Origin of the sequence: Pseudomonas sp. DD1 (assembly GCF_044510355.1) — a bacterium.
GTDB classification, from domain to species: Bacteria; Pseudomonadota; Gammaproteobacteria; order Pseudomonadales; family Pseudomonadaceae; genus Aquipseudomonas; species Aquipseudomonas shahriarae.
In genome coordinates this window covers 57187-112409 of record NZ_MSAJ01000003.1, presented here as the reverse complement: position 1 = coordinate 112409, position 55223 = coordinate 57187, and the positions used below count along the sequence as shown (strand labels likewise).

The following is a 55223-nucleotide window of genomic DNA, read 5'->3' as shown; positions in this document are numbered from 1 at the left end:
GTTGCCGATGTAGCGTTCGGTGGTGGCGTAGGTGTCAGCCTTGGGGGGGACCGGGTACATTTCTGCGGTATCGAGGAAGTTGATCCCCGCACCTTTGGCTCTTTCAATCTGGGCGAAGGCCTCTGCCTCGGTGTTTTGCTCGCCCCAGGTCATGGTCCCGAGGCAGATCGCGCTCACGTTCAGATCGGTCCGGCCCAGCTGTCGATAATCCATCGGGTGCTCCTTCGGGGAAAACAATCATAAAAGCAGGTTGAATTTTTTTTCGCAATCTGCATAATTGCCCACCTCTTTCTGCAGTGGAAGTGATGCGCCGCCTGCCGAAGAATCTTGCCGTTGAACGGACGCGCTGACCCGAGCCCCCGATAGCGTCTGTATCCGGCTGCCTTTGACTTGTCAAAGTACGCACTATTCAGTAAGATCCGCCGTCTAATTTACAGGGCGGCCCCTGAGGCTATTAAAGAATGACAACTTTTACTGCAAAACCGGAAACAGTTCAGCGCGACTGGTTTGTCGTCGACGCCGCTGGTCAGACCCTGGGTCGTCTGGCCACTGAAGTCGCCAGCCGTCTGCGTGGCAAGCACAAGCCTGAGTACACCCCTCACGTTGATACCGGTGACTACATCGTAATCATCAACGCTGAGCAGGTTCGTGTAACCGGCAACAAAGCAAGCGACAAAATGTACTACCGTCACTCCGGTTTCCCAGGCGGTATCAAGTCTTCGAACTTCGAAGGCCTGATTGCCAAGAAGCCTGAAGCCCCGATCGAGATCGCGGTTAAAGGTATGCTGCCGAAGGGCCCACTGGGTCGCGACATGTATCGCAAGCTGAAAGTCTATGCGGGCGCTGCTCACCCTCATGCTGCTCAGCAGCCCCAAGAACTGAAGTTTTAACGGAATAGTTCATTATGTCGGCGACTCAAAATTACGGCACTGGCCGTCGCAAAACCGCAACCGCACGCGTTTTCCTGCGTCCGGGCACTGGTAACATCTCGATCAACAACCGCACTCTGGACAACTTCTTCGGCCGCGAAACTGCCCGCATGGTAGTTCGTCAGCCGCTGGAACTGACCGAGACCGTTGAAAAGTTCGACATCTACGTCACCGTTATCGGTGGCGGTGTAAGTGGTCAAGCTGGCGCAATCCGCCACGGTATCACTCGCGCTCTGATGCAGTACGACGAAACCCTGCGCGGCGCTCTGCGCAAAGCTGGCTTCGTGACTCGCGATGCCCGTGAAGTTGAACGTAAGAAAGTCGGTCTGCGTAAAGCGCGTAAGCGTCCGCAGTACTCGAAGCGTTAATTCGCTTTACGTTCCACAAAAACGCCCAGCCTCCTCGCGGAGCTGGGCGTTTTTTATTGCCCGCTTTTTATGCAGGTTTTTTCTGTGTGACAACTTGCCACATCCGTAGACCCCCTATACTACAAGGCTTGGGGCTTAGGCTCCGGGTAATTACCTTGTCAGAGGTGGGGCTTTTCATTACCATTCGGCAAAATTTTTATAAGTTCAGATTTAATACTTAGTAGACGCCTGATTTAACAGGCCAAAAAGCTGATGGGAGAGGACTGAATGAGCAATGACGGCGTGAATGCAGGCCGGCGTCGCTTCTTGGTAGCAGCCACATCCGTTGTGGGTGCTGCAGGAGCGGTGGGGGCTGCGGTCCCGTTCGTGGGGTCATGGTTTCCCAGTGCCAAGGCGAAAGCCGCAGGTGCACCGGTGAAGGTGAATGTCAGCAAGATCGAGCCAGGCCAGCAGATGATTGCTGAGTGGCGCGGCCAGCCAGTATTCATCGTTCGTCGTACCGAGGAAATCCTGGGGAATCTGAAGAAAATCGAGGGCCAGTTGTCTGACCCCGAATCCAAGAATTCCGAACAACCCGCCTACGCCCAAAACGAAGCGCGTTCGATCAAGCCAGAGATTCTGCTGCTGGTCGGTCTTTGCACGCACCTGGGCTGCTCGCCGACCTTCCGCCCGGAAGTCGCGCCTGTGGATCTGGGCAAGGACTGGGTTGGCGGCTATTTCTGCCCTTGCCACGGTTCCCACTACGACCTGGCCGGTCGCGTCTACAAATCCCAGCCTGCTCCGTTGAACCTGCCGGTTCCGCCGCACAACTACGAATCTGACGACGTTATTGTCATTGGTGTCGATAAGGAGAGCGCGTAATGAGCAAGTTCATGGATTGGGTGGATGCGCGCTTCCCCGCCACCAAAATGTGGGAAGACCATCTCAGCAAGTATTACGCGCCGAAGAACTTCAACTTCTTCTATTTCTTTGGCTCCCTGGCATTGCTGGTACTGGTCAATCAGATCGTGACCGGTGTCTGGCTGACCATGAGCTACACCCCGTCGGCGGAAGAAGCGTTTGCCTCCGTCGAATACATCATGCGCGACGTCGAGTACGGCTCGATCCTGCGTCTGTTGCACTCCACTGGCGCTTCGGCGTTCTTCATCGTGGTCTATCTGCACATGTTCCGTGGCTTGCTCTACGGCTCGTACCAGAAGCCGCGTGAGCTGGTGTGGGTGTTTGGCATGCTGATCTACCTGGCACTGATGGCAGAGGCCTTCATGGGCTACCTGCTGCCTTGGGGCCAGATGTCCTACTGGGGGGCCCAGGTGATCATCTCGCTGTTTGGCGCGATCCCGGTCATCGGCAACGACCTGACCCAGTGGATCCGTGGTGACTACCTGATTTCGGGCATCACCCTGAACCGCTTCTTTGCCTTGCATGTGGTGGCCTTGCCGATCGTGATTCTCGGTCTGGTGGTGCTGCACATCCTGGCGCTGCACGAAGTGGGTTCGAACAACCCGGACGGCGTGGACATCAAGAAGCACAAGGACGAGAACGGCATTCCGCTGGACGGCATTCCTTTCCACCCTTACTACACCGTGAAAGATATCGTCGGCGTGGTGGTGTTCCTGTTTGTCTTCTGCTCGATTGTGTTCTTCTTCCCGGAAATGGGCGGCTATTTCCTCGAAAAGCCTAACTTCGAACAGGCGAACGCATTCAAGACTCCGGAACACATTGCCCCGGTCTGGTACTTCACGCCGTTCTACGCCATTTTGCGGGCGATCCCCGACAAGCTCATGGGCGTTATCGCCATGGGTGCGGCCATTGCGGTGCTGTTCGTGTTGCCTTGGCTCGACCGTAGCCCGGTCAAGTCCATGCGCTACAAGGGCTGGCTGAGCAAAATCTGGCTGTGGGTGTTCTGCATCTCGTTCGTGATCCTGGGCGTGCTGGGCGTACTGGCGCCGACCCCTGAGCGGACGTTGCTGTCGCAGGTCTGCACCTTCCTGTACTTCGCCTACTTCATTCTGATGCCGTTCTACACCCGGCTCGAGAAGACAAAACCGGTTCCGGAAAGGGTGACTGGCTGATGAAAAAATTATTCGCTGCATTGATTCTTGCTGCCCTGCCGGCACTGTCCTTCGCGGCCGGGTCTGGCGTGGCACTGGAAAAAGTCGACATTGACGTTTCTGACAAGGCTGCCATGCAAGACGGCGCCCGTACGTTCGCCAACTACTGCATGGGCTGCCACAGCGCCAAGTTCCAGCGTTACGAGCGCGTGGCCGATGACCTGGGCATCCCTCATGAGCTGATGCTCAAGAACCTGGTGTTCACCGGTGCCAAGATTGGCGACCACATGAACATCGGCATGCAACCGGCCGACGCCAAGGCCTGGTTCGGGGCTGCACCGCCCGACCTGACCCTGGTAGCACGCGTACGTGGCACCGACTGGCTGTATGGCTACCTGAAATCGTTCTACGAAGACCCTACGCGCCCATGGGGCGTGAACAACAAGGTCTTCCCGAACGTGGGTATGCCTAACGTGCTGGTCGGCCTGCAAGGCCGTCAGGTGGTCGGATGCAAGCAGGTTCAAGTCGTGGAAAACGGCAAGAAGCAATATGACCCGCTGACCGGCACGCCGTTGACCCACGAAGCCTGTGACCAACTGACCATCGTGCCCAAGAGCGGCGCGCTGAACGAGGAGCAGTTCGACGAGAAGGTCAAGAACCTGGTGACCTTCCTGGCTTACTCCGCCAACCCGGTCAAACTGGAGCATCAACGCATCGGTACCTATGTGTTGCTGTACCTGGCTTTCTTCTTCGTATTCGCTTATTTGCTCAAGCGTGAATACTGGAAGGATGTGCATTGATCCAACCTTAGGCAATTGCTGTTAATCTTGCGCGCCCAGCGACGTCTCTGAACGGGTAACGCTCTGGTTGATCCAGGTGTTACAGGAGATGCTTTCTGGGCGCGCTCGTTTTTGAGCTTTCGATAATTTCAACAAGCGAGGAGGACCGCCATGGGCGTGACCAACCGGTTGGCCTGTTACTCCGACCCCGCCGACCACTATTCCCACCGAGTACGCATCGTGCTCGCAGAGAAGGGTGTCAGCGCCGAGATCATCAGTGTGGAGGTGGGACGTCACCCGCCGAAACTGATCGAAGTGAACCCTTACGGCAGCTTGCCCACCCTGGTCGATCGTGACCTGGCGTTGTGGGAGTCAACCGTGGTGATGGAATATCTGGATGAGCGTTACCCCCATCCACCTTTGCTGCCGGTGTATCCGGTGGCGCGTGCCAACAGCCGCCTGCTGATCCATCGGATCCAGCGTGACTGGTGTGGGCTGGTGGATCTGATTCTGGATACACGCAGCAAAGAAGCGGCCCGTGTGCAGGCGCGTAAGGAATTGCGCGAGAGCCTGACCGGCGTTTCTCCATTGTTCGCCGACAAACCTTTTTTCCTCAGTGAGGAACAAAGCCTGGTGGATTGCTGCCTATTACCCATACTCTGGCGTTTGCCGATTCTGGGCATTGAACTGCCGCGGCCTGCCAAGCCGCTGCTTGATTACATGGAGCGCCAGTTTGCGCGTGAGGCTTTCCAGGCAAGTCTGTCTGGCGTCGAACGTGATATGCGCTAAGGCTTAAGGAGCCGTTGATGAACTCCAGTCGACCTTACCTGGTCCGCGCGCTCTACGAGTGGATTGTGGACAACGATTGCACCCCGCATATGCTGGTCAATTCCGAGTTTCCTGCGGTGCAGGTGCCACAAGGTTTTGCCAGTGACGGACAGATTGTCCTGAACGTTTCGCCCAGTGCCGTGCGTCAACTGCACATGGACAATGAAGCGGTCAGCTTTGAAGGGCGTTTTGGTGGGGTACCCCATACGCTCTATGTGCCCATCGGCGCGATCCTGGGCATTTATGCCCGGGAGAATGGCCAGGGCATGGTGTTTGATCTGGAGTCGTCCCTTGAAGACGACGAAGCGATTGAAATTGAAGATGATCTGCCGCCACCTGATTCCGAGCCACCGCGCCCTAGCGGCCGGCCGAGCTTGAAAGTGGTGAAGTGACAAAACATGCGCCTTCGGGCATGTGTTGAAAGTGCCCCGGCTTAGGCTGGGGCATTTTTTTGCGCGCGATAAACCTTGGGCAAATCATGCAGGGCGGTGATCGTACAACTCGCTTGGGCTATGATGCCCTTTTGAATCATCGAGATAGTTGCCTGCTCATGGAAAACCTCAGCACAGCCCCGCGTCTTCCTCGCAAGCGCCGTAGCCTTGCCCAGGAACTGGTCACGGTGTTGTCCGAACAGATCCGCGATGGCCAGCTCAAGCGTGGCGACAAACTGCCCACCGAGTCAGCCATCATGGAAGCCCATGGGGTCAGCCGCACGGTGGTGCGCGAAGCGATCTCGCGGCTGCAGGCAGCCGGGCAGGTGGAAACCCGGCATGGCATCGGCACCTTTGTGCTGGATACGCCGAGCCCCAGCGGGTTCCGCATTGATCCGGCGACCGTGGTCACGCTGCGTGATGTACTGGCGATCCTCGAATTGCGCATCAGCCTGGAAGTGGAGTCTGCTGGTCTCGCGGCCCAGCGTCGCAGTGACGAGCAGTTGGCAGCGATGCGCGCGGCCCTCGATGCCCTGAATGAAAGTGCAGCGCACGCCAGTGATGCGGTAGCGTCGGACTTCCAGTTCCACTTGCAGATTGCCCTGTCCACCGGCAACCGTTACTTCACCGATATCATGACCCACCTGGGCACCAGCATTATTCCGCGGACCCGCCTGAATTCTGCGCGCCTGGCCCATGACGACCAGCAGCACTACATGAGCCGCCTGAGCCGTGAGCACGAAGAGATTTATGAGGCGATTGCCCGCCAGGATTCGGATGCAGCGCGGGCGGCGATGAGATTGCATTTGACCAATAGTCGAGAGCGGCTGCGCCAGGCTCATGAAGAGGCGCAGGCGCAGCGGGGGTAATTCGGTGATTGCTAGGGAGGCATTTACGCCAGGAAAAAGTCGATTTGCTTAACTTCGCCATCTTTGATTTGGAAGTTTTTGCCTATGATCAATTCAGGCGGATCACCATCAAGTTGAACGGTATCACCGATATTGGGTAGGTCCACAGCATCGATATTCTGCGTTGCTGCTTTGAATTTGTTGGATTTGGATGTAAACGTGCATTTTCTAGTAGCCATGGCATGCCTCACTATTTCTCGATTACTGAAGGGCCTCCAAGGTGACTGCACCTCTTGCGGCAGAGGTTACCCGGTGGTGGCGTTCAATCTAGGGGCGACGGGTACATCGCTGATACTGTCAAAATTCACAGTGACGACGAACGGTCCCCTGTATACGAGTCATCCGTACACAGGGGCGCTGTGGCTACATCAAGGCAGCGGGTTATTTGGTTTGTAGTCCTTAAGCAACAGATACGTACTCCACCCCCACCAATCATTGGTCCACTGCTTGTCATTCAAGTTGTTGACGTCCTTGCGCCGCAACACCTTGTCGCCTTCGGCCTTGAACAGCGGCGAAAAGTTATTCGCTGGATTGTTCGCCGCGTTCAAGTCCGGCACATGCAGTGGTGCCTTGAATGTGGCCGGGGAGGGCGCGATACCGCTGATGTACGCGTCGAAGATCTCATCGGCCGAAGCCTGTACCGCACGCTTGACCTGAGTGCGGTTGGCGGCGTCATTGCTATCGAAGTAGCGTTTGTCGCCATAGGCATGCCACTCGTCGCCCAGGGCATTGCGTACATTGAGCCCGAACTTGCTGTCTTCATCGTGCATAAAGCGGCTGATCAACGACCCCAGTTCACCCGGTGTCACCACGGCCGCCAGTTGTTTGCGTGGGACGCGCAGGTGCCCTGCGGAAAACAGGTCGGTCAAAAAGTGATCAGCAAAGCTGTTCATGGCGTAAGCCAGTTCCAATTGCTGGCTACTGCCGCTTTGGTGAGCCACCACCGCTTGTTGCAGGGCGGCAGAATGCCCGGCCAGGTAGGCAGACAGCGCCCACTCGCCGAAATGGTCGGCATTATCGGCCGCCAGCTTCAAGTAGCGCCCCAGGGGAACCATGGCTGAAACCACGCTGCCGCCGCCGGTGATACGGTTCCACTCTTCGGACAACGTATCTCCTAGTGCGTCGTAGGCCTCATGGGGTTGCTTGCCATCCTGAATGGCCTGCTTCACTGCGTTGATCTCTTTTTGCATGACCGCGAGGATTTTGCCCGCTTCCTCCCGTGACGCCGGCAAAGTCGCCAGCGAGTTAAACGCGGCGGTGAAGCGCTGCACACGCTCGGTGGGTGACGCGCCGTCACTGATGGGCTGGCCGGGAATTCCGTAGAAGTCACCGCCCAGGGAGATGATCTGACCATAGGTCAGGGCCAGGCCGTTGGGTAGGTGAAGCTTGACTTGCGCGCCCGGAATAGAGGGCGCGCCCTGCACGAAGCGCAGCTGGGTGTCATCGCCAATGGCGGTGTGCTCGCCGCCTTCAAAGCGCAGGGAGGGGAGGGTTTTGCGGGTAATGACCGATTCAAGTTCTGACATGTTAGCTCCTTGCTATGTCGTAGGAATCTTCCTTGATAACTGTATGTATATACAGTTATTGCGAGAATAGAGGAATAATTCCCTACGTCAAGGCGCTCGTTACTAATGACCTCGAAATACCGGCAAGCCGACAAAAGAAGATTGACGAACATTTTTATAGTTGTACGATGACGTACGACATAAATAATAACGTTCCAGTCTTCGTCTTTGCCCAGGGTGTTCAAATAATGAATCCACAAGAACTGAAGTCCATCCTCTCCCACGGTCTGCTGTCTTTCCCGGTCACCGATTTCAATGCCCAGGGTGAGTTCCACCCGGCGGGCTATATCAAGCGCTTGGAGTGGCTGGCCCCGTATGGCGCCTCTGCGTTGTTTGCGGCGGGCGGCACCGGTGAGTTTTTCTCCCTGGCAGCCAGTGAATACGCCCAAGTGGTGAAAACCGCAGTCGATACCTGCGCTACCAGCGTGCCGATCCTCGCCGGTGTCGGCGGCTCCACCCGCCAGGCCATCGAGTACGCCCAGGAAGCCGAGCGCCTGGGGGCCAAAGGCCTGCTGCTGTTGCCGCACTACCTGACCGAAGCCAGCCAGGATGGCGTCGCCGCCCATGTCGAGGCGGTGTGCAAGTCGGTAAAAATCGGTGTGGTGGTCTACAACCGCAATGTCTGCCGCCTGACCGCGCCGCTGCTGGAGCGCCTGGCCGAACGTTGCCCGAACCTGATTGGCTACAAGGATGGCCTGGGTGATATCGAGCTGATGGTGTCGATCCGCCGTCGTCTCGGTGATCGTTTCAGCTACCTGGGCGGCTTGCCGACTGCAGAGGTTTACGCCGCTGCCTACAAGGCCCTGGGCGTGCCGGTGTACTCCTCGGCAGTCTTCAACTTTATTCCCAAGACCGCGATGGACTTCTACCACGCGATTGCCCGGGAAGATCACGCCACCGTCAACAAGATCATCGACGACTTCTTCCTGCCTTACCTGGACCTGCGTAACCGCAAGGCCGGCTATGCCGTGAGCATCGTCAAGGCGGGCGCAAAAATCGCCGGCTATGACGCAGGCCCGGTACGCACCCCGCTGACCGATCTGCTGCCAGAAGAATACGAAGCCCTGGCCGCGCTGATCGACAAGCAAGGTGCGCAGTAACCCATTAATAAAGCCGCTGAGTGATCAGCGGCTTTTTGCGTAAGGAGAACAGGCGTGTCCCAAGCCAAGCGTTTTGACAACTACATCGGCGGCCAATGGGTGGCCGGTGCGGACTACTCAAGCAATATCAACCCGTCGGATCTGTCGGATGTCATCGGCGATTTCGCCACGGCCGACCTGGCCCAGGTCAACGCCGCCATCGACGCGGCCCGCGCGGCGTTCCCGGCGTGGTCGACCTCCGGCATCCAGGCCCGGCATGACGCCCTGGATAAAGTCGGCAGCGAGATCCTAGTCCGCCGTGAAGAACTCGGAACGCTGCTGGCCCGCGAAGAGGGCAAGACCCTGCCGGAAGCCATCGGCGAAGTGACCCGTGCCGGTAACATCTTCAAGTTTTTTGCCGGCGAGTGCCTGCGCCTGTCCGGTGATTACCTGCCGTCGGTGCGCCCTGGGGTCAATGTTGAAGTCACCCGCGAAGCCTTGGGCGTGGTAGGCCTGATTACCCCGTGGAACTTCCCGATTGCCATCCCCGCCTGGAAAATCGCCCCGGCCCTGGCCTACGGCAACTGCGTGGTGCTCAAGCCGGCAGACCTGGTGCCCGGCTGTGCCTGGGCCCTGGCCGAAATCATCTCCCGCGCCGGCTTCCCCAGTGGCGTGTTCAACCTGGTGATGGGCAGCGGCCGCGTCGTCGGCGATGCGCTGGTCAACAGCCGGCAGGTCGATGGCATCAGCTTTACCGGCTCCGTGGGCGTGGGCCGACAGATCGCAGTCAGTTGCGTGTCGCGCCAGGCCAAGGTGCAGCTGGAAATGGGCGGCAAAAACCCGCAGATCATTCTCGACGATGCCGACCTCAAGCAGGCCGTCGAGTTGTCGGTGCAGAGCGCGTTCTACTCCACCGGCCAGCGTTGCACGGCGTCCAGTCGCTTTATCGTCACGGCGGGGATCCACGACCGGTTCGTCGCGGCCATGGCCGAGCGCATGCAGTCGATCAAGGTCGGCCATGCCCTGCACGCCGGCACCGATATCGGACCGGTGGTGTCCCAGGCCCAACTGGACCAGGACCTGAAATACATCGACATCGGCCAGGGCGAGGGTGCGCGGCTGGTCAGCGGTGGTGGCTTGGTGACGTGTGACACCGAAGGTTACTTCCTGGCGCCGACTCTGTTCGCCGACAGCCAGGCCGCCATGCGCATCAGCCGTGAAGAAATCTTCGGCCCGGTGGCCAATGTCGTGCGCGTGGCGGACTACGAAGCGGCACTGGCCATGGCCAACGACACCGAATTCGGTTTGTCGGCAGGCATTGCCACCACCTCGCTCAAGTATGCCAACCACTTCAAGCGCCACTCCCAGGCAGGGATGGTGATGGTCAACCTGCCGACGGCGGGTGTGGATTATCACGTTCCCTTTGGTGGGCGTAAGGGCTCATCCTACGGTTCGCGTGAGCAAGGTCGCTATGCGCAAGAGTTCTACACCGTGGTGAAAACCAGCTACATCGGCTCGTAAACGCAATACGTGTGGGAGCCGGCAATCCAGCTCCCACAAAAAAGCAGTGCGCAGCACCAAAACCATTACCCGCAAAAAAAATAATTAGTGGGAGTACATCTACATGCAAGCGACCAAGCCGACGCACGTCCGTTATTTGATCTTGCTCATGCTGTTCCTGGTGACCACGATCAACTATGCCGACCGCGCCACCATCGCCATTGCAGGGTCCAGCCTGCAAAAAGACCTCGGCATCGACGCGGTCACCCTCGGTTATATCTTCTCTGCGTTCGGTTGGGCCTATGTGGCCGGGCAAATCCCCGGCGGCTGGCTGCTCGACCGTTTCGGCTCGAAAAAAGTCTATGCCCTGAGCATCTTCACCTGGTCGCTGTTCACCGTGCTGCAAGGCTATGTCGGTGAGTTCGGGGTCTCCACCGCCGTGGTGGCGCTGTTTATGCTGCGATTCTTGGTGGGCCTGGCAGAGGCGCCATCCTTCCCCGGTAACGCACGGATCGTCGCGGCCTGGTTCCCCACTGCCGAACGCGGTACGGCTTCGGCGATCTTCAATTCGGCGCAGTACTTCGCCACCGTGTTGTTTGCACCGCTGATGGGCTGGATCGTCTACAGCTTCGGCTGGCAGCACGTGTTTATCGTGATGGGGGTGATCGGCATCGTGTTTTCGCTGATCTGGCTGAAAGTAATCTACAGCCCGCGCCAGCACCCGCTGATCAACGAAGCCGAGTTCAACCACATCGCTGCCAACGGGGCGATGGTCGATATGGATCAGGACAAGGCCAAGGGTAAGAAAACCGACGGGCCGAAGTGGGATTACATCCGCCAGTTGCTGACCAACCGCATGATGCTCGGGGTCTACCTGGGCCAGTACTGCATCAACGGTATTACCTACTTCTTTCTCACCTGGTTCCCCGTGTACCTGGTGCAGGACCGTGGCATGACCATCCTCAAGGCCGGTTTTATTGCCTCGCTGCCGGCGATCTGCGGTTTTATCGGCGGCGTGCTGGGCGGGGTGATTTCCGATTACCTGCTGCGCAAGGGCCACTCCCTGACCTTCGCTCGCAAGGCGCCGATCACTGCCGGTTTGTTGGTCTCCAGTAGCATCATTGCCTGCAACTACGTGGATGTGGAATGGATGGTGGTCGGCTTTATGGCCCTGGCCTTCTTCGGCAAAGGCGTTGGCGCACTGGGTTGGGCGGTGGTGTCTGACACCTCGCCGAAACAAATCGCCGGCCTCAGCGGCGGCTTGTTCAACACCTTCGGCAACCTGGCTTCCATCACCACGCCCATCGTGATTGGCTACATCATCAGCACTACCGGTTCGTTCAAGTGGGCCCTGGTGTTCGTTGGCGCCAATGCGCTGGTGGCGGTATTCAGCTACCTGGTGATCGTCGGCCCGATCAAGCGCGTGGTGCTCAACGAGCCACCGAGCAAAGGCCCCGAGTTGACTAACCTTTCCCAAGCGCAATCCTGAAGGGGCCGTGTGATGCAGTTGATTGAACATGCCGACTCGCCGCGCTCCATTCGTCTGCACGAGCGCGACAACGTAGTAATCGTGGTCAATGACCAGGGCGTGCCGGCGGGCACCGAGTTCCCGGACGGCCTGGTGACCGTGGAGTTCATCCCCCAGAGCCACAAGGTGACCCTGGAAGATATCCCGCAAGGTGGTCAGATCATTCGCTATGGCCAAACCATCGGTTACGCCTTGCAGCCGATACCGCGCGGCAGTTGGGTCCAGGAAGATCAACTGCGCATGCCTACCGCACCGCCGCTGGACAGCCTGCCGCTGTCCACCGAGGTCCCCGAGGCCCAGGCGCCATTGGAAGGCTTTACTTTCGAAGGCTATCGCAATGCCGACGGCACCGTCGGTACGCGCAATATCCTTGGCATCACCACCACTGTGCAGTGTGTGACCGGCGTGCTGGACCATGCGGTCAAGCGCATCAAGGACGAGTTACTCCCCAAGTACCCGAATGTCGATGACGTAGTGGCACTGACCCACAGCTACGGCTGTGGCGTGGCCATTACCGCCACCGACGCCTATATCCCGATCCGCACTGTGCGCAACCTGGCACGCAACCCGAACCTGGGGGGCGAAGCGCTGGTGATCAGCCTGGGCTGCGAGAAATTGCAGGCCGGGCAAGTGATGCACGACAACGACAGCTCGGTGGACCTCAGCGAGCCGTGGCTGTACCGCCTGCAGGACGCCAGCCACGGCTTCAGTGAAATGATCGAGCAGATCATGGCGCTGGCCGAAGTCCGCCTGAAGAAACTCGACCTGCGCCGGCGGGAAACCGTACCGGCCTCGGAGCTGATCCTCGGCATGCAATGCGGCGGCAGCGACGCGTTTTCCGGGATCACCGCCAACCCGGCGCTGGGTTACGCCTCGGACTTATTGCTGCGGGCCGGGGCGACGGTGATGTTTTCCGAAGTCACTGAAGTGCGCGATGCCATTTACCTGCTGACCTCCCGTGCCGAGAGCCAAGACGTTGCCCGGGAATTGGTACGGGAAATGGACTGGTACGACCGCTACTTGGCCAAGGGCGAGGCCGACCGCAGCGCCAACACCACGCCGGGCAACAAGAAGGGCGGGTTGTCGAACATTGTCGAAAAATCCCTGGGCTCCATCGTCAAATCCGGCAGCAGCGCGATCAACGGTGTACTGGGGCCGGGCGAGCGCTTCAAGGGCAAAGGCCTGATCTTTTGCGCGACACCGGCCAGCGACTTTGTCTGCGGCACCTTGCAACTGGCGGCGGGGATGAACCTGCACGTCTTCACCACCGGTCGCGGCACGCCTTACGGGCTGGCGATGGCGCCGGTGGTGAAGGTCTCGACCCGCACGGAACTGGCCCAGCGCTGGCCAGACCTGATCGATATCGACGCCGGACGCATCGCCACCGGCCGTGCGACCATCGAGGAGCTGGGCTGGGAGTTGTTCCACTTCTACCTGGATGTAGCCAGTGGCAAGAAGCAGACCTGGGCCGAGCGGCATAAATTGCACAATGACATTACGTTGTTCAATCCGGCGCCGATCACCTGAGACCGTGTCGCATCATCGCGGGCTTGCTCGCGATGGCGACCTGCCGGGCGCAATGGTGCTGGATGTTTTATGATTAGCCACCTACTGACCCTCACCAAGGTTCTCCCTGGCATGCTGGCTATCTTCCTGCAAACCCTGACCATCACCGCGCCGGTGTTTGCCATGCTGTTCCTGGGCGTCCTGCTCAAGCGCATCAACTGGATCAACGACGACTTTATCCACACTGCGTCGGCCTTGGTGTTTAACGTCACCATGCCGGCGTTGCTGTTTCTGGGGATTCTGCATGCCGACCTGCATTCGGCGCTCAAGCCGGAACTGCTGATCTATTTCTCGGTTGCGACGTTGGTCGGCTTCGCCCTGGCCTGGGGTTGGGCGATTTTCCGTTGCCCGCGTGAGGACCGGGGTATTTATGCCCAAGGTGCATTTCGTGGTAACAACGGGGTGATTGGCCTGGCACTGGCGGCCAGTATGTACGGCGACTACGGGATTTCCCTTGGCGCGATCCTCGCCGCCCTGGTGATCCTGTTCTACAACACCCTGTCCACCATAGTGCTGGCGGTCTACAGTCCGGTGATCAAGTCCGATCCGTGGAGCATCTGCAAAAGCGTGTTGGCCAATCCATTGATTATCAGCGTGATTGCGGCCACACCCTTCGCGTATTTCCAGATTGGCTTGCCCGGCTGGCTGGAAAAGTCCGGGCAATACCTGGCAGATACAACATTGCCATTGGCGTTGATCTGTATCGGCGGCACGTTGTCCATGGCTGCCCTGCGGAAAAGCGGCAGCATTGCCCTGAGCGCCAGCCTGATGAAGATGATCTGGCTGCCCCTGGTGGCGACTGCCGGCGCGTGGCTGTACGGGTTCCGCGGGCCGGAACTGGGGATCCTGTTCTTGTATTTCGGCGCGCCGACGGCCGCCGCCAGTTTTGTCATGGCTCGCGCGGCCCAGGGCAACCATGAGTTGGCGGCAGCGATCATTGTGATCACCACCTTGATGGCGGCGGTGACCACTAATATCGGGATCTTCGTGTTGCAGGCGGGTGGCTGGATCTGAAATGTTCTGGTGAAGGTGTGCACAATCAAAATTGTGGGAGCGGGCTTGCCCGCGATAGCGATCTGACAGTCACTGCGGGTCTGACTGATACGCCTCAATCACTTCCTGCGCCGCCCGAAACGCATCAATCGCCGCCGGCACGCCGGCATACACCGCGCAATGCAGCAGCGCCTCGCGAATTTCTTCAACAGTACAGCCATTATTCAGTGCGCCGCGCACATGGCCCTTGAGTTCCTGCGGGCACTTCAAGGCGGTCAATACCGCGAGTGTAATCAGGCTGCGGGTCTTCAGTGGCAGGCCTTCACGGTTCCACACCCCGCCCCAGGCATGTTCGTTGACGAAGTCCTGCAGTGGCTGGGTGAATTCGGTGGCATTGCCCAGCGCGCGGTCGACAAACACATCACCCATGACCTGGCGACGCATTTGCTCGCCGGATTTCGGTTGATCGGTCATTGCGATTCCCTCTTGTGGTGTTGGCGGCGCCAGGCTCGCAGCGAGGTGAACAACAGGAAAGCCACCAGCGCTGGCAGGACGTAGTACAGCATCAGTTGTTCGAGTTTATTGGCCAGCGGCATGCCGGTGGTGAACGACAGCACATGCAGCCCATACGCCAGATACAACCCCAGCAGCAGCAAGCCTTCGGCGCGGGTAATGCGGTAGCCGGTGTAAAACACCGGCAAGCACAACACCACGACGCCGAGCATTACCGGCAGGTCGAAATCCAGGGCATTGGGCGATACCGACAAGGGCGACGGCGCCACCAGCGCGGTAAAGCCCAGTACCCCTAACAGGTTGAACAGGTTGCTGCCGATCACGTTGCCTACCGCAATCTCCCGCTCGCCGCGTACGGCGGCGATCAGGGATGTGGCGAGGCACGGCAGGGAGGTACTGACGGCAACAATGGTCAGGCCGATCACCCGCTCGGACAGGCCCAGGTCGCCGGCCACTTCCACAGCCGCCCCGAGCACCAGATGCCCGGCGAACACCAGCAGCACGAGCCCACCGATCATCCACAGCAAACTGCTCAGCCACGGCGCCTGCACCACGGTGTCGCGGGTCCGTGGGCGGCGCGAATGGCGGGTCTGGTACAGCAACAGGGCTAGGTAGGCGAGTAGGGCGACCAGCAAGGTCAGGCCGTCAAGCGGGGTCAGGGCTTCATCGCTGGCGAGAATAAACAGCAGCAGGCTGGCGCCGATCATCACCGGGATATCCAGGCGCACCAGTTGGCGCGACACGCGCAAGGGAATGATCAGCGCCGACAGGCCCAGGGTGACGAGGATATTGAAGATGCTGCTGCCGATCACACTGCCCACGGCAATATCGGTATTACCGGCCAGGGTGGCCTGCAAACTGACGGCGATTTGCGGCGCGCTGCTGCCAAAGGCCACGATGCTCAAGCCAATGATCAGCGGCCTGACCTTGAGGCTGGCGGCCAGGCGCACGGCGGCGCGTACCAGCATTTCGGCGCCGGCAATCAGCAGCAGCAGGCCGCTGATCAGTTCAATCAGGCTGATGGGCGAGAGGGCGCTTAATCCGAAAATGGTCAGGGCTCCGACAGTCAGTTGCTCAGGGCTTGTACGCGCACGCGCGCGGTTCCGCTGCGCAGCATACCCAACTGTTCGGCGGCCTGGCGTGAAAGATCAATCAGTCGGCCACGGGTGTGTGGGCCGCGATCATTGATGCGTACCACCACGGATCTATCGTTGGACAGGTTGGTGACCTGCACCCGCGTGCCGAATGGCAGGCGTCGGTGGGCGGCGGTCATTGCGTGTTGGTTGAAGGGTTCACCGCTGGCGGTTTTCTTGCCGTGGTGCTTGGCGCCGTAGTAGGACGCGGTGCCGGTTTCGTCGTAACCGTTGGGGTCGATCAGGCCACTGGCGCAGCCGGTGAGCAGGGAGAACAGGGCGCAGAGGCCGAGTAGACGCTTCATTATCAAAATATCCCCATCACAAATGTGGGAGCGGCGGTGCGACGATTCGAATCGTCGCACCGCCGCTCCCACATGGGGTCCGAGTCGCAAGTAAAATCCCGCTCGGACCATTCATTGCTATCAGCCTTCGAGCTTGCTCTTGAGCAATTCGTTCACCTGTTGCGGGTTGGCCTTGCCTTTGGAGGCTTTCATCGCCTGGCCCACAAAGAAGCCGAACATCTTGCCGCGCTTGGCTTCATCCGCCGCACGGTATTGCTCGACCTGCTCGGCGTTGGCCGCCAGCATTTCATCCAGCACGGCCGAGATGGCGCCGCTGTCGGTGACTTGCTTGAGGCCGCGCTTCTCGATGATCTCGTCGGCGTTGCCTTCACCGCTGGCCATGGCCTCGAATACGGTCTTGGCGATTTTGCCGGAGATGGTGTTGTCCTTGATGCGCAGCAACATGCCGCCCAGTTGTTCGGCCGAGACCGGGGCTTCGTCGATTTCCAGGCCCTGTTTGTTCAACAGGCTGCCCAGCTCGACCATGACCCAGTTGGCGGCCAGCTTGGCGTCACCGGCAATGCTCACGACTTTTTCGAAGTAGTCGGCTTGCTCGCGGCTCGAAGCCAGCACACTGGCGTCATACACCGACAGACCGAACTGCGCCTGGAAGCGCTCGCGTTTTTGCGGTGGCAATTCCGGCAGGGTGGCGCGCACGTCATTGAGGAACGAATCCTCGAGCACCACTGGCAACAGGTCCGGATCGGGGAAGTAACGGTAGTCGTTGGCTTCCTCTTTGCTGCGCATGGCACGGGTTTCGTCTTTGTTCGGGTCGTACAGGCGGGTCTGCTGGATCACTTTGCCGCCGTCTTCGATCAGCTCGATCTGGCGACGGACTTCGGTGTTGATCGCCTTCTCGATGAAACGGAACGAGTTGACGTTCTTGATCTCGCAGCGGGTGCCGTACTCGACCTGGCCTTTTGGCCGCACCGACACGTTGCAGTCGCAACGCAGGGAGCCTTCGGCCATGTTGCCGTCGCAGATGCCCAGGTAGCGCACCAGCGCGTGGATGGTCTTGACGTAGGCCACGGCTTCCTTGGCACTGCGCATGTCCGGCTCGGACACGATCTCCAGCAGCGGCGTGCCGGCGCGGTTCAGGTCGATGCCGGTGGCGCCATTGAATTCTTCATGCAGGCTCTTGCCGGCATCTTCTTCCAGGTGCGCACGGGTCACGCCGACGCGTTTGATCGTGCCGTCTTCCAGAGGGATATCCAGGTAGCCCTTGCCGACGATCGGCAATTCCATCTGGCTGATCTGGTAGCCCTTGGGCAGGTCCGGGTAGAAGTAGTTCTTGCGCGCAAACACGTTGTGCTGGCCGATCTCGGCGTCAATCGCCAGGCCGAACATCACCGCCATGCGCACCGCTTCCTGGTTCAGTACTGGCAGTACGCCAGGCATGCCCAGGTCTACCAGGCTGGCCTGGGTGTTGGGCTCGGAGCCGAACGTGGTGGCGCTACCGGAGAAAATCTTCGATTGGGTGGCGAGCTGGGTATGAATCTCCAGCCCGATCACAACTTCCCATTGCATAGTGTTCTCCTCAGAAGCCGGTTGGGGTGCGAGTGTGCCAGTCAGTGTGCAACTGGTACTGGTGCGCCACATTGAGCAAGCGGCTTTCCTGGAAATACGGGGCGAGTAGTTGCACGCCCACTGGCAAACCGTCGACAAAGCCTGCAGGCATGGACAAGCCCGGCAGGCCGGCGAGGTTGGCGGTGATGGTGTACAGGTCTTCCAGGTATTCGGCGATCGGGTCGCCGGTCTTGGCGCCGATCTTCCAGGCCGGGTTTGGCGTGGTTGGGCCGAGGATCACGTCGACTTCATTAAAGGCTGCCATGAAGTCGTTCTTGATCAGGCGACGGATCTTTTGCGCCTTGAGGTAGTACGCGTCGTAGTAACCGGCCGACAGGGCGTAGGCACCGACCATGATCCGGCGTTGTACTTCCACGCCGAAACCTTCGCCACGGGAGCGCTTGTACAGGTCGGTGAGGTCTTTCGGGTCTTCACAGCGGTAGCCGAAACGCACGCCGTCGAAGCGCGACAGGTTCGACGAGGCCTCTGCCGGGGCGATCACGTAGTACGCCGGAATTGCGTGCTGGTTGTTCGGCAGGCTGATTTCCTTGATCACCGCGCCGAGCTTTTCCAGCTCCTTGACGCTGTTGTGCACCAGCTCGGCGATACGCGGGTCGAGGCCGGCGCTGAAATACTCTTTCGGCACGCCGATGCGCAGGCCTTGGATCGAGGTATTGAGGCTGGCGCTGTAGTCCGGCACCGGTTCATCAATGCTGGTGGAGTCCTTCGCATCGAACCCGGCCATGCCTTGTAACAATATTGCGCAGTCTTCGGCAGTGCGGGCCAAAGGGCCGCCCTGGTCGAGGCTGGACGCGTAGGCAATCATGCCCCAGCGGGAAACACGACCGTAGGTCGGTTTCAGGCCGGTGAGGTTGGTGAACGCGGCAGGCTGGCGGATCGAGCCGCCGGTATCGGTGGCTGTGGCGGCCGGAAGCAGGCGGGCGGCCACGGCTGCAGCCGAACCACCGGACGAACCGCCGGGCACGTGCTCCAGGTTCCACGGGTTTTTCACCGCGCCGTAGTAGCTCGATTCGTTGGCCGAGCCCATGGCGAATTCGTCCATGTTGGTCTTGCCCAGGGTCACGGCCCCGGCTTCGGCCAGCTTGGCGACCACGGTCGCATCGTAGGGCGCCTTGAAGTTGTCGAGCATCTTCGAGCCGCAGCTGGTGCGGATGCCCTGGGTGCAGAACAGGTCCTTGTGACCGATTGGCGCACCCAGCAGCGCGCCGCCTTCACCGTTGGCGCGACGGGCGTCAGCGGCCTTGGCCTGGCTAAGGGCCAGCTCTTCGGTGAGGCTGATGAAGCTGTTGACCTTCGGGTCCAGCGCGGTGATACGCGCCAGCAGGGCCTTGGTCAGCTCTTCGGAGGAAAACTTTTTGTCGGCGAGACCGCGGGCGATCTCGGCCAGAGTCAATTGATGCATTGCAGGCTCTTTCCCTTTAGTCGATGACTTTCGGAACCAGGTACAGGCCGTTTTCGACCGCTGGTGCGATGGACTGGTAGGCCTCGCGATTATTGCGTTCGGTCACGACGTCTGCGCGCAGGCGCTGGCTGGCTTCCAGTGGGTGGGCCAGGGGTTCGATGCCATCGGTATTCACCGCTTGCATCTGGTCGACCAGCCCGAGAATGCTGTTCAGGGCTGCGGTGGTCTGTGGAAGATCGGCTTCATTGAGGCCCAGGCAGGCCAAATGAGCGATTTTTTCCACGTCGGAGCGTTCAAGCGCCATGGGATTCTCCAGTGGAAAACAGAACGGAAGCTATCCGTGTGTTAGATTGTCGGAACACTACCGCATTTCTACGGTCATAAGGCCGCGATTGTGGGGTTAGGTGCACAGAAAGTCGGCCAATTTAGCACATTGGCGCCTTGCCCAAAATCCCTGTCGTTGTTAGAGTTTGCCGCACTTTTTTACCCACGCGTTGCCTAGGGTCCCTTTCCCATGTTCAAGAAACTGCGTGGCATGTTTTCCAGCGATCTTTCCATCGACCTGGGCACTGCCAACACCCTTATTTACGTGCGCGAGCGCGGTATCGTCCTGAATGAGCCATCGGTTGTGGCCATTCGGACCCATGGTAATCAGAAAAGTGTCGTTGCCGTGGGCACCGAGGCCAAGCGCATGCTCGGCCGTACACCTGGCAACATTGCCGCCATTCGTCCGATGAAAGACGGCGTGATCGCCGACTTCAGTGTCTGCGAGAAGATGCTGCAGTACTTCATCAACAAGGTTCATGAAAACAGTTTCCTGCAGCCCAGCCCTCGTGTGCTGATCTGCGTACCGTGCAAATCCACCCAGGTGGAGCGTCGTGCCATCCGTGAATCGGCCCTTGGTGCCGGTGCCCGCGAAGTGTTCCTGATCGAAGAGCCAATGGCCGCTGCCATCGGTGCCGGCCTGCCGGTTGAAGAAGCGCGCGGTTCGATGGTGGTGGATATCGGTGGCGGTACCACTGAAATCGCCCTGATCTCCCTCAATGGCGTGGTGTATGCCGAATCCGTACGGGTTGGCGGCGACCGCTTCGACGAAGCGATCATCACGTATGTGCGTCGTAACTACGGCAGCCTGATCGGCGAATCCACCGCCGAGCGCATCAAGCAGGAAATCGGTACCGCCTACCCGGGTGGCGAAGTGCGCGAAGTCGATGTTCGCGGTCGCAACCTGGCCGAGGGCGTGCCACGTGCCTTTACCCTGAACTCCAATGAAGTGCTGGAAGCTCTGCAAGAGTCCCTGGCCACCATCGTTCAGGCGGTCAAGAGCGCGCTGGAGCAGTCGCCGCCGGAACTGGCTTCCGATATCGCCGAGCGTGGCCTGGTGCTGACCGGTGGTGGCGCCTTGCTGCGTGACCTCGACAAGCTGCTGGCCCAGGAAACCGGCCTGCCGGTGATCGTCGCCGAAGACCCGCTGACCTGCGTTGCCCGTGGCGGTGGTCGTGCACTGGAAATGATGGATAAACACACCATGGACCTGCTCTCCAGCGAATAAGATCGTTGGTTGCACCATGTTTCATCAACAGGCAGCACTTTGCAGTGCTGCCTGTTGGCGTTTATCTTCTTCAATCTGCATCCAGGCCGGTTTGATGCCGTATGAATAAAGAGAATATCTGCCCGGGAGTAGCGGCCTATTAAACCGCTCTTCACTAAAGGCCCCTCATTGGGCGTGCGCTTGTTGGTGCTGGTCGTGCTATCGGTCGCGCTGATGGTGGTCGATGCCCGCTTCACACTGCTCAAGCCAGTGCGTAGCCAGATGTCGCTGGTATTGATGCAGTCCTACTGGATCACCGACCTGCCGCAACGGCTATGGCAAGGTGTGGCCAGCCAGTTTGGCAGCCGCACAGAACTGGTGGCCGAGAACGAAAAGCTCAAGACCGAAAACCTGCTGCTGCAGGGGCGCATGCAAAAGCTGGCGGCCCTGACCGAGCAGAACGTCCGGCTGCGCGAGTTGCTCAATTCTTCCGCGTTGGTCAACGAAAAGGTCGAAGTGGCCGAGTTGATCGGCATGGACCCCAACCCCTTCACCCATCGCATCATCATCAACAAGGGCGAGCGCGATGGCGTGGTCCTTGGCCAGCCGGTGCTCGATGCCCGTGGTCTGATGGGCCAGGTGGTGGAGTTGATGCCCTATACCTCCCGCGTGCTGCTGCTCACCGACACCACCCACAGCATTCCGGTGCAGGTCAATCGCAATGGCCTGCGGGCGATTGCCAGCGGTACCGGCAACCCGGAACGCCTGGAATTGCGGCATGTGGCCGACACCGCTGACATCAAGGAAGGCGACCTGCTGGTCAGCTCCGGCCTCGGCCAGCGATTCCCGGCGGGCTATCCGGTGGCGACGGTCAAGGAAGTGATCCACGATTCCGGCCAGCCATTCGCGATTGTCCGTGCCGTGCCGACGGCCGCGCTGAACCGTAGCCGCTACCTGTTGCTGGTGTTCAGTGACACGCGCACGCCGGAAGAGCGCGCCAACGAGGCTGCCCAGGCCCAGGAAGCGCAGGACCGGCAGGACGGCACCACCACGCCGATCATCCCGGCCACCGTACCCAAGCCTGCGACACCGGCAGCGCCAGTGGCGACACCGGCTGCACCCGCCGCGCCCGCTTCGGCAACACCTGCCCGGCCGGTCAGGCCTGCGGCGTCCACGCCTGCTGCTGCACCTGCGCCGGCAACCACTCGACAGGGGGCGCAATAATGGCCGGTACACATTCACGCAATGGCTGGATGGTCTGGTTGACCTTCGCCATCGGTATGTTGCTCAGCGTTTCGCCGATGCCGCAATTCATGGAAATCCTGCGCCCGCTGTGGCTGGCCTTGCTGCTGGCCTTCTGGGCCCTGGCCTTGCCGCACAAGGTCGGCATGGTCACCGCGATGTGCCTGGGGCTGGCTGAAGACGTGATGTATGGCACCTTGCTCGGCCAGAACGCCTTGATTCTCACGCTGATCACCTTCCTGGTGCTGTCGCTGCAGCAACGCCTGCGCATGTTTCCGATGTGGCAGCAATGCCTGGTGATCCTGGTGATCTTCGGTCTGGCCCAATTGGTGCAACTGTGGCTTAGCGCCTTGACCGGTAACCGCCAGCCGACCCTCGCGCTGGTCTTGCCGGCGCTGGTCAGCGCGCTGTTGTGGCCATGGGTCAGCTTCGGTCTGCGTGGGTTGTGTCGCCGCTATAAAATCAATTGAGTGGGGCGCGAAGCTCTGCCTGGTTATCGAACCCGCAGGGAGAGTTTGCAATGCAATCGCTTTATCTGGCCTCCGGCTCTCCTCGGCGGCGTGAACTGCTGACCCAGATTGGCGTGCCGTTCACCGTGGTCAACGCCGCTATTGATGAAACACCCCTGGGCGACGAGTCGCCTGCGTCCTACGTCGAGCGCCTGGCCCGTGGCAAAGCCGCTGCAGGCCTGGCGACATTAGCCGATACCGCAAATGCCTGCGTGCTAGGGGCCGATACTGCCGTCATCCTGGATGGCCGGATCCTCGGCAAGCCCGTGGACCAGGCCGATGCCCTGGCCATGCTGCTGGCCCTTTCTGATCGTGAGCACGAAGTCCTCACCGCCATTGCGCTGCTTGATGGCCAGCGTTGCGAAACGCGCCTGGTCAGCAGTCGCGTGCGTTTTCGCCAGGTTTCCACACAAGAAGCAACGACTTACTGGCACAGCGGTGAACCCCAGGACAAGGCGGGCGGCTATGCTATCCAAGGGTTGGCGGCGGTATTTGTCGCCGGGCTCAATGGCAGCTACTCGGCAGTCGTTGGCCTGCCGGTCTGCGAAACAGCAGAACTGCTGGGCCATTTCGGCATACCCTGTTGGCAACACCTTTCCGTGCGCTGAACGCTCTACTCCAGCGCCACCTTTAAGCGATCGGCCACTATTGTGAAAACGCCTGAACGAGACCCAGCCATGAGTGAAGAGATTCTGATCAATATCACGCCGATGGAATCGCGCGTGGCGGTGGTAGAAAACGGTGTTTTGCAGGAAGTGCACGTCGAGCGCACCCAGAAGCGCGGGATCGTTGGCAATATCTATAAAGGTAAGGTTGTGCGGGTGTTGCCGGGCATGCAGGCAGCCTTTGTCGATATCGGCCTGGACCGTGCTGCATTTATCCATGCCTCGGAAATCTCCCTGCGCGAAGGCCCTGCGGTCGAGAGCATCAGCGCCCTGGTGCACGAAGGGCAGAGCCTGGTGGTGCAAGTCACCAAAGACCCGATTGGTTCCAAGGGCGCGCGCCTGACCACGCAATTGTCAATTCCTTCGCGTTACCTGGTGTACATGCCGCGCACCGCCCACGTCGGTATTTCCCTGAAAATCGAAGACGAAGGTGAGCGTGAGCGCCTGAAAAAGGTGGTCAGCGATTGCGTGGCGGCCGAAGGTATCAAAGAGGCGGGCGGCTTTATCCTGCGCACCGCCGCCGAAGGTGCCGGTGCCGATGAAATCCTCATGGATATCCGCTACCTGCGGCGCCTGTGGGACCAGATCGCAGCCCAGATCAAGACCGTCGGCGCGCCGAGTGTCATCTACGAAGACCTGGGCCTGGCCCTGCGAACCCTGCGTGATCTGGTCAGCCCGAAGATCGAGAAAATCCGCATCGACTCGCGGGAAACCTTCCAGCGCACCACGCAATTTGTCGCCGAATTGATGCCGGAAATCGCCGATCGCCTGGAACACTACCCCGGCGAACGGCCGATTTTCGACCTGTATGGCGTCGAGGACGAAATCCAGAAGGCCCTGGAGCGCAAGGTGCCGCTCAAGTCCGGTGGCTACCTGGTGGTCGACCCGGCCGAAGCCATGAGCACCATCGACGTCAACACCGGCGCCTTCGTCGGCCATCGCAACCTTGAAGAAACCATCTTCAAGACCAACCTCGAAGCCGCCACCGCCATTGCCCGTCAACTGCGCCTGCGCAACCTGGGCGGGATCATCATCATCGACTTCATCGACATGGAAGATGAAGAACACCAGCGCCAGGTGTTGCGCACCCTTGAAAAGCAGCTGGAGCGCGATCACGCCAAGACCAACATCATCGGGATCACCGAGTTGGGCCTGGTACAGATGACCCGCAAGCGTACCCGTGAAAGCCTTGAGCAAGTGCTGTGCGAACCGTGCAGCAGTTGCCAGGGCCGCGGCAAGTTGAAGACCCCGGAAACGGTTTGCTACGAGATTTTCCGGGAAATTCTACGAGAGGCACGCGCTTATCAGGCCGAGGGTTATAGAGTCCTGGCCAATCAGAAGGTGGTTGATCGGTTGCTCGACGAAGAGTCGGGCAACGTTGCGGAACTGGAGGGCTTCATTGGCCGTACCATCCGTTTCCAGGTCGAAACCATGTATTCACAGGAACAATACGACGTGGTGCTGCTCTGATTCGCATCCGTCCTGTTCAACGAGACCGCCAGACCTTGATCTGCCGTCCGACTATTACCTTGAGGGTCGCCTGACATGGAGCGTCTACAACGCTTTTTTGCCGCACTGACCCGTTGGGGCCTTGGCCTGTGTGCATTGCTGTTGGTACTGGCGGCGGTCTACGTCAGCCTGGGCCGTGAATTGACGCCATTGGTGGCGGAGTACCGTGCCGAAGTAGAGGCCAAGGCGCAGGCGGCGGTCGACATGCCCCTGAGCATTGGCAGCCTGGAAGGGCGCTGGAGCGGCTTTGCCCCGGTCTTGCTGGCCCATGACGTGATGGTTGGCGAGGGCAGCAGTGCCTTGCGCCTGGACCAGGTGCAAGTGGTGCCCGATCTCTGGGCCAGCCTGCTGGCGTGGGATGTGCGCATTGCTCACTTGGAAGTCAGCGGGTTGCAGCTCAGTGTCAAGGAGGACCAGGACGGCCGTTGGGCGCTGCAAGGCCTGCCGGTGCAGGACGACCAGCCCCTGGACCCGGAACAACTGCTCACGCGCATGCAAGCGGTGGCGAAGATCTCGCTGCTCGACAGCCAGGTCACTTTGCAACCGTTTGAACAAGCGCCGCTGACCTTGACCTATGTGGGCCTGAGCCTGCAAACCGGCGCCACCCGCCAGCGCCTGGATGCACGCCTGACCTTGCCCGATGGGCAGCCGCTGGCCCTCAGCCTGCGCACGCGGATCCGCGCTAGCCAGTGGCGCGATGGTGAAGTCCAGGCCTACCTGAGCCTGCCCCAGAGCAATTGGGCGCAATGGATTCCGGCGAAGTTGACCCGGGACTGGAAACTCAATGAGCTGAAAGCCGGCGGCGAACTCTGGCTGACCTGGGCCGGCGGAACGCTGCAAAGCGTCGCCGCGCGGCTCAATGCGCCGCAAGTGAAGGTGCGGTATGCCCAGCGCAAACCTGTGAGCATCCACAACCTGGGCCTGACGGCCTACGTGCAACGCAGTGACCGCGGCCTTAAGGTGGTCTTCGACTCGCTGGCCATGAACCTGGGCGACACCCGTTGGGAGTCGCACCTGCAATTGCAGCAAACCCTGGCCACCGACAAGGCCCAGGAAACCTGGAACCTGCAGGCCGATCGCCTGGACCTGACGCCGATCACCCCCTTGCTCAACGCCCTGGCGCCATTGCCCGAGGGTTTTGCCAAGACCGTCGAAGCGTTGAAAGCCACGGGCGTGCTGCGCAATGTCCTGGTGGATTATCGTCCCCAGGAGACGGGCGATCAACGCGTCAGCTTTGCCGCCAACCTCGAGCGGGTGGGCTTTGATGCGTATTTCGGCGCACCGGCGGCCCGCAATGTCTCCGGCAGCATCAGCGGCGACCTGGGCCAGGGCGAGCTGCGCATGGACAGCAAGGACTTTGCCTTGCACCTGTACCCGATTTTCGCCAAGCCCTGGCAGTACATCCAGGCCAACGCGCGCCTGACGTGGAAGCTGGATAAACAAGGCTTCACGCTGATCGCTCCGTATATCAAGGTGCTGGGGGAAGAGGGCAAGGTCGCGGCGGACTTCCTGATTCGTCTGCATTTCGATCATAACCAGGAAGACTACATGGACCTGCGGGTCGGCATGGTCGAGGGCGATGGACGCTTTACCCCCAAATACCTGCCGGCGGTGTTGAGCCCGGCCCTGGATGAATGGCTGCGTACGGCCATTCTCAAGGGCGCGGTCGATGAAGGCTTCTTCCAGTATCAAGGCTCGTTGAACCACGATGCGGTGACGGCGGCGCGCAATATCAGCCTGTTCTTCAAGGTGCATGACGCCGAGCTGGCGTTCCAGCCTGGCTGGCCCCATGTGAGCAAGGTGACCGGTGAAGTGTTTGTCGAAGAAACCGGTGTGCGCATCCTGGCCAGCAAGGGGCAATTGCTCGACACCAAGGTCAAGGATATCTACGTCAACATTCCCCATGCGCTTCCTGGCCATGACAGTCATCTGTTGCTGACGGGCGGGTTTGCCGGTGGGCTGGGTGACGGCCTGAAGATCCTGCAGGAAGCCCCCATCGGCACGGCGTCGACGTTTGCCGGCTGGAAAGGCGAGGGCGACCTGCAAGGTTCACTCGACCTGGACATCCCTCTGGCCAAAGGCATCGAGCCGAAAATCGTGGTGGACTTCAAGACTGACAAGGCGCACCTGCAACTGGCCGAGCCGACCCTGGACCTGAACCAGCTCAAGGGCGAATTCCGCTTCGACAGCACCAAGGGCTTGAGTGGCCAGAACATCAGTGCCCAGGCCTTTGACCGGCCGATCACGGCGCAGATTGCTGCTGGTGGCAAGCCGGGCAATCTCAGCACGCGGGTCACCGCCAAGGGCCAGGTGACGGTCAAGCGCCTCACCGACTGGCTGAAAGTCGGCCAGCCGCTGCCGGTGTCCGGGGATATCCCGTATCAACTGCAACTGGACCTGGACGGTGCCGACAGCCAGTTGCGGGTCAGTTCCAGCCTCAAGGGCGTGGCGGTGGATTTGCCTGCGCCGTTTGGCATGTCCGCCAGTCAGGGCCGCGACAGTGTGTTCCGCATGACCCTGCAGGGCGCAGAGCGACGCTACTGGTTTGATTACGGCGAGCTGGCGAACTTTACTTTTGCAGCCCCGGCGAACAACTTTGCCCTGGGCCGTGGCGAACTGTTCCTCGGGGATGGCGATGCCTTGCTGCCCGGTGGCAAGGGCCTGCGGATTCGCGGGGTGCTGTCGGAGCTGGATATAGATCCGTGGAAGAAACTGGTGGACCGCTACGCCGGCAATGATCCGGGTGGCAATGCCAAGCAGCTGTTGAGCAGTGCCGATTTCAAGATCGGCAAGCTGACAGGCTTTGGTACTCAATTCGACCAGGTCAGCCTGCAACTGGAGCGCAAGCCCGCCGCCTGGGGCCTGCAGCTCGACAGCCAGCAAGCCAAGGGGACTGTTGGCCTGCCGGATGCCAAGGGCGCGCCTATCGCCATCAATCTGCAATACGTGAAGCTGCCGGCGGTTGACCCTACGGTACAGGCTGACGAGAACGCACCTGATCCCCTGGCGAACATTGATCCCAAGGACATTCCGGCGCTGGATATTTCCATTGGCCAGTTGTTGCAGGGGCCCGACTTGATCGGCGCCTGGTCCTTGAAGGTGCGCCCGACGGCCAAGGGCATGGCTTTCAACAACCTCGACCTGGGCCTCAAGGGCATGCGGCTCAAGGGGGCCGGTGGCTGGGAAGGCGCGCCGGGCGCCAGCAGCAGTTGGTACAAGGGGCGCCTGGACGGCAAGAATATCGCCGATGTGCTCAAAGGCTGGGGCTTCGCGCCCACCGTGACCAGCCAGGACTTCCATCTGGACGTTGACGGGCGCTGGCCGGGTTCGCCTGCGTGGGTTGGGCCCAAGCGGTTTTCCGGGAGCCTGGATGCATCGTTCCGCAAGGGCCAGTTTGTCGAGGTCGAGGGCGGTGCCCAGGCGTTGCGGGTGTTTGGCCTGCTGAACTTCAACTCGATTGGCCGGCGTTTGCGCCTGGACTTCTCGGACTTGCTCGGCAAGGGCCTGAGCTACGACCGGGTCAAGGGCCTGCTGGCCGCCAGCAATGGTGTGTTTGTGACCCGTGAGCCGATTGTTCTCACCGGGCCGTCGAGCAACCTGGAGCTTAACGGTACCCTGGACCTGGTGGCTGACCGTGTCGATGCCAAGTTGCTGGTGACCCTGCCGGTGACCAACAACCTGCCGATTGCCGCGTTGATCGTGGGGGCGCCGGCCATTGGCGGCGCACTGTTCCTGATCGACAAACTGATTGGCGATCGGGTCTCGCGTTTCGCCAGCGTCCAGTACAAGGTGGAAGGGCCATGGAAAGATCCAAAAATCACCTTCGACAAGCCATTTGAAAAACCGCAGTAAGCCCCTGTGGAGTAGCATGGCCCCATGCTTTTTATGGAGTGTCGGCCCATGTCCTTTGCGGTAATCCAGATGGTCAGCCAGAGCGATGTTCTGGCTAACCTGGCCCAGGCCCGGCGGTTGCTGGAGCAGGCGGCGGCAGGGGGCGCGCAACTGGCAGTGCTGCCGGAAAACTTCGCCGCCATGGGCCGCCGCGACGTGGCCGCTATCGGCCACGCCGAAGCGGTGGGCGAGGGGCCGATCCTGCCGTGGTTGAAACTGGCCGCCCGTGACCTCAACTTATGGATAGTGGCCGGTACCTTGCCGTTGCCCCCGCTCGGGCAGCCCGACGCCAAGTCCAACGCGTGCTCGCTGTTGATCGACGCGCAGGGACAGATTGTGGCGCGCTACGACAAGCTGCATCTGTTCGACGTGGACGTGGCGGATGCGCGCGGTCGTTATCGCGAATCTGACGACTATGCTTACGGTAACCAGGTAGTGGTGGCCGATACGCCGGTTGGACGCCTGGGGCTGACGGTCTGTTATGACCTGCGCTTCCCCGAGCTGTACAGCGAATTGCGTGCGGCGGGCGCCGAGTTGATTACTGCGCCTTCGGCCTTTACGGCGGTAACGGGGGCTGCGCACTGGGATGTGCTGATCCGGGCCCGAGCCATAGAAACCCAGTGCTATCTGCTGGCGGCCGCCCAGGGCGGGGTGCATCCGGGGCCACGGGAAACATTCGGCCATGGGGCAATTATCGACCCATGGGGGCGCGTACTGGCGCAACAAGATCAAGGCGAAGCGGTGTTGTTGGCCGAACGCGATAGCAGCGAACAAGCGTCGATACGGGCGCGCATGCCGGTGGCAGGCCACCGGCGCTTTTTCTCGCAGGGCGCACAGCGACCTGCTTCAGAACGATGAATTTAAGGCCGAACCTATGAGCGAGTTGTTGTCCTCAGTCAGTGAACACCTCCTGGCGCCCGGTGGCGTGACCATCGAAAGTCTGCAAACCGTACTGGGTGACCTGGCCGGGCCGGGTATTGATGCTGCAGACCTGTATTTCCAGGGGCAGATTTCCGAGTCATGGTCCCTGGAAGACGGGATCGTCAAGGACGGCAGCTTCAACCTTGACCAAGGGGTTGGCGTGCGCGCGCAGTCCGGTGAGAAGACCGGCTTTGCCTATAGCAATGCCATCACCCTCGAAGCCCTGGGCCTGGCGGCCCGCGCGGCGCGTTCGATTTCCCGCGCTGGGCAGAACGGCACCGTGCAGGCGTTCAGCACCCAGGACGTGGCCCAGTTGTACGGCCCGGATAATCCACTGGAAGTAATGACCCGTGCCGAAAAGGTCGAGTTGCTCAAGCGTGTGGATGCTGCAACCCGGGCCCTCGACCCGCGTATCCAGCAAGTGAGCGTGAGCATGGCCGGGGTCTGGGAGCGCATCCTGGTGGCGTCCACCGATGGCAGCCTGGCGGCGGATGTGCGCCCGCTGGTGCGCTTTAATGTCAGTGTGATCGTCGAGCAGAACGGGCGTCGCGAGCGCGGCGGCCACGGTGGCGGTGGGCGTACGGATTATCGCTATTTCCTCACCGACGACCGCGCCATGGGCTACGCCCGCGAGGCGTTGCGCCAGGCGCTGGTCAACCTGGAAGCCATTCCGGCGCCAGCGGGTACGCTGCCGGTGGTCCTGGGTTCGGGCTGGTCCGGGGTTTTGCTGCATGAAGCGGTGGGGCATGGCCTGGAAGGTGACTTCAACCGCAAGGGCAGCTCCGCCTACAGCGGGCGCATGGGCGAAATGGTCGCCTCCAAGCTCTGCACCATTGTCGACGACGGCACATTGGCCGGTCGCCGTGGTTCCCTGAGCGTCGACGACGAAGGTACGCCGACCGAGTGCACCACGTTGATCGAAAATGGCGTGCTCAAGGGCTATATGCAAGACAAGCTCAACGCGCGCCTGATGGGCGTGGCGCGTACCGGCAACGGCCGTCGCGAGTCCTACGCGCATTTGCCGATGCCGCGCATGACCAACACCTACATGCTCGCGGGCGAAAGCGACCCGGCAGAGATCATTGCTTCGGTGAAGCGTGGGATCTATTGCGCCAATCTTGGTGGCGGCCAGGTGGATATCACCAGCGGCAAGTTCGTGTTCTCTACCAGCGAAGCCTATCTGATCGAAGACGGCAAGATCACCGCGCCGGTCAAGGGTGCAACCCTGATTGGCAACGGCCCGGAAGCCATGAGCAAGGTGTCGATGGTCGGTAACGACCTGGCGCTGGACAGCGGTGTGGGGATGTGTGGCAAGGATGGGCAGTCGGTGCCGGTGGGTGTCGGCCAGCCAACCCTGAAAATTGACGCGATCACCGTGGGTGGCACGGGGTCGTAAGGCGTGGAGCTTCGGGTGGCGATGACCGCCACCCGGGGAAGAGGATCAGCGCAGGCCGCGTTGAGTCTCGTCCAGCTCACGGATGTACTTGAAGATTTTACGGCTGGTGGCCGGCGCCTTGTTCTGTGCCAGTTCGTGCTGGGCCTGACGGATCAGGGAGCGCAGTTGCTGGCGGTCGGCGTCCGGATAGTCCAGGACGAACTTCTCCAATACAGCGTCGTCACCGCCGATCAGGCGGTCACGCCAACGTTCCAGGTTATGGAAACGTTCGTTGTATTGGCGGGTGGAAGCATCGAGTTGATCGAGCAAAGTCAGAATGGCGTCAGTGTCCTGGTCGCGCATCAGCTTGCCGATAAACATGATGTGCCGTTTACGCGCGATATTCGCGGTGTGCTTGGGTGCATCCGCCAAGGCCCGGCGCATTTCGTCGGTCAGTGGCAGTTTGGCAATCAAGTCCGGCTTGAGTGTTGTAAGGCGCTCGCCGAGATCAACCAGAGCATGCAGCTCGCGTTTGACCTGGGTTTTGCTTTTCTCCCCATCGAGGGAGTCGTCGTAAGAATCAACCATGGTGGCAGTCCGCAAAGAAACGCCGCCATGATAACCAGTCGGGGGCCGCTTGTCCGGCCCGGTCGCTCGATGGCCTTAACCGAAAGCAGAATTTGAGTGGAGAGAACCATGAGTGCAGCCCAAAGCGTCGGTCCACAAGCGTTACCGGCACTGCAGGAACAAGTTGAGCAGATCATCGCCGAGGCCAAGCGCCAGGGCGCCAGTGCCTGTGAAGTGGCGGTGTCGCTGGAGCAGGGCCTGTCGACTTCGGTACGCCAGCGGGAAGTGGAAACCGTTGAGTTCAACCGCGACCAGGGTTTTGGCATCACCTTGTATGTGGGGCAGCGCAAAGGCTCGGCCAGCACTTCGGCCAGCGGCCCGGAAGCGATTCGCGAGACGGTTGCCGCCGCACTGGCGATTGCCAAGCACACCTCCGAAGACGAGGCCTCGGGTTTGGCGGATGCGGCCTTGATGGCGCGGGATCTCAAGGATTTCGACCTGTTTCACGCCTGGGATATCACTCCCGAGCAGGCCATCGAAAAGGCCCTGGCCTGCGAAGCCGCGGCGTTTGATGCCGACAGCCGGATCAAGAATGCCGATGGCACCACCCTGAGCACCCACCAGGGTTGCCGGGTGTATGGCAACAGCCACGGGTTTATCGGCGGCTATGCGTCGACGCGCCATAGCTTGAGCTGCGTGATGATCGCCGAGGCCGATGGCCAGATGCAGCGTGACTACTGGTATGACGTGAGTCGCCAGGGTGAGCTGTTGGCGGACCCGGTGAGCATCGGACAGCGCGCCGCGCAACGGGCTGCGAGCCGCCTGGGTGCGCGACCGGTGCCGACGTGCGAAGTGCCTGTGTTGTTTTCGGCGGAACTGGCGGGTGGTCTGTTCGGCAGCTTTCTCGGGGCGATTTCCGGGGGCAATCTGTACCGCAAATCGTCGTTCCTTGAAGGCGCGCTGGGGCAGAAGCTGTTTCCTGAGTGGCTGACCCTGGACGAACGCCCGCACCTGATGCGCGCCATGGGCAGCTCGGCCTTTGATGGCGACGGCCTGGCAACCTACGCCAAGCCGTTTGTCGAGAACGGTGAGCTGGTGTCCTACGTGCTTGGCACCTACGCCGGGCGCAAGCTCGGTCTGCCGAGTACCGCCAACTCCGGTGGGGTTCACAACCTGTTCGTGACCCATGGTGACGAAGACCAGGCGGCGCTCTTGCGGCGCATGGGCCGTGGTTTGCTGGTGACCGAGCTGATGGGGCATGGCTTGAATATGGTGACGGGCGATTACTCCCGAGGCGCGGCGGGGTTCTGGGTGGAGAATGGCGAAATCCAGTTCGCGGTCCAGGAAGTGACCATCGCCGGCAATATGCGCGACATGTTCAAGCAGATCGTCGCCGTGGGTAACGATCTGGAATTGCGCAGCAATATTCGCACCGGCTCGGTGCTGATCGAACGCATGACCGTCGCCGGCAGCTAAGCCGCAACCCGTTACACAACAGCGCCACCCCCAGGGTGGCGCTTTTTTTTGCCTGGAATATCACAAGGCCGACAAAGGTATCGGTTCAATAGCTTGTTTTGATTCTCAATATCATTTAATAATAAATATCATTATCGAGTGAGCATGGGTCATGAGTTCTGTCCTGCACGAGGATCCCTACCTGGAAAGCTGGCGCTGGATGAGTCGTCAGATTCGCTGCGGGCTCAACCCTGACGAGCCGCGCCTGATCGAACACTACCTCAGCGAAGGCCGCTATCTGGCCTGTTGCACGGCCACGCACCCGTGGACCATCGCCGAAACCTCGTTCCGCCTGCTGCTCGACACTGCCACCGATATCGCCTTGCCCTGGCATTGGCGCTCCACATGCCTGGACCAGGCCTGGCGCCCGCTGCGCGACCTGGAAAACCTGTCTCACTGTGCCTGCCGCCTCAAGCGCTGGCAGACCTTTGCCTGGCAATTGGCGACTTGCGAACTGCAACCTTCGATTTCTCACTCCGACTTGGTGCAAGGATCTTCCGATGAGTAACACCCGTATCGAACGCGACAGCATGGGCGAACTACAGGTACCGGCCGACGCGTTGTATGGCGCGCAAACCCAGCGTGCGGTGGATAACTTCCCGATCAGCCACCAGCGCATGCCGACCCAGTTCATCCGCGCCCTGATCCTGGCCAAGGCCGCCGCCGCCAAGGCCAACGTCGATCTCAAGCAGATCAGCGCAAGCCAGGGCAAAGCCATCGTCGACGCCGCCCAAGGCTTGCTGGAAAGCGACTTCATGCAGCACTTCCCGGTGGATATTTTCCAGACCGGCTCCGGCACCAGCTCCAACATGAACGCCAACGAAGTGATTGCGACCCTGGCCAGCCGCCTGCTGGGCGAGCCGGTCAACCCCAATGACCACGTCAATTGCGGGCAAAGCAGCAACGACATCATCCCGACCACCATTCACGTCAGCGCCGCGCTGGTGCTGCATGAACAGACGTTGCCGGCGTTGCTGCATCTGGTTGCGGTGATCGAGCACAAGGCGGTGGAAGTTCATCCGTTCATCAAGACCGGGCGTACTCACCTGATGGACGCCATGCCGGTACGCATGAGCCAGGTGCTTGAAGGATGGGCGCAGCAACTCAAGGCCAATATCGCGCACTTGCAGGGCTTGCTGCCAAGCCTGCAGGCCCTGGCTCAGGGCGGCACGGCCGTTGGCACCGGTATCAACGCGCATCCTGAGTTTGCTGCGCGTTTCAGTCAGCAGTTGAGCAGCCTGACCCAGGTGCAGTTCACTCCGGGCAAGAACCTGTTTGCTCTGATCGGCTCCCAGGACACCGCCGTTGCCGTCTCCGGCCAACTCAAAGCGATTGCCGTGTCGCTGATGAAAGTCGCCAACGACTTGCGCTGGATGAACTCCGGCCCCCTTGCCGGTCTCGGTGAAATCGAACTCGAAGGTCTGCAGCCGGGCTCGTCGATCATGCCGGGCAAGGTCAACCCGGTGATTCCAGAGGCTACGGCCATGGTCGCGGCCCAGGTGATCGGCAATGACAGCGTAATCACCATCGCCGGTCAGTCCGGCAACTTCGAACTCAACGTGATGCTGCCGATCATCGCCCAGAACCTGCTCAGCAGCCTGGAACTGTTGGCCAACTCCAGCCGTCTGCTGGCAGACAAGGCCATCGCCAGCTTCAAGGTCAACGAACCCAAGCTCAAGGAAGCGCTGTCGCGTAACCCGATCCTGGTTACCGCACTCAACCCGATCATTGGTTACCAAAAGGCCGCTGAAATCGCCAAGAAAGCCTATCAACAAGGCCGGCCGGTGATTGATGTGGCGCTTGAGCACACCGACTTGCCCCGCAGCCAACTGGAAATCCTCCTGGATCCGGAAAAGCTCACGGCGGGTGGCGTGTAATCACCGACCCTGCTTTGGAGGCTCACCATGGAGCATTGGAAACGCACGATCGAACGGGCCAATCACTGCTTTATGCAGGGCGAACTGGTGGATGCCCGCGAGCATTACCTGCAAGCCCTGGCCCTGGCTCAAGTGTTGTTCGAGCGCTGGGGTGATGCCGACGAAGCCGTAGCCGCTTGCGTCATTTCCCATCACAACCTGGCGGACCTGCACCTGCGCCTGAACCAGCCGGAAGAAAGCGCGGAATACCTCTGCGCCATTCACCAGCGCTTGCTGCAGACCATGCAGGACACCCGGCTGCCTCAGCCTCTGCGCGAGGCGGCCTTGCGCCAGAGCAGCAAGACCTACGTCGAACTGTTGAATTTCATCAGCGATCACGGTGAATACCCCCGTACCCATCGCTTGCTAGGCAGCCATACGGCGTCGACGGATGCGCCGACCCGCAACAGCCCTTTTTATGGAGCACATTGATATGTCCTACACCCTGCCTGCCTTGCCTTACGCCTACGATGCCCTGGAGCCGCATATCGATGCGCAAACCATGGAAATCCACTACACCAAACACCACCAGACCTACATCAATAACCTCAATGCGGCGGTCGAAGGTACTGAGTTTGCTGACTGGCCCATCGAGAAATTGGTCTCCAGCGTCCAGCAACTGCCGGAAAAGCTGCGCGCAGCGGTGATTAACCAGGGGGGCGGGCATGCCAACCACTCATTGTTCTGGGCCGTCATGTCACCCAAGGGCGGCGGCAAGCCCGAAGGTGCCCTGGGCCAGGCGATTGATGAGCAGCTGGGTGGCTTTGACGCCTTCAAGGAGGCCTTTACCAAAGCTGCGCTGACCCGCTTCGGCAGTGGCTGGGCCTGGTTGAGCGTGACCCCGCAAAAGACCCTGGTAGTCGAGAGCAGTGGCAACCAGGACAGCCCGTTGATGAATGGCAATACGCCGATCCTCGGTCTGGACGTGTGGGAACACGCCTACTACCTGCTTTATCAGAACCGCCGTCCTGAATACATCAACGCCTTCTACAGTGTTATCAACTGGCCGGAAGTCGCTGAGCGCTACCAGGCGGCCCTCGCTTAATGACCTTTCATAACAAGACTTAAGGCCGACTATGGGCACTGAAACACTGGCGATCAGCAGCGTACGAATGTTTCGTTATGCGTTTGGCTCGCTGCTGCTGTTGGCGGGAACGGCATTGCTGGTGGCCCACGGGCTGGCCTGGCTGAACCTGGAGCCGCGGATCCTGCGCGCACTGCAAGGTGGCGCAATCTGCGCCCTGGGTACGGCGCTGGGGGCGGTGCCGGTGCTGGTGATCCGGCGGATGCCGTTGGCGGTCAGCGATACGTTGCTGGGCTTCGGTGCTGGAGTGATGCTCGCGGCGACCGCGTTTTCGCTGGTCGTGCCAGGGATCGCCGCCGCCGAAAACCTGGGGCTTACCCCCTGGGCGTCCAGTGGCCTGATCAGCTTCGGCATCATGCTCGGTGCCTTCGGCCTGTTTCTGGTGGACCGCAAGGTCTCCGGTGCCAGCCCGGAGATGCTGGTCGGTACGCCCGATAAACCGGTAATCCCGCCGCGTATCTGGCTGTTTGTGTTCGCGATCATTGCCCACAATATTCCCGAAGGCATGGCGGTAGGCGTTTCGGCGGGTGGCGGTATGCCCGATGCCGACAGCCTGGCCATGGGCATCGCCTTACAGGATGTGCCGGAAGGCCTGGTGATTGCGCTGGTGCTGGCTGGGGCGGGGATGTCGCGGGTCAAGGCATTCCTGATTGGGGCAGCATCCGGCCTGGTAGAGCCGGTGTTTGCCGTGCTCTGCGCCTGGCTGGTCAGTCTGGCCGAGATGCTGCTGCCTCTGGGTTTGGCCCTTGCGGCCGGGGCGATGTTATTGGTGGTGACTCACGAAGTAATCCCCGAGTCGCGACGCAATGGCCATGACAAACTTGCCAGCCTGGGGTTGTGCATCGGGTTTTGCCTGATGATGGCCATGGATACAGCGCTGGGCTGATGCCTAACGCAAAAAGCAATGTGGCAGCTGGCTAGTGTGGGAGCTGGCTTGCTTGCGATGCAGACACCTCGGCATAAAAAATGTGGGAGCGGGCTTGCCCGCGATAGCGGTGTATCAGTCAAGTATGTATCGACTGACTCCCAGCTATCGCGGGCAAGCCCACTCCCACATTGATTTGTGCTGCATTCAGGAAAGAAGGGCTATTCGCCTTCATCGAAGTAGTTGTTGATCAACTTCACCAGCGCATCCAACGCTTCCTGTTCCTGCTCACCCTCGGTCTTCAGATGAATCGTCGTGCCCTTGCCTGCGGCGAGCATCATCATGGCCATGATGCTTTTGCCATCGACCATGGACTCTGGCGTACGCCCGGCACGCACCTGGCAAGGAAACTGGCCCGCAACTCCGACGAACTTGGCCGACGCACGGGCATGCAAGCCCAGTTTGTTGATGATTTCAATTTCCAGAGCGGGCATCGCGAAGGTGTTCCTTTCAGCTGAGGTCGCGGTGGCGAACCTGGACATTCTTGAGGGTTTGCTGCAAGACCTTGCCCAGGCGCTCGGTCAGGTAGACGGAGCGGTGATGCCCGCCAGTGCAGCCGATAGCGATGGTGACATAGGCCCGGTTGCTGGCGGCAAAGCGCGGTAGCCACTTGAGCAGGTAGCTGGAGATATCCTGGAACATCTCCTCGACATCCGGTTGCGCCGCCAGGTAATCGGCAACCGGTTGGTCCAGCCCGGACTGATCGCGCAGCTCCGGCTTCCAGTAAGGATTGGGCAGGCAACGCACGTCAAATACCAGGTCGGCGTCTACCGGCATGCCCCGCTTGAAGCCAAAGGACTCAACAAGGAACGCGGTGCCGGGTTCCGGCTGGTTCAGCAGGCGCAGCTTGATGGCGTCACGCAGTTGGTAAAGGTTCAGGCTGGTGGTGTTGATCTTGAGGTCGGCCAGGTCAATGATCGGCCCCAACAGCTTGGTCTCGTCCTCGATGGCTTCGGCCAGCGAGCGGTGCGGGCTGCTCAGCGGGTGGCGGCGACGGGTTTCCGAAAAGCGCTTGAGCAGCGTTTCTTCGTCGGCATCCAGGTACAGCACGTCGCAATGGATATGCTTGGCGCGTACCTCTTCGAGCAATTCCGGGAAGCGCGTGAGGTGGCTGGGCAGGTTGCGTGCGTCAATGGACACCGCCACCAGCGGCTGTGCCAGCTCGGTATGGATCAAGGCGCGTTCTGCCAGCTCGGGCAGCAGGCCGGCCGGCAAGTTGTCGATGCAATAGAAACCGCTGTCCTCAAGTACGTTGAGGGCCGTACTTTTACCTGAGCCGGAACGCCCGCTGACGATGATCAAACGCATGATTACTGCCCGCTTTGCTCATCCAGGACAACCTGATACAGCGCTTCATTGGTGCTGGCGCTACGCAGTTTCTTACGTACTTCTTCACGATCGAGCATGCTGGCGATCTGCCGGAGCAGCTCCAGATGCGCATCGGTGGCCGCTTCCGGGACCAGCAGGACGAACAGCAGGTCAACCGGGGCGCCGTCGATGGCGTCGAAATCAGTGGGGGCGTCCAGGTGCAACAGGGCGCTCACCGGTGTTTCACAGCCTTTTAGGCGGCAATGAGGAATAGCGATGCCGTTGCCAAAACCGGTCGAACCGAGTTTTTCACGGGCAATCAGAGCCTCGTATACATCTTGCATCACCAGCTCAGGCACTTCGCGGCTGATCAGGTTGGCAATCTGTTCGAGGGCTTTCTTTTTACTGCCACCCGGCGCGTTCACGAGTGAACGGCCGGGGGTCAGGATGGTTTCAAGTCGAATCATGGGTGGGGAGTGTTAGCGGCCTGTGCCTTGAAGAAGGCTCTGCTGCTTTTCCTTATGCTTTTTGATTTGGCGATCCAGCTTGTCGGTCAGGTCGTCAATGGCGGCATACATGTCTGAATGCTCTGCATTGGCGACTACTTCCCCGCCGGGTATACGCAAGGTGGCTTCGATTTTCTGCTTCAGCTTTTCGACAGACATGATGACTTGCACATTGGTGATCTTGTCGAAATGCCCCTCAATTCGTTTGAGTTTCTCGCTGATGTAGGCGCGCAGCGGTTCGGTCACTTCCAGTTGGTGTCCACTGATGTTGACTTGCATACAGCTTCTCCTTCGTTGCCAGTGCATAAAGCGGCGGGTAGGAGTACCCGCCACTGGAACGCTATGGCCCGCCCGTCACATCAATCGCTTACGCTCGCTGGAAGGCGCGATCCCAAGGGACTCGCGGTACTTGGCGACGGTTCGACGGGCGACCTGAATGCCTTGTGCCTCCAGTAAACCAGCGATCTTGCTGTCACTCAACGGCTTTTTCTGATTTTCCGCCGCAACCAGTTTTTTGATGATCGCGCGGATCGCCGTGGACGAGCATTCACCGCCTTCGGAGGTGCTGACGTGGCTGGAGAAAAAGTATTTCAGCTCATATATACCCCGTGGGGTATGCATGAATTTTTGGGTGGTGACCCGGGAGATGGTCGATTCGTGCATGCCCACTGCTTCGGCAATGTCATGCAGCACCAACGGTTTCATCGCCTCGTCGCCATATTCCAGGAAGCCGCGCTGATGCTCGACGATCTGGGTGGCCACTTTCATCAGGGTCTCGTTGCGGCTTTGCAGGCTCTTGATGAACCAGCGAGCCTCCTGCAACTGATTGCGCATGAAGGTGTTGTCGGCGCTGGTGTCGGCCCGGCGTACGAAACCTGCGTATTGCGGGTTGACCCGCAGGCGCGGCACTGATTCCTGGTTCAGCTCCACCAGCCAGCGCTCGTTGTCCTTGCGCACGATCACGTCGGGGACGACATACTCGGCTTCGCTGGACTCGATCTGCGAGCCGGGACGCGGGTTGAGGCTCTGTACCAGTTCGATGATCTGGCGCAGGTCATCTTCCTTGAGCTTCATCCGACGCATCAGCTGGCTGTAGTCGCGGCTGCCCAGCAGGTCGATATAGTCGGTGACCAGGCGTTGGGCTTCGGCCAGCCACGGTGTCTTGGCGGGCAGTTGGCGCAGTTGCAGCAACAGGCACTCGCTGAGGTTGCGCGCGCCGATGCCGGCGGGCTCGAACTGCTGGATGCGGTGCAGGACCGCCTCGATTTCGTCCAGCTCGATGTCCAGTTCCGGGTCGAAAGCCTCGAGGATTTCTTCGAGGGTCTCGTCCAGGTAGCCCTGATTGTTGATGCAGTCGATCAGGGTCACTGCGATCAAGCGATCGGTGTCGGACATCGGGGCAAGGTTCAGTTGCCACAGCAAGTGGCTCTGCAGGCTTTCGCCGACGGAGGTGCGGGTGGTGAAGTCCCACTCGTCATCGTCGTTGCTGGGCAGGCTGCTGGCGCTGGTCTGGTAGACATCTTCCCAGGCCGTATCCACCGGCAGTTCATTGGGAATGCGTTCGTTCCATTCGCCTTCTTCCAGGTTATCCACCGTGGGTGCGGTTTCCTGGTAGGAGGGTTCCTGGACGTCGGGATTGGGTTTTTGCTCTATGTTGTCGGCCAGTGGGTCGGCATTATCGAAGTCGTCGCCTTCTTCCTGGCGTTCGAGCATCGGGTTGGACTCCAGGGCCTCCTGGATTTCCTGTTGCAGGTCCAGGGTCGACAATTGGAGCAGGCGGATGGCCTGTTGCAGCTGCGGTGTCATCGTCAGCTGCTGGCCCATTCTCAGGACTAGCGATGGTTTCATGGCAGGGGCTTAACACCTTATTCGCCGGCGCAATGCGCCATCCACGACAGGGCGCGTGAGCGCCAAACATAAGCAAATTATATGCCTGATATCGGGGGCTTTGCCTAGAGCGCGGTAACAATAAAAACAATAAGGTTTTTATTGACTCCCGCGCCTGATGGCGAATGTCCTGACACCCCAGTGTTTACAGGCGGAACTCGTGCCCCAGATACACTTCCTTGACCAGTTCATTGGCCAGGATGGTGGCGGAGTCGCCTTCGGCAATCAGTTGGCCGTCGTTGACGATATACGCGGTTTCGCAGATATCCAGGGTCTCACGCACGTTGTGGTCGGTGATCAGCACGCCGATCCCCTTGGCCTTGAGGTGATGGATAATCTGCTTGATGTCGCCTACCGAAATCGGGTCGACACCGGCGAAGGGTTCGTCCAGCAGGATGAACTTCGGTGCGGTGGCCAGGGCACGGGCGATTTCCACGCGGCGCCGCTCGCCGCCGGACAGGCTCATGCCGAGGTTGTCGCGAATATGGTTGATGTGGAATTCCTGTAGCAGGCTTTCCAGCTCCTGGCGGCGTCCGTCGCGATCCAGTTCCTTGCGGGTTTCCAGGATCGCCATGATGTTGTCGGACACTGACAGTTTGCGGAAGATCGACGCTTCCTGGGGGAGATAGCCGATACCGGCCCGTGCACGTCCGTGCATGGGCTGGTGGCTGACGTCCAGGTCGTCGATCAATACACGGCCCTGGTCCGCCTGGACCAGGCCGACGATCATGTAGAAGCAGGTGGTCTTGCCGGCACCATTGGGGCCAAGCAGGCCGACGATCTGGCCGCTGTCGATCGACAGGCTGACGTCGCGCACGACCTGACGGCTTTTATAGGCCTTGGCCAGATGCTGGGCTTTCAGGGTTGCCATTACTGGGCCTTCTTCTTCGGCTGGATAACCATGTCGATGCGCGGACGTGGCGCAGTGACCTTGGTGCCATTGGCGCGGCCGGCAGTGGCGACTTGCTTGACGGTGTCATAGACGATTTTCTCGCCTTCGGTCGAGTTGCCGTCGCTGCTGATCACTTTGGCGCGGTCAGTCAGTACGATGCGGTTCTGTGGCGCGTGATACTGGATGGTCACGCCGTAGCCTTTGATCGGACCTGGATCGGCGGCGTTTTGCTTCTGTTCGAAGTAGGCAAGGTTGCCCACCGAAGTCACGACGTCGATGTCGCCGGCCGGGGTACGGGTCAGGGTCACGGTGTTACCGGTAATCTTCATCGAACCTTGGGTGATGATGACGTCGCCCTTGTAGGTCGCGACACCTTGCTTGTCATCCAGCTGCGCATCGTCAGCCTGAATGTGGATCGGTTGCTGGCTATCGTTCGGCAGAGCCCAGGCGCTCACGCTTCCCAGTGCTGCGCCCAGACCGAGCAAAATAGGGAGGGTTTTAACGAGCCTCATACTGTCCTCTTACGTTCGATAGCAGGTGTATCCTGCTTTCTTTCAAATACGCTTTCATTCCCTTGCCAGTCGATACACCGCCAGCGCCGTCGATTCTAACGTCTTGCTCGGTCTGCGCATATTGCTTCTGTGGGAATACGGTCATGCGACTGCTGGTAATGATGGTGTCGCGCTTCTGGGCGTCGGTGCGCGCAACGCGCACCGAGTCGATCAGTTCCACTTCGGTGCCGTCCGGGTTGACCTCGCCACGCTTGCTGGTGACGTGCCACGGGAACTCGGTGCCGCGATACAGGTTCAGGTCCGGATTGGTCAGCAATGTGACCTCGGAAGCCTTCAGGTGTTCGACCTTGTCCGACGTCATTTCGTATTGCACCTTGCCGTCAGGCAGGAACTGCACGCTGTAGGCGTTGGTGGCGTAATAGTCGATGGCGCCCTGGTCGACCTGCGCAACAGGCTGGTCGAGGAAGCGCTCCGGGCTGATATTCCAGTAGCCCACCGCGAGGAACAGCGCGGCGATGGCTCCGAATATCAGGAAGTTGCGAATCTTTTTACTCAGCATAGAGGGCTCTATAGGTAGGCGGCGTGGGCCGCTTCAAGGCTGCCCTGGGCACGCAGGATCAGTTCGCAGAACTCGCGGGCGGCGCCTTCGCCGCCGCGGGCCTGGGTAATGCCGTGGGCGTGTTCGCGAACAAACGACGCGGCATTGGCTACAGCCATGCCCAGGCCGACGCGGCGAATCACCGGCAAGTCAGGCAAATCATCGCCCAGATAGGCGACCTGCTCATAGCTTAGGTTGAGTTTGCCAAGAAGCTCGTCCAGAACCACGAGTTTATCCTCACGGCCCTGGTAGAGGTAAGGAATCCCCAGGTTTTGTGCGCGGCGCTCCACGACCGGGGTCTTGCGACCACTGATGATCGCGGTTTGTACGCCAGAGGCCATCAGCATCTTGATGCCCTGGCCGTCCAGGGTATTGAACGTCTTGAATTCGCTGCCGTCTTCGAGGAAGTACAGACGACCGTCGGTCAGCACGCCATCCACGTCGAAAATCGCCAGTTTGATGGCCTTGCCCCGTTGCAACAGGTCGGTGTTCATTTACATCACTCCCGCGCGCAGCAAATCGTGCATGTTCAGGGCGCCAATCGGGTGATCGGCATCATCGACCACCACCAGGGCGCCGATTTTGTGGTCTTCCATGATCTTCAGGGCTTCAGCCGCGAGCATTTCGGCGCGGGCGGTCTTGCCGTGAGGGGTCATGACTTGATCAATGGTCGCGGTATGGATATCAATGGTGCGGTCCAGGGTGCGACGCAGGTCACCGTCGGTGAAGACTCCGGCCAGGCGCCCGTCGGCCTCGAGGATCACGGTCATGCCCAGGCCCTTGCGGGTCATCTCCATCAAGGCATCCTTGAGCAGGGTGCCACGTTGTACCTGTGGCAGCTCGTCACCCGCATGCATCACGTTTTCCACTTTCAGCAGCAGGCGACGGCCGAGGGCGCCACCGGGGTGGGAAAAGGCGAAGTCTTCGGCGGTAAAACCACGGGCTTCCAGCAGGGCCACAGCCAGCGCGTCGCCCATGACCAGGGCGGCGGTGGTGGAGGAGGTGGGCGCCAGGTTAAGCGGGCAGGCCTCATGGGCCACATGCACGTTCAGGTTCACTTCGGCGGCCTTGGCCAGCGTCGAGTCCGGGTTGCCGGTCATGCTGATCAGCTTGATGCCCAGGCGCTTGATCAGGGGCAGCAGGGTCACGATTTCGTTGGTGGTGCCGGAGTTGGACAGGGCGAGGATCACGTCATCGCGGGTGATCATGCCCATGTCACCATGGCTGGCTTCGGCCGGGTGCACGAAAAACGCCGTGGTGCCGGTACTGGCCAGGGTGGCGGCAATCTTGTTGCCGACATGGCCTGACTTGCCCATGCCGACCACGACAACCCGGCCTTTACTGGCCAGGATCATCTCGCAGGCGCGTACGAAATCTGCGTCGATATGGGCCAGTAAGCCTTCTACGGCTTCAAGCTCGAGGCGGATGGTGCGTTGTGCGGATTGAATAAGGTCGCTGGATTGGCTCATGTCTGAAATCGTATAGCCTGACGAAAAGTCGGCGATTATAGCGGTAATGATCAATTCCCTCACGCAAGTTCGTCAGGCGTTGTTCTACTTAAGAGTGAGATCGCTCTCAAATGCGCAATTACCTGTCCTCTTTCTGAACAAGCACAGCTCCGGCCTTGGGCGCTTTATGTCAGCAGTGATATAGTTCGCCGCCAGTTCGGTCCGCGCAGCGCACATGTGTCTAACTGTCGCAAGCAGTTGTCCCAAGCATGGTGTCTGAGTGAGAAGCTGCATCCCAAGGAGTTTAGATGAGTGCCGATAACGCCTACGCGGTCGAGCTGAAGGGTCTTTCCTTCAAGCGCGGTACGCGCAGCATCTTCAATAATGTCGATATTCGCATTCCCCGCGGCAAGGTGACGGGCATCATGGGCCCTTCCGGCTGCGGCAAGACGACCCTGCTGCGCCTGATGGGCATGCAACTGCGGCCTACCGCCGGGGAAGTCTGGGTCAATGGCCAGAACCTGCCGACCCTGTCGCGCAGCGATCTGTTCGATGCGCGCAAGCACATGGGTGTGCTGTTCCAGAGCGGTGCACTGTTCACCGACCTCGACGTTTTCGAAAACGTCGCGTTCCCGTTGCGGGTGCATACCCAACTGTCGGAAGAAATGATCCGTGACATTGTGTTGTTGAAGCTGCAGGCCGTAGGGCTTCGCGGTGCCATCGACCTGATGCCGGATGAGCTTTCTGGTGGTATGAAGCGGCGCGTGGCTCTGGCGCGGGCGATTGCCCTCGACCCGCAGATCCTCATGTATGACGAGCCGTTCGTCGGCCAGGACCCTATCGCCATGGGCGTATTGGTGCGCCTGATCCGCCTGCTCAATGACGCGCTGGGTATCACCAGCATCGTGGTTTCCCATGACTTGGCCGAAACCGCGAGCATTGCCGACTACCTCTATGTCGTCGGCGATGGCCAGGTATTGGGGCAGGGCACGCCTGAAGAACTGATGAACGCCGATAACCCGCGTATTCGCCAATTCATGACCGGCGACCCTGATGGCCCGGTGCCTTTTCATTTTCCGGCAGCGGATTACCGCGCAGATCTTCTGGGGAAGCGCTGATGCGCAAGACATCTTTAATCGAGAAGGTGCGCCTTTTCGGTCGTTCCGGCATCGACATTGTCGAAGTGCTCGGGCGTTCGACGATTTTCCTGTTTCACGCCTTGCTTGGCCGCGGTGGTATCGGCGGTGGTTTTGGCTTGCTGCTCAAGCAGCTGCACTCGGTGGGCGTGATGTCCCTGGTGATCATCGTGGTTTCCGGGGTGTTCATCGGCATGGTGCTGGCGTTGCAGGGCTTCAATATCCTGTCCAGCTACGGTTCCGAGCAGGCGGTGGGGCAGATGGTTGCACTGACGCTGCTGCGTGAGCTGGGGCCGGTGGTCACCGCCTTGCTGTTTGCCGGTCGCGCCGGCTCTGCGTTGACCGCCGAGATCGGCAACATGAAGGCCACCGAGCAACTGTCCAGCCTGGAAATGATCGGTGTGGACCCGCTCAAGTACATTGTTGCCCCGCGCCTGTGGGCCGGCTTCATCTCCCTGCCACTGCTGGCAATGATTTTCAGCGTGGTCGGGATCTGGGGCGGTTCGTGGGTGGCGGTGGACTGGCTGGGGGTCTACGACGGCTCCTACTGGGCCAACATGCAAAACAGCGTGACCTTCAGCGGTGACGTGCTCAATGGCATTATCAAGAGCATCGTCTTCGCCTTCGTTGTGACTTGGATCGCCGTATTCCAGGGCTATGACTGTGAACCCACTTCAGAAGGGATCAGTCGAGCCACTACCAAGACCGTTGTGTACGCCTCGCTGGCGGTACTGGGCCTTGACTTCATTTTGACCGCCTTGATGTTTGGAGATTTCTGATGCAAAACCGCACTGTGGAAATCGGTGTAGGCCTTTTCTTGTTGGCTGGCATCCTGGCTTTGCTGTTGCTCGCCCTGCGAGTCAGCGGCTTGTCGGCCAGCTCGGGCGCCGATACCTATAAACTTTACGCCTACTTCGACAATATCGCCGGTTTGACGGTCAGATCCAAAGTGACCATGGCCGGTGTGACCATCGGCAAGGTCACAGCAATCGATCTGGACCGCGACAGCTTCACCGGCCGCGTGACCCTGCAACTGGACAAGAAGGTAGATAACCTGCCGACTGACTCCACAGCGTCCATCCTCACGGCCGGTCTGCTGGGCGAGAAGTACATCGGTATCAGCGTGGGCGGGGAAGAAGCCTTGCTCAAGGATGGTTCGACCATTCATGACACACAGTCGTCGTTGGTATTAGAGGACCTGATCGGTAAATTCCTGCTTAATACGGTTAGTAAAGACGCCAAATGAGGAGTTTGTTCATGATCTCAACCTTGCGACGTGGCCTGTTGGTGCTGTTGGCAGCCTTGCCATTGATGGCTAACGCCGTGGCGGCACCTTCGGCGCACGACATTATTGATAGAACCACCAAAGAGCTGCTGGCTGACCTTGCCGCGAACAAGGAGCAGTACAAGCAGAGCCCGAGCGCGTTCTACGATGCCCTCAACGGTATCGTGGGCCCGGTGGTCGACGCTGACGGCATCTCGCGCAGCATCATGACCGTCAAGTATTCGCGTAAAGCTACGCCTGCGCAGATGCAGCGCTTCCAGGAAAACTTCAAGCGCAGCCTGATGCAGTTCTACGGCAACGCCCTGCTGGAATACAACAACCAGGGTATCGTCGTTTCCCCGGCCAAGGATGAGTCTGGCAACCGCACCAGCGTGGATATGCAGGTCAAGGGCAACAATGGCTCGATCTATCCGGTTTCCTACACCCTTGAGAAAATCAACGGCGAATGGAAAGTGCGCAACGTGATCATCAACGGCATCAACATCGGCAAGCTGTTCCGTGATCAGTTCGCCGATGCCATGCAGCGCAATGGCAACAACCTGGACAAGACCATTGATGGCTGGGCTGGCGAAGTGGCCAAGGCCAAGGAAGTGACCGAAGAAGCTGCAGAGAAGCAGGCCCCATGACTGAGTCGGCTGTTCGTCAAGGCCAGGCCGGCGAGCTGCTCCTCAGTGGCGTGCTCGACTACAGCACCGGGCCGGCCCTGCGTAAGCAGGGCCAGGCACTGATCAATGCCAGCACTGCGCCGGCATTGGTCCTCGATTGCTCGGCGGTGGTGAAGTCCAGCAGTGTTGGCTTGTCATTGCTCTTGTGTTTCCTACGTGACGCCGCGGCGGTCAACAAACCTGTCAGTATTCGCGCATTACCCGAGGATATGCGTGAAATTGCCCAGGTTTGCGGTCTGGCCGAGCTGTTGGCGCATCCTTAATACACATTATTGAAGAAGCCCCCCGTCAGAGTCCTGCTATGCGGGGTTCGCAGGCGCGGGGCTTTTTTGTATGATGTGCGACCCGCGCGCACTTGGCGCCGATAGAGGTTGAGCATGCAGGCCCTAGAAGTTAAAAGCTTCCTTGAAGGAAAGCTGCCGAATACTGAGGTTGCAGTTGAAGGCGAAGGCTGCAATTTCCAGCTGAACGTGATTAGCGATGAACTGGCGGCATTGAGCCCGGTCAAGCGTCAGCAGCAGATCTATGCCCATTTGAACCCGTGGATCACCGATGGCAGCATCCATGCGGTCACTATGAAATTTTTCAGCCGCGCGGCCTGGGCCGAGCGCACCTGAGCCCCCAAGGCGTCGAGATTCTTATGGATAAATTGATTATTACCGGCGGTGCCCGTCTTGATGGCGAAATCCGTATCTCCGGGGCTAAAAACTCGGCCTTGCCGATCCTGGCCGCCACCTTGCTGTGCGATGGCCCGGTTACCGTAGCCAACCTGCCGCACCTGCACGACATCACCACCATGATCGAGCTGTTCGGTCGCATGGGCATTGAGCCGGTGATCGACGAGAAGCTGTCGGTCGAAATCGACCCGCGCACCATCAAGACCCTGATCGCACCGTACGAACTGGTGAAAACCATGCGTGCCTCGATCCTGGTACTGGGCCCGATGGTTGCCCGTTTCGGCGAAGCCGAAGTGGCTCTGCCTGGCGGTTGCGCCATTGGTTCGCGTCCGGTGGACCTGCACATCCGTGGTCTTGAAGCCATGGGTGCGACCATCGACGTCGAAGGTGGCTACATCAAGGCCAAGGCGCCGGAAGGCGGCCTGCGTGGTGCAAACTTCTTCTTTGATACCGTCAGCGTGACCGGTACCGAGAACATCATGATGGCCGCTGCCCTGGCCAATGGCCGCAGCGTCCTGCAAAACGCCGCGCGCGAGCCGGAAGTGGTCGACCTGGCCAACTTCCTGATCGCCATGGGTGCCAACATCACTGGCGCCGGCACCGACACCATCACCATCGACGGTGTGAAACGCCTGCACTCGGCCACCTACAAAGTGATGCCGGACCGTATCGAGACCGGTACCTACCTGGTTGCGGCTGCCGTGACCGGTGGTCGCGTCAAGGTCAAGGACACCGATCCGACCATCCTCGAAGCGGTCCTGGAAAAGCTGCGCGAAGCCGGTGCCGAAATCACCACCGGCGAAGACTGGATCGAGCTGGACATGCACGGCAAGCGGCCAAAAGCCGTCAACGTGCGTACTGCTCCGTACCCGGCGTTCCCGACCGACATGCAGGCGCAGTTCATTTCCCTGAACGCGATTGCCGAGGGCACTGGTGCGGTCATCGAGACCATCTTCGAAAACCGCTTCATGCACGTGTACGAACTGCACCGCATGGGCGCCAAGATCCAGGTCGAAGGCAACACTGCCATCGTCACCGGTATCGAGCAGCTCAAGGGCGCGCCAGTGATGGCCACCGACCTGCGGGCTTCGGCCAGCCTGGTGATCTCGGCGTTGTGCGCTGACGGCGACACCCTGATCGATCGCATCTACCACATAGACCGTGGCTACGAGTGCATCGAAGAAAAACTGCAGATGCTCGGCGCGAAAATCCGCCGCGTACCGGGCTAACCCCCACTGCTCGGGCGCAGGGAAGCGCCCGCCCGAGGTGTGCACAGGCACGCCTCGGCTGAATTTGTTTCAAATCGAGGCTGTAATGGCCTCGATCTGTGTCTGGCGCCATTTGCGACCGGACAGCAATAGCCTGATGAAGGATTGACGTTTCCCATGTTGACCATCGCACTGTCCAAGGGCCGAATCCTTGACGATACTTTGCCGCTTCTGGCTGAAGCGGGCATCGTGCCGACCGAGAATCCGGACAAGAGCCGCAAGCTGATCATCCCCACGACCCAGGACGACGTTCGCCTGTTGATCGTGCGTGCTACCGACGTGCCAACCTACGTTGAACATGGCGCCGCCGACCTCGGTGTCGCCGGCAAAGACGTGCTGATGGAATACGGCGGCCAGGGCCTGTACGAGCCGCTGGACCTGCGTATCGCCCTGTGCAAGCTGATGACCGCCGGCCGTGTCGGTGACGTCGAGCCAAAAGGCCGCCTGCGGGTAGCCACCAAGTTCGTCAACGTCGCCAAGCGTTATTACGCCGAGCAAGGCCGTCAGGTCGATATCATCAAGCTCTACGGCTCGATGGAGCTGGCGCCGCTGATCGGCCTGGCCGACAAGATCATCGACGTGGTCGACACCGGCAACACCCTGCGCGCCAATGGCCTGGAACCCCAGGACTTTATCGCTGACATCAGCTCTCGCCTGATCGTCAACAAAGCTTCGATGAAAATGCAACACGCCCGGATCCAGGCGTTGATCGACACCCTGCGCAAGGCAGTGGAGTCTCGACACCGCGGTTGACTCACCTGCGCGGCCCTAGGTCGCGCCCGTCTATCCGCCTCATAGCCAGAATTCTCAGGTGCCCAAGCGGAAACGACTGCTAGTTTAGGGCGCCTGAGTTTTTGCCAATTCTATTGAGGCCCTCGCTATGACCACGTCCACTGCAATTGCCCGACTCAACGCTGCCGACCCGGATTTCGCCCATCATCTGGATCATCTGCTGAGCTGGGAAAGTGTGTCTGACGACTCGGTCAACCAGCGGGTGCTCGACATCATCAAGGCCGTGCGCGAGCGCGGCGATGCGGCGCTGGTGGACTTTACCCGCCAGTTCGACGGCCTGGACGTCAAGTCCATGGCCGACCTGATCCTGCCCCGCGAACGCCTGGAGCTGGCCCTGACGCGCATCACCGCGCCGCAGCGCGAAGCCCTGGAAGTCGCAGCGGCGCGGGTGCGCAGCTACCACGAAAAACAGAAACAGGACTCCTGGAGCTACACCGAAGCCGATGGCACGGTGCTGGGCCAGAAAGTCACACCGCTGGACCGCGCCGGCCTGTACGTGCCGGGCGGCAAGGCCTCGTACCCGTCGTCGGTGCTGATGAATGCCATTCCCGCCAAAGTGGCGGGTGTGACCGAGGTGGTCATGGTGGTCCCGACCCCGCGCGGTGAAATCAACGAACTGGTGCTGGCCGCTGCCTGCATCGCCGGCGTTGACCGAGTGTTCACCATCGGGGGGGCCCAGGCCGTCGCCGCGTTGGCCTATGGCACCGAAAGCGTGCCGAAAGTCGACAAGGTGGTCGGCCCCGGCAACATCTACGTTGCCACTGCCAAGCGCCATGTGTTTGGCCAGGTCGGTATCGACATGATCGCTGGCCCCTCGGAAATCCTCGTGGTGTGTGACGGCCAGACCGATCCTGACTGGATTGCCATGGACCTGTTCTCCCAGGCCGAGCACGACGAAGACGCCCAGGCGATCCTGGTCAGCCCCGACGCCGAGTTCCTCGACAAGGTGGCGGCGAGCATCAATAAGCTGCTGCCGACCATGGAGCGTGCCGAGATTATCGAGAAGTCGATCAATGGCCGGGGTGCGTTGATCCTGGTGCGTGACATGGAGCAGGCCATCGAAGTGGCCAACCGCATCGCCCCCGAGCATTTGGAACTGTCGGTGGCCGACCCACAGGCCTGGCTGCCGTCGATTCGTCACGCCGGTGCGATCTTCATGGGCCGCCACACCAGCGAAGCCCTGGGCGACTACTGCGCGGGCCCCAACCACGTGTTGCCGACCTCCGGTACAGCGCGATTCTCGTCGCCGCTGGGGGTGTATGACTTCCAGAAGCGCTCGTCGATCATCTTTTGCTCGCCACAAGGTGCTTCCGAGCTGGGCAAGACCGCCTCGGTGCTGGCCCGTGGTGAATCGTTGAGCGCGCACGCCCGCAGCGCCGAATACCGCATCGTCAAGGGAGAGTAAGACATGAGCAAATTCTGGAGCCCTTTCGTCAAGGACCTCGTGCCTTACGTGCCCGGCGAGCAGCCGAAGCTGACCAAGCTGGTCAAGCTCAACACCAATGAAAACCCCTACGGCCCGTCGCCCAAGGCGCTGGCAGCGATGCAGGCCGAGTTGAACGACAACCTGCGTTTGTACCCCGACCCCAACAGCGACCTGCTCAAGCAGGCCGTGGCCAAGTACTACGGGGTGGATGGGAGCAAGGTATTCCTCGGTAACGGTTCCGACGAAGTCCTGGCGCATATCTTCCACGGTCTGTTCCAGCACGACCTGCCACTGCTGTTCCCGGATATCAGCTACAGCTTCTACCCGGTGTACTGCGGGCTGTATGGCATCACCTCGGCCCCGGTGCCGCTGGATGAGCAGTTCCAGATCCGCGTGGCGGACTACGCCAAGCCTAATGGCGGGATCATCTTCCCCAACCCGAACGCGCCGACCGGCTGCGTGATGGCGCTGGACGCGGTGGAGCAGCTCCTCAAGGCCAGCCCGGATTCGGTGGTGGTGGTCGATGAAGCCTATATCGACTTCGGCGGCGAAACCGCCATCAGCCTGGTGGACCGCTACCCCAACCTGCTGGTGACCCAGACCCTCTCCAAGTCGCGCTCACTGGCCGGTTTGCGGGTAGGCCTGGCGGTGGGCCACCCGGACCTGATCGAGGCGCTGGAGCGGGTCAAGAACAGCTTCAACTCCTATCCACTGGATCGCCTGGCGATTGTCGGCGCGGCGGCGGCCTTCGAAGACCGTGAATACTTCGAGAAGACCTGCCAACTGGTGATCGATAGCCGCGAGACGCTTGTGGCGCAGTTGCGAGAGAAGGGCTTTGAGGTGTTGCCGTCAGCGGCCAACTTCATCTTTGCCCGCCACCCACGGCACGACGCGGCCGGCCTGGCGGCCAAGTTGCGGGAGCAAGGGGTGATTGTGCGGCACTTCAAGCAGGAGCGGATTGCCCAGTTCCTGCGGATCAGCATCGGGACGCCTGAGCAGAACCAGGCGTTGATTGATGGTTTGGGTGATCTTTAAGGCTTGAATCTATATGGGCTGGACGGGCCGCATCGCGGGCAAGCCCGGCTCCCACATGGAAATGCATTCCAATGTGGGAGCCGGGCTTGCCCGCGATGAGGCCATCAGCTACACCGACACTCCGTAGCCTTTAGAGCAACGGCTCGTCCGGCTTCTTGTGCTTCCAGCCATCATTGCCCGGCAGCAGCAGGTTCAAACCAATCGCTACCACGGCGCACAGGGCGATGCCCTTCAGGCCGAAATCATCGGGACCGGTACCGGTGCCGATCAGCACACCGCCAATCCCGAACACCAGGGTCACCGACACAATCACTAGATTGCGCGCCTCCCCCAGGTCGATCTTGTGACGGATCAGGGTGTTCATCCCCACCGCGGCAATCGAGCCGAACAACAGGCACAGAATCCCGCCCATCACCGGCACCGGAATGCTCTGCAGCAGCGCGCCGAACTTACCGACAAAGGCCAGGGTGATGGCAAATACCGCCGCCCAGGTCATGATCTTCGGGTTGTAGTTCTTGGTCAGCATCACCGCGCCGGTCACTTCGGCGTAAGTGGTGTTGGGCGGGCCGCCGAACAGGCCAGCCGTGGTAGTGGCGATACCGTCGCCCAACAGCGTGCGATGCAGGCCGGGCTTTTTCAGGTAGTCACGACCGGTCACGCTACCCACGGCAATCACGCCGCCGATGTGTTCAATGGCTGGGGCCAGGGCCACCGGGACGATGAACAGAATCGCCTGCCAGTTGAATTCCGGCGCGGTGAAGTGGGGCAGGGCAAACCACGGTGCGGCGGCGATCTTCGCGGTGTCGACCACGCCGAAGTAGAACGACATGCCAAAACCCACCAGCACCCCGGCAATGATCGGCACCAGGCGGAAAATGCCCTTGCCGAACACGGCCACGATCAGCGTGGTCAGCAGCGCCGGCATCGAGATCAGCATTGCCGTCTGGTAAGGGATCAACTCGGCACCGTCGCCCGACTTGCCCATTGCCATGTTCGCGGCAATCGGCGCCATGGCCAGGCCGATGGAGATGATCACCGGTCCGATCACCACGGGCGGCAGCAGCCGGTCGATGAAACCGGTGCCCTTGATCTTCACGGCGAGGCCGAGGAAGGTGTAGACGAAGCCCGCCGCCATCACCCCGCCCATGGTCGCCGCGAGGCCGAACTGGCCCTTGGCGAGAATGATTGGGGTGATAAACGCAAAGCTCGATGCCAGGAACACCGGCACTTGGCGCCCGGTGACAATCTGGAACAACAACGTGCCAAGGCCTGCGGTAAACAGTGCAACGTTTGGATCAAGACCTGTGATCAGCGGCATCAACACCAGCGCGCCAAATGCTACGAAGAGCATTTGTGCGCCAGACAGGATCTGGCGCCAAAGCGGGTCGTTGAATTCATCCTGCATGTTCACGCGTCCTTCTGCTTGGTGCCGAAGATCTTGTCGCCAGCATCGCCCAGGCCCGGAATGATGTAGCCGTGCTCGTTCAGGCGCTCATCAATGGACGCGGTGTAGATCACTACATCCGGGTGAGCTTTTTCTACGGCGGCGATACCTTCGGGTGCCGCTACCAGCACCATGGCGCGGATATCCTTGCAACCGGCTTTCTTCAGCAGGTCGATGGTAGCGACCATGGAGCTACCGGTGGCCAGCATCGGGTCGATGATCATCGCCAGGCGCTCGTCGATCTCGGGGACGAGTTTTTCCAGGTAGGTGTGGGCCTGCAGGGTTTCTTCGTTGCGGGCTACGCCCACAGCGCTGACCTTGGCGCCCGGGATCAGGCTCAGCACGCCTTCAAGCATGCCGATACCGGCGCGCAGGATCGGCACCACGGTAATTTTCTTGCCAGCGATTTTCTCGACCTGGACGGGACCGCACCAACCGGGGATCTCGTAGTTTTCCAGGGGTAAATCTTTGGTGGCTTCGTAGGTGAGCAACGCTCCGACTTCCTGAGCAAGCTCACGGAAGTTCTTCGTGCTAATGTCGGCGCGGCGCATAAGGCCGAGCTTGTGTCGGATCAGCGGGTGGCGGATCTCACGGATGGGCATGGGGAAAGGCTCCGGCGGCGGGCAAAAAAACCGGCCTAGATTAATCTATCCGAGGGTGTTGTCCTATAGACAACCAGTACGTTAGTCCATAAAGGCTTGAACGTTGCGTCCCAGAGGCGTACCTTCGCCCGCTTTTCTTGCCACAGTACCCCTGGAGAGCGCCATGTCCGCTGATCTCGAGCATATCCGTCAAATCATGCGCGAGGCTGACTGCCTGTACACCGAAGCACAAGTCGAAGAGGCTATCGCCAAGGTCGGCGCGCACATCACCCGTGAAATGGCTGAAACCAACCCGGTGGTGTTCTGTGTGATGAACGGCGGTCTTATTTTCGCCGGCAAATTGCTGACGCATCTGCAATTCCCGCTGGAAGCGTCCTACCTGCACGCCACGCGCTATCGCAATGAAACCAGTGGCGGCGACCTGTTCTGGAAAGCCAAGCCGGAAGTGTCGTTCATCGACCGCGACGTCTTGATCATCGACGACATCCTCGACGAAGGTCACACCCTGGGCGCGATTGTCGACTTCTGCAAACACGCCGGCGCGCGCAACGTGCACACCGCCGTGCTGATCGACAAAGACCACGACCG

The 55223-nt window shown here is 60.2% G+C and carries 60 protein-coding genes (2 of these 60 only partly in view); 38 read left to right on the top strand and 22 right to left on the bottom strand.

Annotation, left to right across the window (positions count from 1 at the left end; all coding sequences use genetic code 11):
• Window positions 1-213: the beginning of an NADP(H)-dependent aldo-keto reductase gene (locus PSFL_RS02705; protein WP_115129002.1), read on the bottom strand. It extends 828 nt beyond the left edge of the window; only the first 213 of its 1041 coding nucleotides appear in the window; the start codon lies at window positions 211-213; the stop codon falls past the left edge of the window.
• Window positions 214-461: 248 nt separating this feature from the next.
• On the opposite strand from PSFL_RS02705, the gene rplM reads away from it, so the two are divergent.
• From rplM to PSFL_RS02665, 8 genes are all read left to right on the top strand, one after another.
• Complete coding sequence (rplM, locus tag PSFL_RS02700; RefSeq protein ID WP_029291908.1) at window positions 462-890, top strand: 50S ribosomal protein L13; 429 nt, start codon at window positions 462-464, stop codon at window positions 888-890.
• A 14-nt stretch (window positions 891-904) separates the two neighbouring features.
• Window positions 905-1297, top strand: a complete 393-nt coding sequence (gene rpsI, locus PSFL_RS02695; protein ID WP_003171743.1) for a 30S ribosomal protein S9 — start codon at window positions 905-907, stop codon at window positions 1295-1297.
• Window positions 1298-1564: 267 nt separating this feature from the next.
• Window positions 1565-2158 carry a ubiquinol-cytochrome c reductase iron-sulfur subunit gene (gene petA / locus PSFL_RS02690; RefSeq protein WP_032860120.1) on the top strand — a complete coding sequence of 198 codons (594 nt, stop codon included), beginning with the start codon at window positions 1565-1567 and terminating at the stop codon, window positions 2156-2158.
• A complete protein-coding gene (locus tag PSFL_RS02685) occupies window positions 2158-3369 on the top strand; it encodes a cytochrome bc complex cytochrome b subunit (protein WP_003188526.1) in 1212 nt (403 codons plus the stop codon). Before petA ends, PSFL_RS02685 begins: the two co-directional genes overlap by 1 nt.
• Window positions 3369-4148: a cytochrome c1 gene (locus tag PSFL_RS02680; protein WP_057438069.1), complete on the top strand. Its 780-nt coding sequence runs from the start codon at window positions 3369-3371 to the stop codon at window positions 4146-4148. The genes PSFL_RS02685 and PSFL_RS02680 overlap by 1 nt, the downstream gene beginning before the upstream one ends.
• Before the next feature lie 150 nt (window positions 4149-4298).
• Window positions 4299-4916: a glutathione S-transferase N-terminal domain-containing protein gene (locus PSFL_RS02675; protein ID WP_027604841.1), complete on the top strand. Its 618-nt coding sequence runs from the start codon at window positions 4299-4301 to the stop codon at window positions 4914-4916.
• Between the two features lie 17 nt (window positions 4917-4933).
• On the top strand, window positions 4934-5347 hold the full coding sequence (locus PSFL_RS02670) for a ClpXP protease specificity-enhancing factor (RefSeq protein ID WP_057438071.1): 414 nt from the start codon (window positions 4934-4936) through the stop codon (window positions 5345-5347).
• Window positions 5348-5505: 158 nt separating this feature from the next.
• On the top strand, window positions 5506-6255 hold the full coding sequence (locus tag PSFL_RS02665; protein WP_057958438.1) for a FadR/GntR family transcriptional regulator: 750 nt from the start codon (window positions 5506-5508) through the stop codon (window positions 6253-6255).
• Between the two features lie 23 nt (window positions 6256-6278).
• On the opposite strand, the gene PSFL_RS02660 is transcribed toward PSFL_RS02665, so the two are convergent.
• Entirely contained in the window at window positions 6279-6473 is a 195-nt protein-coding gene (locus PSFL_RS02660; protein WP_169959766.1) for a hypothetical protein, read from the bottom strand.
• 189 nt (window positions 6474-6662) lie between these two features.
• Window positions 6663-7820 (bottom strand): phospholipase, encoded by a 1158-nt coding sequence (locus PSFL_RS02655; RefSeq protein ID WP_169959765.1) that lies wholly within the window; start codon window positions 7818-7820, stop codon window positions 6663-6665.
• A 227-nt stretch (window positions 7821-8047) separates the two neighbouring features.
• Here PSFL_RS02655 and kdgD point away from each other — a divergent pair, with 227 nt between their 5' ends.
• The 5 genes from kdgD (at window position 8048) to PSFL_RS02630 (ending at window position 14546) form a co-directional block, all read left to right on the top strand.
• Complete coding sequence (gene kdgD, locus PSFL_RS02650) at window positions 8048-8959, top strand: 5-dehydro-4-deoxyglucarate dehydratase (RefSeq protein ID WP_057438078.1); 912 nt, start codon at window positions 8048-8050, stop codon at window positions 8957-8959.
• 54 nt (window positions 8960-9013) lie between these two features.
• Window positions 9014-10459, top strand: coding sequence for an aldehyde dehydrogenase family protein (locus PSFL_RS02645; protein ID WP_115129000.1), 1446 nt, complete (start codon window positions 9014-9016; stop codon window positions 10457-10459).
• A 103-nt stretch (window positions 10460-10562) separates the two neighbouring features.
• Complete coding sequence (locus PSFL_RS02640; RefSeq protein WP_397469672.1) at window positions 10563-11927, top strand: MFS transporter; 1365 nt, start codon at window positions 10563-10565, stop codon at window positions 11925-11927.
• Window positions 11928-11939: 12 nt separating this feature from the next.
• Window positions 11940-13493 carry a galactarate dehydratase gene (gene garD / locus PSFL_RS02635; RefSeq protein ID WP_169989520.1) on the top strand — a complete coding sequence of 518 codons (1554 nt, stop codon included), beginning with the start codon at window positions 11940-11942 and terminating at the stop codon, window positions 13491-13493.
• A gap of 111 nt (window positions 13494-13604) precedes the next feature.
• Window positions 13605-14546 (top strand): AEC family transporter, encoded by a 942-nt coding sequence (locus tag PSFL_RS02630; RefSeq protein ID WP_057438376.1) that lies wholly within the window; start codon window positions 13605-13607, stop codon window positions 14544-14546.
• Window positions 14547-14615: 69 nt separating this feature from the next.
• On the opposite strand, the gene PSFL_RS02625 is transcribed toward PSFL_RS02630, so the two are convergent.
• The 6 genes from PSFL_RS02625 to gatC form a co-directional block, all read right to left on the bottom strand.
• Window positions 14616-14999 carry a carboxymuconolactone decarboxylase family protein gene (locus PSFL_RS02625; RefSeq protein WP_198817558.1) on the bottom strand — a complete coding sequence of 128 codons (384 nt, stop codon included), beginning with the start codon at window positions 14997-14999 and terminating at the stop codon, window positions 14616-14618.
• Window positions 14996-16006: a calcium/sodium antiporter gene (locus tag PSFL_RS02620; protein ID WP_233093235.1), complete on the bottom strand. Its 1011-nt coding sequence runs from the start codon at window positions 16004-16006 to the stop codon at window positions 14996-14998. Before PSFL_RS02620 ends, PSFL_RS02625 begins: the two co-directional genes overlap by 4 nt.
• Window positions 16007-16104: 98 nt before the next feature.
• Entirely contained in the window at window positions 16105-16476 is a 372-nt protein-coding gene (locus tag PSFL_RS02615) for a septal ring lytic transglycosylase RlpA family protein (protein ID WP_057958448.1), read from the bottom strand.
• Between the two features lie 120 nt (window positions 16477-16596).
• Entirely contained in the window at window positions 16597-18042 is a 1446-nt protein-coding gene (gatB, locus tag PSFL_RS02610) for an Asp-tRNA(Asn)/Glu-tRNA(Gln) amidotransferase subunit GatB (RefSeq protein WP_057438093.1), read from the bottom strand.
• A gap of 10 nt (window positions 18043-18052) precedes the next feature.
• On the bottom strand, window positions 18053-19504 hold the full coding sequence (gatA, locus tag PSFL_RS02605; RefSeq protein ID WP_057438095.1) for an Asp-tRNA(Asn)/Glu-tRNA(Gln) amidotransferase subunit GatA: 1452 nt from the start codon (window positions 19502-19504) through the stop codon (window positions 18053-18055).
• Between the two features lie 16 nt (window positions 19505-19520).
• Window positions 19521-19808 carry an Asp-tRNA(Asn)/Glu-tRNA(Gln) amidotransferase subunit GatC gene (gene gatC / locus PSFL_RS02600; protein ID WP_003216077.1) on the bottom strand — a complete coding sequence of 96 codons (288 nt, stop codon included), beginning with the start codon at window positions 19806-19808 and terminating at the stop codon, window positions 19521-19523.
• 210 nt (window positions 19809-20018) lie between these two features.
• Between gatC and mreB the strand changes: the two genes are divergently transcribed.
• From mreB to tldD, 8 genes are all read left to right on the top strand, one after another.
• Complete coding sequence (mreB, locus tag PSFL_RS02595) at window positions 20019-21056, top strand: rod shape-determining protein MreB (RefSeq protein WP_002555108.1); 1038 nt, start codon at window positions 20019-20021, stop codon at window positions 21054-21056.
• A gap of 138 nt (window positions 21057-21194) precedes the next feature.
• The gene (gene mreC, locus PSFL_RS02590) at window positions 21195-22259 is read left to right on the top strand and encodes a rod shape-determining protein MreC (protein WP_115128997.1); all 1065 of its coding nucleotides are present in this window, start codon (window positions 21195-21197) and stop codon (window positions 22257-22259) included.
• Window positions 22259-22747 (top strand): rod shape-determining protein MreD, encoded by a 489-nt coding sequence (gene mreD / locus PSFL_RS02585; RefSeq protein ID WP_057438103.1) that lies wholly within the window; start codon window positions 22259-22261, stop codon window positions 22745-22747. Before mreC ends, mreD begins: the two co-directional genes overlap by 1 nt.
• Window positions 22748-22797: 50 nt before the next feature.
• Complete coding sequence (locus PSFL_RS02580; RefSeq protein WP_115128996.1) at window positions 22798-23394, top strand: nucleoside triphosphate pyrophosphatase; 597 nt, start codon at window positions 22798-22800, stop codon at window positions 23392-23394.
• Between the two features lie 69 nt (window positions 23395-23463).
• Window positions 23464-24921 carry a ribonuclease G gene (gene rng / locus PSFL_RS02575; protein WP_115128995.1) on the top strand — a complete coding sequence of 486 codons (1458 nt, stop codon included), beginning with the start codon at window positions 23464-23466 and terminating at the stop codon, window positions 24919-24921.
• Window positions 24922-24996: 75 nt separating this feature from the next.
• Complete coding sequence (locus PSFL_RS02570) at window positions 24997-28812, top strand: YhdP family protein (RefSeq protein ID WP_397469671.1); 3816 nt, start codon at window positions 24997-24999, stop codon at window positions 28810-28812.
• Window positions 28813-28860: 48 nt separating this feature from the next.
• Window positions 28861-29709, top strand: a complete 849-nt coding sequence (locus PSFL_RS02565) for a carbon-nitrogen hydrolase family protein (protein WP_057958455.1) — start codon at window positions 28861-28863, stop codon at window positions 29707-29709.
• Window positions 29710-29725: 16 nt separating this feature from the next.
• Entirely contained in the window at window positions 29726-31168 is a 1443-nt protein-coding gene (tldD, locus tag PSFL_RS02560; protein WP_057438378.1) for a metalloprotease TldD, read from the top strand.
• 45 nt (window positions 31169-31213) lie between these two features.
• Here tldD and yjgA read toward each other — a convergent pair whose 3' ends face one another.
• The gene (gene yjgA, locus PSFL_RS02555; protein ID WP_029291815.1) at window positions 31214-31735 is read right to left on the bottom strand and encodes a ribosome biogenesis factor YjgA; all 522 of its coding nucleotides are present in this window, start codon (window positions 31733-31735) and stop codon (window positions 31214-31216) included.
• Window positions 31736-31843: 108 nt separating this feature from the next.
• Here yjgA and pmbA point away from each other — a divergent pair, with 108 nt between their 5' ends.
• From pmbA to PSFL_RS02525, 6 genes are all read left to right on the top strand, one after another.
• Window positions 31844-33190: a metalloprotease PmbA gene (gene pmbA, locus PSFL_RS02550; protein WP_057958457.1), complete on the top strand. Its 1347-nt coding sequence runs from the start codon at window positions 31844-31846 to the stop codon at window positions 33188-33190.
• Window positions 33191-33341: 151 nt separating this feature from the next.
• Complete coding sequence (locus tag PSFL_RS02545) at window positions 33342-33737, top strand: hypothetical protein (RefSeq protein ID WP_057438105.1); 396 nt, start codon at window positions 33342-33344, stop codon at window positions 33735-33737.
• On the top strand, window positions 33730-35106 hold the full coding sequence (locus tag PSFL_RS02540) for a class II fumarate hydratase (protein ID WP_397469670.1): 1377 nt from the start codon (window positions 33730-33732) through the stop codon (window positions 35104-35106). The genes PSFL_RS02545 and PSFL_RS02540 overlap by 8 nt, the downstream gene beginning before the upstream one ends.
• Before the next feature lie 27 nt (window positions 35107-35133).
• Window positions 35134-35577, top strand: coding sequence for a hypothetical protein (locus tag PSFL_RS02535; RefSeq protein ID WP_057958459.1), 444 nt, complete (start codon window positions 35134-35136; stop codon window positions 35575-35577).
• Between the two features lies 1 nt (window position 35578).
• Window positions 35579-36190: a superoxide dismutase gene (locus tag PSFL_RS02530; protein ID WP_397469669.1), complete on the top strand. Its 612-nt coding sequence runs from the start codon at window positions 35579-35581 to the stop codon at window positions 36188-36190.
• A gap of 31 nt (window positions 36191-36221) precedes the next feature.
• Complete coding sequence (locus PSFL_RS02525; protein ID WP_038443334.1) at window positions 36222-37115, top strand: ZIP family metal transporter; 894 nt, start codon at window positions 36222-36224, stop codon at window positions 37113-37115.
• 200 nt (window positions 37116-37315) lie between these two features.
• Here the strand turns inward: PSFL_RS02525 and PSFL_RS02520 are convergent, their stop codons facing one another.
• The 10 genes from PSFL_RS02520 to PSFL_RS02475 all read right to left on the bottom strand — a co-directional run bounded on the left by PSFL_RS02520 (window position 37316) and on the right by PSFL_RS02475 (window position 44326).
• Window positions 37316-37588 carry an HPr family phosphocarrier protein gene (locus PSFL_RS02520; RefSeq protein WP_057438107.1) on the bottom strand — a complete coding sequence of 91 codons (273 nt, stop codon included), beginning with the start codon at window positions 37586-37588 and terminating at the stop codon, window positions 37316-37318.
• 16 nt (window positions 37589-37604) lie between these two features.
• Window positions 37605-38462 (bottom strand): RNase adapter RapZ, encoded by an 858-nt coding sequence (rapZ, locus tag PSFL_RS02515; protein WP_200656241.1) that lies wholly within the window; start codon window positions 38460-38462, stop codon window positions 37605-37607.
• A 2-nt stretch (window positions 38463-38464) separates the two neighbouring features.
• Window positions 38465-38929, bottom strand: a complete 465-nt coding sequence (gene ptsN / locus PSFL_RS02510; RefSeq protein ID WP_029291796.1) for a PTS IIA-like nitrogen regulatory protein PtsN — start codon at window positions 38927-38929, stop codon at window positions 38465-38467.
• 12 nt (window positions 38930-38941) lie between these two features.
• Entirely contained in the window at window positions 38942-39247 is a 306-nt protein-coding gene (hpf, locus tag PSFL_RS02505; protein WP_032860085.1) for a ribosome hibernation-promoting factor, HPF/YfiA family, read from the bottom strand.
• A gap of 75 nt (window positions 39248-39322) precedes the next feature.
• Window positions 39323-40816 carry an RNA polymerase factor sigma-54 gene (locus PSFL_RS02500; protein WP_057445159.1) on the bottom strand — a complete coding sequence of 498 codons (1494 nt, stop codon included), beginning with the start codon at window positions 40814-40816 and terminating at the stop codon, window positions 39323-39325.
• 184 nt (window positions 40817-41000) lie between these two features.
• Window positions 41001-41726 (bottom strand): LPS export ABC transporter ATP-binding protein, encoded by a 726-nt coding sequence (gene lptB / locus PSFL_RS02495; RefSeq protein WP_029291791.1) that lies wholly within the window; start codon window positions 41724-41726, stop codon window positions 41001-41003.
• Entirely contained in the window at window positions 41726-42259 is a 534-nt protein-coding gene (gene lptA / locus PSFL_RS02490) for a lipopolysaccharide transport periplasmic protein LptA (protein ID WP_057438111.1), read from the bottom strand. The genes lptB and lptA overlap by 1 nt, the downstream gene beginning before the upstream one ends.
• Entirely contained in the window at window positions 42246-42818 is a 573-nt protein-coding gene (gene lptC, locus PSFL_RS02485; RefSeq protein WP_057438113.1) for an LPS export ABC transporter periplasmic protein LptC, read from the bottom strand. Before lptC ends, lptA begins: the two co-directional genes overlap by 14 nt.
• A gap of 8 nt (window positions 42819-42826) precedes the next feature.
• On the bottom strand, window positions 42827-43351 hold the full coding sequence (locus PSFL_RS02480) for an HAD family hydrolase (protein ID WP_029291786.1): 525 nt from the start codon (window positions 43349-43351) through the stop codon (window positions 42827-42829).
• Window positions 43352-44326 (bottom strand): KpsF/GutQ family sugar-phosphate isomerase, encoded by a 975-nt coding sequence (locus tag PSFL_RS02475; protein ID WP_115128986.1) that lies wholly within the window; start codon window positions 44324-44326, stop codon window positions 43352-43354.
• 287 nt (window positions 44327-44613) lie between these two features.
• On the opposite strand from PSFL_RS02475, the gene PSFL_RS02470 reads away from it, so the two are divergent.
• The 10 genes from PSFL_RS02470 to hisC all read left to right on the top strand — a co-directional run bounded on the left by PSFL_RS02470 (window position 44614) and on the right by hisC (window position 52589).
• Window positions 44614-45423 carry an ATP-binding cassette domain-containing protein gene (locus PSFL_RS02470; RefSeq protein WP_038443322.1) on the top strand — a complete coding sequence of 270 codons (810 nt, stop codon included), beginning with the start codon at window positions 44614-44616 and terminating at the stop codon, window positions 45421-45423.
• Window positions 45423-46220, top strand: coding sequence for a lipid asymmetry maintenance ABC transporter permease subunit MlaE (gene mlaE, locus PSFL_RS02465; RefSeq protein ID WP_029291779.1), 798 nt, complete (start codon window positions 45423-45425; stop codon window positions 46218-46220). Before PSFL_RS02470 ends, mlaE begins: the two co-directional genes overlap by 1 nt.
• Window positions 46220-46687 (top strand): outer membrane lipid asymmetry maintenance protein MlaD, encoded by a 468-nt coding sequence (mlaD, locus tag PSFL_RS02460; RefSeq protein WP_057438115.1) that lies wholly within the window; start codon window positions 46220-46222, stop codon window positions 46685-46687. Before mlaE ends, mlaD begins: the two co-directional genes overlap by 1 nt.
• A gap of 11 nt (window positions 46688-46698) precedes the next feature.
• Window positions 46699-47352 carry a phospholipid-binding protein MlaC gene (locus PSFL_RS02455; RefSeq protein WP_057438117.1) on the top strand — a complete coding sequence of 218 codons (654 nt, stop codon included), beginning with the start codon at window positions 46699-46701 and terminating at the stop codon, window positions 47350-47352.
• Window positions 47349-47654 carry a lipid asymmetry maintenance protein MlaB gene (locus PSFL_RS02450; RefSeq protein ID WP_057958465.1) on the top strand — a complete coding sequence of 102 codons (306 nt, stop codon included), beginning with the start codon at window positions 47349-47351 and terminating at the stop codon, window positions 47652-47654. The genes PSFL_RS02455 and PSFL_RS02450 overlap by 4 nt, the downstream gene beginning before the upstream one ends.
• Before the next feature lie 114 nt (window positions 47655-47768).
• Window positions 47769-48008 carry a BolA family protein gene (locus PSFL_RS02445; protein ID WP_010567702.1) on the top strand — a complete coding sequence of 80 codons (240 nt, stop codon included), beginning with the start codon at window positions 47769-47771 and terminating at the stop codon, window positions 48006-48008.
• Between the two features lie 23 nt (window positions 48009-48031).
• Complete coding sequence (gene murA, locus PSFL_RS02440) at window positions 48032-49297, top strand: UDP-N-acetylglucosamine 1-carboxyvinyltransferase (RefSeq protein ID WP_057438121.1); 1266 nt, start codon at window positions 48032-48034, stop codon at window positions 49295-49297.
• A 156-nt stretch (window positions 49298-49453) separates the two neighbouring features.
• Window positions 49454-50089, top strand: a complete 636-nt coding sequence (hisG, locus tag PSFL_RS02435; protein WP_003188599.1) for an ATP phosphoribosyltransferase — start codon at window positions 49454-49456, stop codon at window positions 50087-50089.
• Window positions 50090-50216: 127 nt separating this feature from the next.
• Entirely contained in the window at window positions 50217-51533 is a 1317-nt protein-coding gene (gene hisD, locus PSFL_RS02430) for a histidinol dehydrogenase (RefSeq protein WP_003188601.1), read from the top strand.
• A gap of 3 nt (window positions 51534-51536) precedes the next feature.
• On the top strand, window positions 51537-52589 hold the full coding sequence (gene hisC / locus PSFL_RS02425; protein WP_057438123.1) for a histidinol-phosphate transaminase: 1053 nt from the start codon (window positions 51537-51539) through the stop codon (window positions 52587-52589).
• A gap of 130 nt (window positions 52590-52719) precedes the next feature.
• On the opposite strand, the gene PSFL_RS02420 is transcribed toward hisC, so the two are convergent.
• Both PSFL_RS02420 and upp read right to left on the bottom strand, forming a co-directional pair.
• A complete protein-coding gene (locus PSFL_RS02420) occupies window positions 52720-53994 on the bottom strand; it encodes a uracil-xanthine permease family protein (RefSeq protein ID WP_057958466.1) in 1275 nt (424 codons plus the stop codon).
• A 2-nt stretch (window positions 53995-53996) separates the two neighbouring features.
• Window positions 53997-54635, bottom strand: a complete 639-nt coding sequence (upp, locus tag PSFL_RS02415; RefSeq protein ID WP_029291751.1) for a uracil phosphoribosyltransferase — start codon at window positions 54633-54635, stop codon at window positions 53997-53999.
• Between the two features lie 163 nt (window positions 54636-54798).
• Here upp and PSFL_RS02410 point away from each other — a divergent pair, with 163 nt between their 5' ends.
• On the top strand, window positions 54799-55223 hold the 5' portion of the coding sequence (locus PSFL_RS02410) for a hypoxanthine-guanine phosphoribosyltransferase (protein ID WP_057438125.1). The gene runs 133 nt beyond the window's last position; the window shows 425 of its 558 coding nt (coding positions 1-425); it begins with the start codon at window positions 54799-54801; its stop codon lies beyond the right edge, outside the window.

Bases quoted from the DNA above. Each gene is read 5' to 3' on its own strand.
- mreD (WP_057438103.1), top strand. From the start codon at position 22,259: ATGGCCGGTACACATTCACGCAATGGCTGGATGGTCTGGTTGACCTTC.
- PSFL_RS02640 (WP_397469672.1), top strand. From the start codon at position 10,563: ATGCAAGCGACCAAGCCGACGCACGTCCGTTATTTGATCTTGCTCATG.
- upp (WP_029291751.1), bottom strand. From the start codon at position 54,635: ATGCCCATCCGTGAGATCCGCCACCCGCTGATCCGACACAAGCTCGGC.
- kdgD (WP_057438078.1), top strand. From the start codon at position 8,048: ATGAATCCACAAGAACTGAAGTCCATCCTCTCCCACGGTCTGCTGTCT.
- mlaE (WP_029291779.1), top strand. From the start codon at position 45,423: ATGCGCAAGACATCTTTAATCGAGAAGGTGCGCCTTTTCGGTCGTTCC.
- PSFL_RS02540 (WP_397469670.1), top strand. From the start codon at position 33,730: ATGAGTAACACCCGTATCGAACGCGACAGCATGGGCGAACTACAGGTA.
- garD (WP_169989520.1), top strand. From the start codon at position 11,940: ATGCAGTTGATTGAACATGCCGACTCGCCGCGCTCCATTCGTCTGCAC.
- PSFL_RS02480 (WP_029291786.1), bottom strand. From the start codon at position 43,351: ATGAACACCGACCTGTTGCAACGGGGCAAGGCCATCAAACTGGCGATT.
- rng (WP_115128995.1), top strand. From the start codon at position 23,464: ATGAGTGAAGAGATTCTGATCAATATCACGCCGATGGAATCGCGCGTG.
- lptB (WP_029291791.1), bottom strand. From the start codon at position 41,726: ATGGCAACCCTGAAAGCCCAGCATCTGGCCAAGGCCTATAAAAGCCGT.
- PSFL_RS02445 (WP_010567702.1), top strand. From the start codon at position 47,769: ATGCAGGCCCTAGAAGTTAAAAGCTTCCTTGAAGGAAAGCTGCCGAAT.
- hpf (WP_032860085.1), bottom strand. From the start codon at position 39,247: ATGCAAGTCAACATCAGTGGACACCAACTGGAAGTGACCGAACCGCTG.
- PSFL_RS02655 (WP_169959765.1), bottom strand. From the start codon at position 7,820: ATGTCAGAACTTGAATCGGTCATTACCCGCAAAACCCTCCCCTCCCTG.
- PSFL_RS02660 (WP_169959766.1), bottom strand. From the start codon at position 6,473: ATGGCTACTAGAAAATGCACGTTTACATCCAAATCCAACAAATTCAAA.
- tldD (WP_057438378.1), top strand. From the start codon at position 29,726: ATGAGCGAGTTGTTGTCCTCAGTCAGTGAACACCTCCTGGCGCCCGGT.
- PSFL_RS02580 (WP_115128996.1), top strand. From the start codon at position 22,798: ATGCAATCGCTTTATCTGGCCTCCGGCTCTCCTCGGCGGCGTGAACTG.
- PSFL_RS02420 (WP_057958466.1), bottom strand. From the start codon at position 53,994: ATGCAGGATGAATTCAACGACCCGCTTTGGCGCCAGATCCTGTCTGGC.
- PSFL_RS02620 (WP_233093235.1), bottom strand. From the start codon at position 16,006: ATGCTGGTACGCGCCGCCGTGCGCCTGGCCGCCAGCCTCAAGGTCAGG.
- PSFL_RS02625 (WP_198817558.1), bottom strand. From the start codon at position 14,999: ATGACCGATCAACCGAAATCCGGCGAGCAAATGCGTCGCCAGGTCATG.
- petA (WP_032860120.1), top strand. From the start codon at position 1,565: ATGAGCAATGACGGCGTGAATGCAGGCCGGCGTCGCTTCTTGGTAGCA.
- hisG (WP_003188599.1), top strand. From the start codon at position 49,454: ATGTTGACCATCGCACTGTCCAAGGGCCGAATCCTTGACGATACTTTG.
- PSFL_RS02565 (WP_057958455.1), top strand. From the start codon at position 28,861: ATGTCCTTTGCGGTAATCCAGATGGTCAGCCAGAGCGATGTTCTGGCT.
- PSFL_RS02475 (WP_115128986.1), bottom strand. From the start codon at position 44,326: ATGAGCCAATCCAGCGACCTTATTCAATCCGCACAACGCACCATCCGC.
- PSFL_RS02670 (WP_057438071.1), top strand. From the start codon at position 4,934: ATGAACTCCAGTCGACCTTACCTGGTCCGCGCGCTCTACGAGTGGATT.
- PSFL_RS02520 (WP_057438107.1), bottom strand. From the start codon at position 37,588: ATGCCCGCTCTGGAAATTGAAATCATCAACAAACTGGGCTTGCATGCC.
- ptsN (WP_029291796.1), bottom strand. From the start codon at position 38,929: ATGATTCGACTTGAAACCATCCTGACCCCCGGCCGTTCACTCGTGAAC.
- hisC (WP_057438123.1), top strand. From the start codon at position 51,537: ATGAGCAAATTCTGGAGCCCTTTCGTCAAGGACCTCGTGCCTTACGTG.
- rplM (WP_029291908.1), top strand. From the start codon at position 462: ATGACAACTTTTACTGCAAAACCGGAAACAGTTCAGCGCGACTGGTTT.
- rapZ (WP_200656241.1), bottom strand. From the start codon at position 38,462: ATGCGTTTGATCATCGTCAGCGGGCGTTCCGGCTCAGGTAAAAGTACG.
- lptC (WP_057438113.1), bottom strand. From the start codon at position 42,818: ATGCTGAGTAAAAAGATTCGCAACTTCCTGATATTCGGAGCCATCGCC.
- hisD (WP_003188601.1), top strand. From the start codon at position 50,217: ATGACCACGTCCACTGCAATTGCCCGACTCAACGCTGCCGACCCGGAT.
- PSFL_RS02450 (WP_057958465.1), top strand. From the start codon at position 47,349: ATGACTGAGTCGGCTGTTCGTCAAGGCCAGGCCGGCGAGCTGCTCCTC.
- murA (WP_057438121.1), top strand. From the start codon at position 48,032: ATGGATAAATTGATTATTACCGGCGGTGCCCGTCTTGATGGCGAAATC.
- pmbA (WP_057958457.1), top strand. From the start codon at position 31,844: ATGAGTGCAGCCCAAAGCGTCGGTCCACAAGCGTTACCGGCACTGCAG.
- rpsI (WP_003171743.1), top strand. From the start codon at position 905: ATGTCGGCGACTCAAAATTACGGCACTGGCCGTCGCAAAACCGCAACC.
- mlaD (WP_057438115.1), top strand. From the start codon at position 46,220: ATGCAAAACCGCACTGTGGAAATCGGTGTAGGCCTTTTCTTGTTGGCT.
- PSFL_RS02685 (WP_003188526.1), top strand. From the start codon at position 2,158: ATGAGCAAGTTCATGGATTGGGTGGATGCGCGCTTCCCCGCCACCAAA.
- PSFL_RS02615 (WP_057958448.1), bottom strand. From the start codon at position 16,476: ATGAAGCGTCTACTCGGCCTCTGCGCCCTGTTCTCCCTGCTCACCGGC.
- PSFL_RS02525 (WP_038443334.1), top strand. From the start codon at position 36,222: ATGGGCACTGAAACACTGGCGATCAGCAGCGTACGAATGTTTCGTTAT.
- PSFL_RS02665 (WP_057958438.1), top strand. From the start codon at position 5,506: ATGGAAAACCTCAGCACAGCCCCGCGTCTTCCTCGCAAGCGCCGTAGC.
- gatA (WP_057438095.1), bottom strand. From the start codon at position 19,504: ATGCATCAATTGACTCTGGCCGAGATCGCCCGCGGTCTCGCCGACAAA.
- PSFL_RS02545 (WP_057438105.1), top strand. From the start codon at position 33,342: ATGAGTTCTGTCCTGCACGAGGATCCCTACCTGGAAAGCTGGCGCTGG.
- PSFL_RS02530 (WP_397469669.1), top strand. From the start codon at position 35,579: ATGTCCTACACCCTGCCTGCCTTGCCTTACGCCTACGATGCCCTGGAG.
- PSFL_RS02470 (WP_038443322.1), top strand. From the start codon at position 44,614: ATGAGTGCCGATAACGCCTACGCGGTCGAGCTGAAGGGTCTTTCCTTC.
- PSFL_RS02675 (WP_027604841.1), top strand. From the start codon at position 4,299: ATGGGCGTGACCAACCGGTTGGCCTGTTACTCCGACCCCGCCGACCAC.
- gatB (WP_057438093.1), bottom strand. From the start codon at position 18,042: ATGCAATGGGAAGTTGTGATCGGGCTGGAGATTCATACCCAGCTCGCC.
- lptA (WP_057438111.1), bottom strand. From the start codon at position 42,259: ATGAGGCTCGTTAAAACCCTCCCTATTTTGCTCGGTCTGGGCGCAGCA.
- yjgA (WP_029291815.1), bottom strand. From the start codon at position 31,735: ATGGTTGATTCTTACGACGACTCCCTCGATGGGGAGAAAAGCAAAACC.
- PSFL_RS02455 (WP_057438117.1), top strand. From the start codon at position 46,699: ATGATCTCAACCTTGCGACGTGGCCTGTTGGTGCTGTTGGCAGCCTTG.
- PSFL_RS02500 (WP_057445159.1), bottom strand. From the start codon at position 40,816: ATGAAACCATCGCTAGTCCTGAGAATGGGCCAGCAGCTGACGATGACA.
- PSFL_RS02680 (WP_057438069.1), top strand. From the start codon at position 3,369: ATGAAAAAATTATTCGCTGCATTGATTCTTGCTGCCCTGCCGGCACTG.
- PSFL_RS02535 (WP_057958459.1), top strand. From the start codon at position 35,134: ATGGAGCATTGGAAACGCACGATCGAACGGGCCAATCACTGCTTTATG.
- mreB (WP_002555108.1), top strand. From the start codon at position 20,019: ATGTTCAAGAAACTGCGTGGCATGTTTTCCAGCGATCTTTCCATCGAC.
- gatC (WP_003216077.1), bottom strand. From the start codon at position 19,808: ATGGCGCTTGAACGCTCCGACGTGGAAAAAATCGCTCATTTGGCCTGC.
- PSFL_RS02630 (WP_057438376.1), top strand. From the start codon at position 13,605: ATGCTGGCTATCTTCCTGCAAACCCTGACCATCACCGCGCCGGTGTTT.
- PSFL_RS02570 (WP_397469671.1), top strand. From the start codon at position 24,997: ATGGAGCGTCTACAACGCTTTTTTGCCGCACTGACCCGTTGGGGCCTT.